This window comes from Cryptosporangium aurantiacum (assembly GCF_900143005.1).
GTDB lineage: Bacteria > Actinomycetota > Actinomycetes > Mycobacteriales > Cryptosporangiaceae > Cryptosporangium > Cryptosporangium aurantiacum.
The window spans coordinates 57,672-113,364 of sequence record NZ_FRCS01000005.1 but is presented as its reverse complement, the minus strand read 5'-3'; the positions used below and the strand labels follow the sequence as shown (position 1 = coordinate 113,364).

The following is a 55,693-nucleotide window of genomic DNA, read 5'->3' as shown; positions in this document are numbered from 1 at the left end:
CTTCCAGGTGGAACAGGGCGTGGTCGGCGAGCAACCCGTCGATCAGGCTGCCCGAGCGCTTGAGTTCGGTCAGTTCCCGCATCCGCGCGAGGTGGGCGGCGCGCTGCCGGTCGAGGTACTCCTCGGCCGGGCGCTCCAGCATCAGCGCGAGCACGACCTTGGAGAACAGGATGCTCTGGAGGTTCGGCATCGGCTCGACCGGTTCGGTGAGCCAGGTGCTCACCTCGGTCGCGCCCTGATCGGTGATGACGTAGCGCTTGCGCTCCGGCCCCTCGCCGGGGGCGACCTCGCCGATCACCACCTTGCCGTCTCGGGCGAGCCGGCCCAGCGTCGCGTACACCTGGCCGAACGGCAGCGGCTTGCCGCCGCCGAAGTACGTGTCGTAGTCGCGCTTCAGGTCGTAGCCGTGGCTGGGTTCGCGTTCCAGCAGGCCGAGGAGTGTGAGTGGGACGCTCATGCGAGCGACTATACGCTGAGAGTATACGCCGCGTACATACCCCAAATCTGGGCGTCTCGGTGGGGCGGGGCCACTCTTGTCGGGCTCGCGTGGTCTCATGCGAAGGTGGGTGAAAGAGAGCCGGTGAGCGGCACGGCGGTGAAGCAGCTCCCCGCCCGCGCCGGTCTCGCGTCACCCCCGCGTCCCCGGGGCGAGAGCCGCTACCGGTTGGTGCGGACGCCGGTCGAGACCACACCGCGCTTCCCGCTCGACACCGACCAGCGCGCGGTGGCCGACCACGCCGCCGGCCCGCTCCTCGTCCTGGCCGGGCCGGGCACCGGAAAAACGACCACGATCGTCGAGTCGGTGGTGGCCCGTGTCGAGGCGGGTGCCGACCCGGAGTCGGTCCTCGTCCTCACTTACGGACGCAAGGCAGCCGGCCGCCTGCGCGAGCGCATTACCGCCCGGCTCGGCCGCACCACCACCGAGCCGCTGGCGCGCACGTTCCACTCGTACGCCTGGGGGCTCCTCCGCCGGGACGCCGCGCTACGCAGCGAGCGCGCGCCCCGCCTGCTCACCGGTCCGGAGCAGGACGCGCTGATCCGGGAACTGCTGGAGGGCGACGTCGAGGGCATCGGCGTCCACTGGCCTGACCCCGAGCAACTACAGGCACCACGCGGCTTCGCCGCGGAACTCCGTGACCTCATGCTCCGGACGCTGGAGCGCGGCATCGACCCGGTCGGCCTGGACGATCTGGGCACACAGCAAGCGCGGGACGACTGGCGCGCGGCCGCCCGCTTCCTCCAGCAGTACTTCGACGTCCTCGAGCTGCGGAACAACGAGACCACGGCGTCGGGAGTGGCCTACGACAGCGCGCTGATCATCCAGGAAGCGGTCAGCCTGCTGCGCAACGACCCGGAGCTGCTCGACCAGGAACGCCGTGCCCGCCGCTACGTCTTCGTCGACGAGTACCAGGAGACCGATCCCGCGCAGCGTGAGCTGCTGCGGCTGCTCTGCGACGGTGGCCGCTTCCTGGTCGCGGCCGGCGACCCCGACCAGTCGATCTTCTCGTTCCGCGGCGCCGACCCCGGCGGCGTCCACTCGTTCGTCGACGACTTCCCGACCACCGACGGGGAACCGGCGCCGACGATCGTGCTCGGCACCGCACACCGGGCGGGTCCGGTGTTGCAGGAGGCGGCCGACCGCATCGGCACCCGGCTGCGGGGCGGCCGAAAGCAGCGCACCCCACACCTCGGCCCGGAGACGCCACCGAGCCTGGCCGACGGCGTCGAGGTGGTCGTCGTCCGCAGCGCGACCCAGGAGGCCGCGTACGTCGCTCACCGGCTGCGCCGGGCGCACTTGATCGACGGCGTGCCGTGGTCCCGGATGGCGGTCCTGGTTCGGTCGGCCCCGCGGTCGGCCGGGACGCTCCGGCGCGGCCTCGTGCAGGCCGGTGTCCCGGTCGAGATCGACACCGACGAGCTGCCGCTGGCCCAGCAGCGCGGGGTGGCCCCGATCGTCAAGGCGCTCGGCGTCGCGCTGCACCCGGAGCGGCTGGACGACGCGGCCGCGGTCGGCCTGCTCACCTCCCCGCTGGGCGACGCCGACGCGCTGAGCCTGCGCCGGCTCCGGCAGCAGCTGCGGCTGGTCGCCTCCGCCGGTGGTGACACCCGGTCATCCGCCGAGCTGCTTCCCGAGGCGCTCGCCGACTCCCGCGACCTGATCCCGGTGGACGCGGAGTGGGGCCGCCCGGCCCGGCGGGTCGCGGCGGTGCTGCAGGCGATCCGAGACGCCGCGGCGGCGCCGGGCGCCTCCCCGGAGAGCGTGCTCTGGGCCGCCTGGGAGACGTCCGGCCTCGGGCCACGCTGGGAGGACGAGAGCCTCCGCGGCGGGGCGGAGGGCGCCGACGCCGACGCCGCGCTGGACGCCGCCGTGGCCCTGTTCGACCAGGCAGCCAAGTTTGTGGACGGGCTGCCCGGCGCCACCCCGACGATGTTCGTCGACTACCTGGAGCACCTGCGGATCCCGGCCGACTCGATCGCGCCCACCGGCCAGCGCAGCGAGGTGGTGCGGATCCTCACCGCCCACGCCGCCAAGGGGCTGGAGTGGGACGTCGTCGCGGTCGCCGGCGTCCAGGAAGGGCTCTGGCCGGACCTGCGGCCGCGCGGCACCGTGCTCGGGTCGGAGGAGCTCGTCGACCTGGTCGCCGGCCGCCCGCCGCAGCTCACCGGTCACCTCTCCGCGCTGCTCGACGAGGAGCGCAGGCTGTTCTACGTGGCGGTCACCAGGGCGCGCCGGGCGCTGCTGGTGACCGCGGTCGACACGGTCGACGGCGAGGACGCCGAGCAGGCGTCCCGCTTCCTGGACGAGATCGACCCGCCGGAGCAGCCGCTGACGCCGCGCGAATCCGACGGCGGCCGCCCGCAGGCCGTCGTCCCGCGTCAGCTCACGCTCCCGGCGCTGGTCGCCGAGCTGCGCCGGGCCGTGCTCGACCGGGAAGGTGACCCGGTGCGGCGGCGCGCGGCGGCCCGCAGGCTGGCCCGGCTCGCCGACGAGGGGGTGCCGGGCGCCGACCCGGCCGAGTGGTGGGGCTTCGCGGCGCTGTCCGACGCCGCGGCGCTGCGCGGCCCGGACGAGATGGTCGCGGTCTCGCCGTCGCGGGTCGAGGCGTTCCAGACCTGTGCGCTGCGCTGGCTGCTGGAGACCAGTGGCGGCGGCACGACCAGCACCGCGCAGGGCATCGGCACGGTCGTGCACGACGTCGCCGCCGAGGTCACGGCCGAGCAGGCCGTCCCCGACCTGCGCGCGCTCTCCGACCGGCTGAACGAGCGGTGGCGCCGCGTCGACCTCACCGGCTGGTACGGGCGCAAGCAGCACGAACGCGCCAACCAGATGGTCGAGCGGCTGGCCGACTGGCTGGCGAAGAACCCGCGTCAGCTGGTCGCGGTCGAACGTGAGTTCTCGGTCGACGTGGGTCGGGCGACCGTGCGGGGCCGGGTCGACCGGCTGGAGCGCGACGAGGAGGGCCGGCTGGTCGTCGTCGACCTGAAGACCGGGCAGAGCAAGCCGTCGGCGGAGAACATCCCCACCCACCCGCAGCTGGGCGTCTACCAGCTCGCGGTCGAGCAGGGCGCATTCGGAGAACACGGCACCGAGTCCGGCGGCGCGTCGCTGGTCCACATCGGGATGCCGACCCGCCGGGCCAGCGAGCAGGTGCAGGAGCCGCCCCGACGCAACTGGGCCGAGCGGTTGGTGCGCGACGTCGCCGACGGCATGGCGGGCAGCGTCTTCGAGGCGACCCAGAACAACTACTGCCGGATGTGCGCGGTCTCCGCGTCCTGCCCGATCGTCTCGGGGCAGGTGACCGACGAGTGACCGATGGTTGGCCCGCCGGGTCGTTCTCGGCACTGGACATCGCCGAGCGGCTCGACCTTCCCCGCCCCACCGACGAGCAGATCGCGGTGATCGAAGCGCCGCTCGCCCCGGTGCTGGTCGTGGCGGGCGCAGGCTCCGGGAAGACCGAGACGATGTCGGCCCGGGTGGTCTGGCTCGTGGCGAACGGCCTGGTCCGGCCCGAGGAGGTCCTCGGCCTCACGTTCACCCGGAAGGCCGCGGCCGAGCTGGCCAACCGGGTGCGGCAACGGCTCGGGCAGCTGCGGAACGTGATGCAGGGCGGCGTTCAAGTGGGGGACCCGACGGTGGCCACGTACAACGCGTACGCCGCCAGGGTGGTCGCCGAGCACGGCCTCCGCGCCGGGTTCGAACCGTCCGCACGGCTGCTCACCGACGCCCGCACCTGGCAGCTCGCCAGCGGCTCGGTGCAGATCTACGACGGCGACATGTCCTACGTCGACTGGACGCCGCCGACCGTCTCGACCGCCGTCCTCGACCTCGCCGGGCAGCTGGCCGAGCACCTCCGCACCACCGACGAGCTGGTCAGCTGGACCGAGGCGTTCGTCAGCCGGATCACCGGCCTGCCGAAGGGCCCCCGCCAGCGCAACGACCTCGCGCCCGAGCTGAAGAAGGTCCTCGACGTCCAGCGCGCCCGGCTCCAGCTGCTGCCGCTGGTCGAGGAGTACGACCACCGCAAGCGCCGGGACGAGGTGATGGACTTCGCCGACCAGGTCTCCCGTGCGGCCCGCGTCGCGAGCAACCATCCCGAGGTCGGCAGGGTCGAGCGAGCCCGGTACCGGGTCGTCTTACTCGACGAGTACCAGGACACCAGCCACGCCCAGCTGGTGCTGCTGCGCTCGCTGTTCGGCGGCGGCCACCCGGTCACCGCGGTCGGTGACCCCTGCCAGTCGATCTACGCCTGGCGCGGCGCCAGCGCGGGCAACCTGACCCGCTTTCCCGAGCACTTCCCGCGGAATCGGGGGGACACCCCGGTGCTGCCGCTCACCACCAGCTGGCGCAACGGGCCGCGGATCCTCGAACTCGCCAACGCGCTGTCCGCCCCGCTGCGGGGCACTCCCGGCGGCACGCGGGCCTGGGTGGCCGACGCGGTCGCCGGGACGCCGGTTCCCGAGCTGCAGGCCGCGCCCCACCGCACGGAGCCGGGCGAAGTGCTCTGCGCGCTGCACGAGACCGTCGGCGACGAAGCGGTCTGGATCGCGTCGCACATCGCCGCGCGCTGGCGGGCCGGCGGGGAGAACCCGCCGACCGTCGCCGTACTCGCACGTACCCGGAACCAGTTCGAGCGGCTGGCCGACGCGCTGCGCACGGCCGGCCTGCCGGTCGAGGTCGTCGGACTCGGTGGTCTGCTGGCCACTCCCGAGGTCCGCGACCTGGTCGCGACGCTGAACGTCCTGATCGACCCGACGGCGGGCGGCGCGCTGATCCGGTTGCTGTCCGGTGCGCGGTGGCGGCTGGGTCCACGCGATCTGGACGCCTTGGGGCGGCGCGCCCGAGAGTTGGTGCAGGCCGCCGGTGGTCCGGGGGAGACTGAGCCGACTTTCGACGCGGGGCCGATCGAGAAGGCCGAGGAGCGCAGCATCATCGAGGCGCTCGACGACCTGGGCCCGGCCGAGGCGTACTCGCCGACCGGGTACGACCGTCTGAGCCGGTTCGCCGCCGAGCTGCGGTCGCTGCGGCTCCGCGTCAACCAGCCGGTGCCCGATCTGGTCGCCGAGGCCGAGCGGCGAATCGGCCTGGACATCGAGGTCGGGAGCCGCACCCTGGACGCCGCAGCGCCGGGGACGGCGTCCCTGGCTCGCGCGCACCTGGACGCGTTCGCCGACGTCGCGGCCGACTTCGCGGAGGCGGCCGAGACACCGACGCTGAGCGCGTTCCTCGCGTACCTGAGCGCGGCGGACGAGCGCGAGCGCGGGCTCGCACCCGGCCAGGTCGACGTGCGGCCCGGTGCGGTGCAGGTGCTGACCGTGCACGCCGCTAAGGGCCTGGAGTGGGACGTGGTGGCGGTGCCAGGGCTCTCCGGCGGGGTGTTCCCCGGCACCGCGAAGATGTCCGACACGTGGAGCCGTGGGCTCGGCGTGCTTCCGTTCGAGCTCCGCGGTGACGCCGGCGACCTGCCGTCGCTCGTCCTGACCGGGGTGGACGACCAGAGCGACGCGAAGGCCGCGCTGGCGCGGTTCGGCGACGCGTGGAGGGCCAGGGCGCTGGCCGACGAGCGGCGGCTGGCCTACGTGGCGGTGACCAGGGCGCGGCACGTGCTGCTCTGCTCCGGTGCGTGGTGGGACGCCGGGGTCGAGCCCCGGGGCCCGTCCCCGTTCCTGCACGAGGTCCACGAACACTGCCGGCGCGGCGGGGGCACGGTCGACGTCTGGACCGACGAGCCGGAGCTGGGAACGGAGAACCCGCTGCTGGCCGCGGGCCGGGTCGCGCTCTGGCCGTTCGACCCGCTCGGCGCGCGCCGGGACGAGGTCGAGGAGGCCGCCGCGCTGGTGGTGGCCGCCGGGAGCAGCGAGGAGACCGAGGCCGAACGCGAGGCCGGTGAGGCGTGGGCCGAGGAAGCCGAGATGCTGCTGGCCGAGCGGGCGGCGTCCGGGGCAGTCGACGACAAGGTCGCGGTCCCGCTGCCGTCCCAGCTGACCGTCTCCCAGCTGGTGCTGCTGCGGCGCGACCGGGACGAGCTGGCCCGGCAGCTGCGGCGTCCGGTGCCGACGCCCCCGGCGCCGCTGGCGCGGCGGGGCACCGCGTTCCATGCCTGGCTGGAGCGACGCTTCGGCGCCGATCGCCTGCTCGACCTGGACGAGATGCCGGGCGCCGCCGACGCCGGTGAGTCGCCGGACGACGACCTGCCCGCGCTGCAGGAGGCGTTCCTGCGCAGCGAATGGGCCGATCGGGTGCCGCAGCACGTCGAGGTGCCGTTCGCGACGCGGCTGGGCGACGTGGTCCTGCGTGGCCGGATCGACGCGGTGTTCCGCACCACGAGTGGCTGGGAGGTCGTCGACTGGAAGACCGGGCGGCCACCGACCGGGCCGGCCGCGGCCGCCGCCGAGGTGCAGCTGGCCGCGTACCGGCTGGCCTTGGCAGCACTGGCCGACTGCCCGGTGGAGGACGTGAGCGCGGCGTTCCACTACGTCCGCGCGGTGCACACCGTCCGGCCGGTCGACCTGCTCGACGCCACCGGGCTGCACGCGCTGATCACGGAACTGCCGAGACAACAGCCGACGGGGGCCCAGCCGACGGAGCCCCAGACGGGGGCCCAGCCGACGACGGGGACGGGGACGGCGTCCGCGTCCGCCGGGAGACCTGCACGGTGACGCGGTCGCCGTGCTCGGCCACCACATCGAGGCGAACCCCGGCCTTCGGCACCTTCACGCCGGACACCGGGGTCTCCGGAAACCAGTACTGCCGAGCGTCGTCGAAGACCGGCTCCGGCTGCTGCCCCCGGACGTAGGACGCCCGACCGCCGACGTGCAGCGTGAACGAGCGCGGGCGGCGTGGCGAGAACGGAGCGTCGTAGAGCTGGACGCGGGTCCGCCACGGCTGCCCGTCGATCCGGTACAGCGGCCGCGGGTGGGCGTCGATGACCAGGTTGCGCCCGGCCCCGGGGTGCGCGCTGGTGTTGTTGTCCCGCTGGGATGTGTCCCAGTACGTGACGAGCAGGCCCTCCTCGTAGGAGAACCGCTCGACCCAGTCCGGTCGGGTGTCGAGCCAGCCGAAGTTGTACGGGCCCTGCTGCAGGTAGCGGTCGTACGAGCGCGCGGTGCGGTACGCGGCGAGGTAGTAGTGGTCGCGGTCTGCCACGTGCCGGTCGGTGACCCGCACGAACCCGCCGGACGCCGTCCACCCGCCCGCACCACCGTCCTCCGCCCCCTCCGCGACGAGTGCCCGCCCGCCCGCGGTGACCCGGACGTCGTCCACCAGAAGGCCTTGACCCCCGCTCGCCGCGTCGGTCTCGTACCGGAACCGCAACCCGATCGAACGGCCGGCGTACCGGGACAGGTCGAACGTCGCGGGTTTCCAGCCCTTGCTCACGCCGTCGATGCCGTGGTCCTCGGCGGCGTTCGTGATCGAACCGGCGATCGCCCGCCAGCCGCTGCCGTCGTCCACCTCGACGTACGCGTAGTCGCACGGATCGGCCTCACAGTCCTCGATCTCCCAGTGCGCGCGGAACGTCAGCGTCGCCGGTCCGGCCGGTAGCCGGAGCCGCCGGGCGAGCGTGGTGTCGAGGTCGTCCGCGGCGCTGCTCCACCAGCTGTGGAGACCCTGCGGTGGTTTCGGCAGCGTCGTCGTCACCCGCTTTCTCGGCAGGACGACGAGGAGCGCCTGCGGATCGGCGGTGGTGTACTGCGCTGGGCCCAGCGTGAACCGGCGGGCAGCACCGGGGACCACGATCTCGTAGTCCAGCCAACCGAGCCGCAGTTTCTCCCAGGCGCCGAGGTCGGCCAGCCGGGTGCCGCTGCCCTCACCGGGGCGCGAGAGCCGGCTCTGCGACATCGGCGACCACCACTCCATCGGGCTGTCGCCGCCGTCGAGGTCGTAGGCGTCGGGCAGTCCGAGGTCGTGCGCGTACTCGTGCGCGACCACGCTGAGGCCGCCGTTCTCCGGCTGGGTCGTGTAGTCGGCGACCCAGAGGCCGGTCTCGCCGATCTGGGTACCGCCGTCCTTGTTGTGCGCCGGGCCGGCCTTGTCCTCCTGGTTCATGTAGGCCTTCCAGCGGTGCGACCAGATCGCGTCCTCGCCGTAGCGGGGATCCTGGTCGGCCTGGTCGGCCCCGGCGTGGATGAGCTGGACGTGGTCGACGTACCCGTCGGGCTCGTCGACGTCACCGTCGTGGTCGTGGTCGTACCGGTCCCAGCGGTCGTACGCGTCGAGGTCGGCGCGGATCTGCGCGTCGGTGCGCCCCCGGCGGTGCTGGTCGGCGACCCACTGGTCGAGCGCGTCGCGGACCAGCTCCCAGGTGTTCGCGCAGACGCTCCGACGGCACGGTGCGCCGTTCGAGCGTCCGTAGCGGGCCTGGTTGTAGCGGACGCGAACCCAGTCGGTGACCTGGCCGGTCAGGCTGTACCGCCCGGAGGACTGGGCCTCGAAGTAGGTCCGGAGCGATTCGCCGGGGCCGAAGTAGAGCTGCCGGTAGTGGTCCGGGCTGTAGTCCGGCTGCCAGATCGTCGTGTTGTCCCTCCTTCGGTCCGGGGACGGGATCCGGTTGTGGCGCGGGCCGTCGAACGTCACCGGTCCGGGGGTGCCGCGGTGGGTGTCGCGGTCGGGGAAATCGGGGTGGCGTTCGTCGCCGAACTCGACGAGGACGACGAACACCCGGTCGGTCTTCTCCCGCGAGAGCTGCCGCTCCGGCTTCGGGGTCGGCGCGCCGTCGGCGGGGGGCGCGGCCCCGGCGCCGAGCGCGGCGACGAGCACGCCGATCGCCCCGGCGGCTCGGACCGACAGCATTCGCACGCCCATAACGCGCATTATGGGCAATATGGTGCGCGATCCCCGCTACCGCCTCGCCGGGGCCCGAGCGGAGTTCAGCCGCGGACGCGCGCCAGGATGATCTCGGCGATGCGCTCGGGGGCCTGGTCGGGGAGCCAGTGGCTCAGGCCGGTCAGCTCGACGTACGTGTAGTCGCTCTCGACGAACGTGCCGCACGCCTCCGCCGCGGCGCGGCCGAGCGCGAGATCGCCGTCGCTCCAGACGTACGTGGTCGGGACGCGGACCGGGGCCGCCTCCGCGGACTCCCGGCCGGACATTGCCCGGTACCAGTTCAAGGCTCCGGTCAGCGCGCCGCGTTCCTTCAGCGGCCGGACGTACCGGTCGACGTCCGCCCGGGACAGCCCCGAGCCGTCGAACGACCGCCGCAGCAACCGGCCGTCGAACGTGAGCAGCGCTCGTTCGGACACCCAGCGGCGTCGGAAGAACAGCATGTACGTCGACTTCTTGCGCTGGTCGGGGTCGTCGCGCAGGGCGTTGATCAGCGCGTGCGGGTGCGGCACCGAGAGCGCGGTCAGCGTGCGCACGCGATCGGGATGCCGCCCGGTGAGGTGCCACGCCACTGCGGCGCCCCAGTCGTGGCCGACGATGTGCGCCGACTCCAGGTCCCGTGAGTCCAGCAGCGAGACGACGTCCGCCACGAGGTGGTCCATCCGGTACGCGTCGACGCCCTGCGGACGAGCGCCGGGGGAGTAGCCCCGCTGGTCGGGCGCGTACGTGCGGTAGCCGGCCTCGTTCAGCCGCCGGCTGACGGCGTCCCATTCGCCGGAGTTCTGCGGGAAACCGTGCAGCAGCACCACCGGCTCACCGTCGTGCGGACCGCTCACCCGGACGTCGAACGTCAAACTCCCGGAACTCCACTGCTCGAGCGTCAGTTCGTCCTGGGGCATGGGGCGGTACCTCCCGGCAGGGGCGCGTGGTACCCGACAGTACCTACTCGGGCGGGAACGCGCAGAATTCGTTGCCCTCCGGATCGGTCAGGATCCACCACCGGATGTCGTCGTCCGGTGAGCGGAGCAGCGTCGCCCCGGCGGCGACCAGCGGTGCGGGGTCGGGCTCGTCGAGCGTGACGTCCCAGTGCAGTCGGTTCTTCACGCTCTTGGGCTCGGGTACCGGGCCGAACACCCAGGCCTCCCAGGGAAAGCCCGCCGCGCCCTCGATCCAGGCGAACTCCTTGTGCGCGGGCTCCTTCACCTCGCCGCCGAGCTGCGCCGCCCACCACGTCGCCAGGACCAGGCCGTCCCGGCAGTCGACGACCAGCTCGAACGGTGCGGCCGGCACGCCGACCGGCGGTGGAGCACCCTCGGGGGGAAACACGCAGAACAGGTTGCCGTCCGGGTCCGCGAGAACCCACCACCGGTCGACACCCGGCTCGGTGACGATCCGGGCGCCGAGTGCCAGCAGCGGGGACGGATCGGGCTCCGGAAGCCGGAGGTCGAGGTGGACGCGGGACTTGCCGACCCGCGGTTCCGGGACGACGTTGACCCAGAGCTGGGTCGCCCTGGACGCCCCGGGCCGCGCCTCGACGCGAAACCCGCTCCCGTTGGCCGGGGAGGTGACCGTTCCGAGCACGTCCGCCCAGAAGCGACTCAGCCCCTCGGCTTCCCCCTCCTGGGCGTCCAGACACAAGTCCCGAAACCGCGCGATCGGCATGCCTCAGCCTAGTTTCGTGATGCGGTTCTGCGGGCCGGGGGCGATCGGGGCGCCGGCGCCGAGGTACGCGGTGAGCGCGTCGATGTCGAAGCCGGGCGCCGTCGCCCTGGCCGTGCCCTCGGTGAGGTTCGTGAAGCCGTCGCCGCCGTTCGCGAGGAAGTCGTTCGTCGTCACCCGGTACGTGGTGGCCAGGTCGATCGGCGTCCCGTTCAGCGTCATCGCGCTGACCCGGGAACCGGCGGCGGCCGCCGCGTTGTACGAGTACGTGAACCCGGCCGAGACCTGCAGGATCCGCTGCGTGGTCTGCCCGTCGAACCCGACGAACTGCTGCTCGAGTACGTCCTTGAGCTGCTGCCCGGTGAGCGTCTGCGTCACGACCAGGTTGTTGAACGGCTGGACGGTGAACGCCTCGCCGTACGTCACCTGGCCCGGCGGCTCACCACCGGGCGAGTTCGCGAAGAGCAGCGACGCCCGGATACCGCCCGGGTTCATCAGCGCGATCTGGGCGCTCGCGCTGGTCGCCGTGTACCGCAGCTGGGCGTCCGCGATCACGTCGCCGAGCGCGCTCTCACCGGCCGCGTTGTTCGCGTTCGTAATGTCCGCGGTGATCGACCCGATCACCTCGTTCGCGATCGGTGCGACCGCGGCGCGGTACTTGTCGGCGACCCGCTTCACCGCGGGGTCCGCCTTCGCCGGATCCCGCACGAACGCGCCGCTGGCGTCGGTCTTCCAGGTGCCGTCCGGGTTCCTGACGCCGTTCTCCGCGATCACGTTGCGCGCGGACACCGTGGCGAACGTTCCGGACCGCTTGTCGAACGTCGCGTCGATGTCGGTGACCAGCACGCCGTTCGTGCCCGCGCTGGTGACCACCGAGGTCTTCCCGGAGGAGTTGGGCAGCGCGCAGCTGTAGAACCGGTGCGTGTGGCCGGAGACGACGACGCCGTACGCGGGGTCGATCTTCGCGACGATCGGCGTGATGTCACCGGCGAAGCTCGCGCAGCCCGACGGGTCGGGAGTGGACCCGGTCTGGCTGCCGCCCTGGTGGATCAGCAGCACCATGGCTTTGACACCGCGCTTCTTCAACTCGGCGGCGTACTTGTTCGCGGTCTCGGCCTCGTCCAGGAAGTCCACACTGGTGATCCCGGTCGGGTTGACGATGCTCGGGGTTCCCTTGAGCGTCATGCCGACGAACCCGACCTTGACGCCGCCGACCGTACGGATCGTGTAGGCGGGGAAGATCGGCTTCTTCGTCGTCTTGTCCACGACGTTCGCGGCGAGGAAGCGGAACTTCGCACCCGCGAAGCCGTCCCCGTCCTGGCAGCCGTCGGTCGGGTGGCACCCGCCGTACTGCAGGCGCTTGAGTTCGGTGACACCTTCGTCGAACTCGTGGTTGCCGACCGCGTTGATCTCCAGGCCGAGCGTCGACAGTGCCTCGATCGCGGGTTCGTCGTGGAACGCGGCCGAGACCAGCGGTGAGGCGCCGACCATGTCACCCGCGCCGACCGTGATCGTCGGGGTGCGTCCGGCTTCCCTCCGGAGCTTCCGCACGGTCGTGGCCAGATACTCCGACCCACCCGCCGGGACGCCGTTGACCAGACCACCGCTGCCGGTCGGCGGGTCGATCGCGCCGTGGAAGTCGTTGAACGACAGCAGCTGGCCGGTGGCGCGCTGGGACTGCGGAACCGCTTCCGAGTACGCGACCGTGACCGGCGTCAGCGGGGTCCAGGCGTCGGCCGCCGGATCGGCGGTGCCACCGGGTGCGGCGCCGGCTAGGGGGAGCGCCGCGACCAGGCCGGCGGCGAGGACCGACAAAGCCAGCGAACGGAACGCTCGACGGCGGACGGGAGGGGTCGACATCGCTCACCTCGGTGGGCACCAGATATCTGGATACGTCGTGGGCAACCTTAGGATCTAAATCACTCCCGGCGCCGGGAGTCTCGATCTTGGGTGCTTAGTGACCGAATCGCGACATTGGTGCGTTGGCCCGCTGACAGATTCCCGACCGCGGGGAGCGCAGACTAGCGCTGTCATGCAACCGACCGCCCTCGCGGAACGTCCTACCGCGTGAGGGAGTTTTACTCCGGCCCGGCGTCGTCCGGGACCGACCGGGAGGTGTCGAGGATGCGCTTGTACCGGCGAGCTCAAGCTGCCGGGTGGTCGACGGTGGTGCTCAGCGCTGCCACGGGCCTGGTGGTGGCGGCGCTGGTAGCGCTGACACCCTGGCGCGTACCAGACATCTCCGGTGCACGTGACCGGGTGGAGTCCGTGAGGGAGGATGGGGGCGTCGAGCGCGGCGTGAGCGTCAGAAGTTTCATCGCCGCGACCCGGGACGTCTCCGGCGCGGACTGGTATCGGACCGCTGACTGAAGACGCGCGACGCCGCGCCCGGGCCGGATCGATGCGTGGGAGCGGTGACGAATGACGACGCCCGGAGCGCCGGCGGGGGGTGCCGCAGACAGCCCGTGGGCACGGCCGTCCGCCGGTTCCGGCGAGCCCGCGGTGACCTGGCTACCGCCCGCGCCCGGCGCCGCAGCTCCCGGTAGCGGTGCGCCCGGCACCGGGGCCCCCGGCAGCGGGGCATCCGGCGGTGGGGCATCCAGCGGTGGCGTCCGCGGTAGCGGGACGCCCGGCGGTGGCGTTCCCGGTAGCGGGACGCCCGGTAGCGGCGTTTCCGGCGCCGGCGTTCCCGGCGCGGCCGGGGGTGGCTCGTGGTCCGGTGGGGCGCCGGCGTATCCCGGCCGCACGCCAGGGACGATCGGACCCGGTGGGCCGGGCAAGCCCGGCGGCCCCGGTGGGCCTGGCCGCCCCGGTGGGCCTGGTGAGCCGGGTCGGCCGGGAAAGCCGGCCGTGGCGCGCTGGCTCGTCGCCGCGGGCGTCGTCCTGGCCGTCGGGCTCGTCGTCGTGCTGGCGATCTCCGCCACCGGCTTCTTCCGCAGCGAGCAGACGCCGCTGTTCGGCCCGATCGCGGGCGACGACCCCGGGCCGTCGAAGCCGCCGCTCGCCCAGCTGTGCCCCCCTGCCTCGGAGAACCCGCCACCGGGCGGCGAGGAGGCCACGCCGGTCGACGGGCCGCGCATCACCGACCGCGACTCCGGCATCTCCTATCTCCGGCTCGACAACCCCTGGAAGCTCTGGGACCAGGGCTCGTGGGGACAGGGAACCCTCGGCGTCGACTTCAGCACCGGCTACTACTTCGTGACCGAGCAGTACTCCGGCGGCGACTACCTGGCCTCGGTGCTCTCCGGCAAGGTCCCCGCGACCGTCGGCGACAGCCTTTCGCTGAACCTGCCCTGCGCGGGCCGTCAGGTCGCCGAGGACGTCCGGCGCGCCTACTACCCGCAGCCGAACATCAAGGAACAGACCCGCGACGAGCAGGTCGTGGTCGGCGGGCGCCCGGCATGGGTGTCGACGTTCCACCTGACGTTCGAGGCGGCCGGACTCCAGGCGCGGGGCGAGCAGGTGGCGGTGGTGCTGGTGGACGTGGGCCGCCCCGATGCCGCGGTGCTCTACATCTCGATCCCGGACACCCACAAGCAGTACAACGTCGAGATCGACAAGATCATCGCGAGCATTCAGCCCGCGTGAGTGGGCGGCCCGCCCAGAACGACGCTCTGGGCGGGCTTCAGGTCAGTCGGCGGACGACCCCGCGTAGAGAGCGTCGAGTTCCTTGGAGTACTTCTCCTCGACGAACTTGCGGCGGACCTTGAGCGACGGCGTGATCTCACCGTTGTCGACCGACAGGTCGTGCGGCAGGATCACGAACCCCTTGATCGTCTCCCAGCGGTTGAGCTGCCCGTTCAGCTGATCGATCCCGGCCTGGACGTGCGCCCGCAGTTGCGGGTGGCCGGCCAGCTCCGGCACCGACAGCGACTCCAGGCCGGCGCCCTGCGCCCAGGTCTTGATCTCGTCCGGGTCCACCGTGATCAGCATCGTGCAGTAGTTCCGCGTATGCACGATCACCTGGCTCACCTGCGGGACGATCGTCTTGAACAGCCCCTCGATGTACGACGGCGCGATGTACTTGCCGCCGGACGTCTTGACCAGGTCCTTCTTGCGGTCGGTGATGCGCAGGAAGCCGTCGTCGAGCTCGCCGATGTCGCCGGTGTGGAACCAGCCGTCGTCGGAGAGCACCTTCTCGGTCTCCTCGGGCAGGTGGTGGTAGCCGCGCATCACGTTGCCGCCGCGCAGCAGGATCTCGCCGTCCTCGGCGATCTTCACCTCGAGGTCACCCAGCGGGAGCCCGACCGTGCCCAGCTTGAACTTCTCCGGCAGGTTGACGAACGCACCGGCGGTCGTCTCGGTGAGGCCGTAGCCCTCGTAGATCGGGACGCCTGCCGCGTGGAAGAACTCGGCGACCTCGCGGGAGAGCGGCGCCGCGCCGGAGATCATTCCGCGCATCCGGCCACCGAAGCGCTCCTGGAGCTTGCTGAAGACGAGCTTCGTCGCGACCGCGTACTTCACCGCGAGCAGGCCGGACGGCTCCTTGCCCTGCTCGCGCAGCGCCACGACCTCGCGGCCGACGCCGAGTGCCCAGTTGAAGATCTTCCAGGTCGCGCCGCCCTTGTCCTGGGCCATCGTGCGAACGCGGTTGTAGACCTTCTCGTAGATCCGGGGCACGCCGGCCATCGTGGTCGGCTTCACGACCGGCAGGGTCTCGATGATCTTGTCGACCCGCCCGTCGACGTAGCTCTCGAAGCCGAGCGTCAGCTGGGCGCAGAGCAGCACCTTGCCGAACGAGTGCGCCATCGGCAGCCAGAGGTACTGCAGGTCGTTGTCCTCGATGATGCCGAGCTTGGCCTGCGCGTTCGACTCCCAGATCCAGTTCGCGTGCACCAGCCGGACGCCCTTCGGCCGGCCGGTGGTGCCGGACGTGTAGATCAGCGTCGCCAGGTCGTCGGGGCCGATGCCCGCGACCCGCTGTTCGATCAGCGAGGGCTCACCTGCCAGCCGCTCGCTCCCGCGCTCGTGCAGCTCGGCGAGCGTGAGGACCTCCGGGCCGCTGGCTTCCCGGTCGATGTCGGTGCCGTCGAAGACGACGATCGCCCGGAGGTCGGGCAGGTCGGCGGCCTTCGCACGGAACTTGGCCAGCTGCGCCGCGTCCTCGGCGAACAGGATCGAGCTGCCGGAGTCGGCGAGGATGAACGCCGCGTCCCCGGCCTCGGTGGTGGGGTAGATCGTGGTGGTCGCACCACCGGCGCACATGATCGCGAGGTCGGCGAGGATCCACTCGACCCTGGTGCCGGAAGCGATCCCGATCCGGTCACCTGGCTGCACGCCGAGTTCGACCAGGCCGGCCGCCAGCGCGCTGACCTGGTCGGCGGTCTCCTGCCAGGTCAGGGTGGTCGTTCCGATGGTCCCCGGCGCGGCGGTGGTGATCGGCGACGGGCCGGCGAACGCGCGCCCGCTGGGGTTCTTCGCCACCTGGGCGAGGAATAACTGGCCGATCGAGCGGTGCCCGGTGTCCACGGTGACGGTCATGCTGCGTCGCTCCTTCGCCCCCCGGCGGCCCGCCGCGGCGTGCGGTGGTTCCCGCGTTGACCGGCGGGCGGACGCCGGAACAGAGTGTGATGTGGCACACGGTACGGCTGGGCGCGCGGCCATGTGCGGGGTTCGCCGAGGTGAGCGCTCTGCATCGATTTAGCCACCGTACGACGGGACAGTTCCGAGGAATATTCGGCGGCAAGGTGGTTGGCCAGGCCAAACGTTCGGTGTCTCGGCGTTCCGAGTCGGTTCGGATGAGCAGTAGCCGACCCGATGCCCGGAACGCCCTTCGGTCACGAGTGTGCCGTTTCCGTCGTGGAGCCCGCCGTCGCAGTCGGTGAGCCTGTGAGGCAGCTAGGGTCGGGGGCGTGTCTGCACCCACCTCTGCCGGCGCGCCGGTCATGATTCCCGCCACCGGCTTCCCGGTCGAGCGGTTCACGCTGCCCAACGGACTCCGCGTCGTCCTCACACCCGATCGATCCGCACCGGTGATCGCGGTCGGCGTCGTCTACGACGTCGGAATCCGCTCCGAGCCACAGGGCCGCACCGGCTTCGCGCACCTGTTCGAGCACCTCATGTTCCAGGGGTCGGAGAACCTGGAGAAACTCGCCCACTTCCGGTACGTGCAGGCGTCCGGTGGCGTTTTCAACGGCAGCACCCACCTCGACTACACCGACTACTACGAGACGCTGCCCAGCAACGCGCTCGAGCGCGCGCTCTTCCTCGAGGCCGACCGGATGCGACGTCCGGAGCTGACCGCGGAGAACCTCGCGAACCAGATCGCGGTGGTGAAGGAAGAGATCCGGGTCAACGTCAAGAACCGGCCCTACGGCGGCTTCCCGTGGCTGCTGCTGCCGCCGGTCATGTTCGACACGTTCGCGAACTCCCACGACGGTTACGGCTCGTTCGAAGACCTCGAGTCCGCGACGGTCGAGGACGCACAGAGCTTCTTCTCGACGTACTACGCGCCCGGAAACGCCGTGCTCGCCGTCGGCGGTGACCTGGACGTCGCCGGAGCCACCGCGCTGATCGAGCGGCACTTCGGTGACGTCGCGGAGCGTCCGGTGCCGGTACGGCCGTCGTTCGCCGAGCCCGACCTGACGTCCGAGCGGCGGGCCGTCCACCACGACGCGATGGCGCCGCTGCCCGCCGTGGCGATGGCTTGGCGGGTGCCCGACCCGGTCAACGACCTCGCGGCGTACCTGCCGTACGTCGTGCTGGCCGAGGTGCTCACCGACGGCGACGCGTCCCGGTTGCAGGAGCGGCTGGTGCTGAACGACGCGATCGCGACCAGCGTCTCGGGCTACCTGGGTTTCATGGGTGACCCGTTCGACGTCCGGGACCCCACCGCGCTGCTACTGCAGGCGCACTACCCGCCGACGGTGGAGACCGACAAGGTGATCACCGCGATCGATCAGGAAATCGAACGGCTGGCCGGTTCGGGCCTGGCGCCGGGTGAACTGTCCCGGGTGCAGGCGCGCCTCGCTGCCCACCTGCTCAGAGAAGTCGACGCCGTGCTCGGCCGCACGCTCAGCATCGCGGTGCTCGAGCAGCAGCGTGGCCGCGCGGAGCTGATCAACGACCTGCCGCACCTGTTGGCCGAGGTGACCGCCGAGCAGGTCGTCGCCGCCGCGCAGACGCTGCGTCCGGCCCGTCGCGCCGTACTCGAACTGGTCCCGGGGAGCGCCCAGTGAGCCCACAGCACGCCGCCCCTCGCCGTACCGTCCCGGCGCTGGAGGAACCTCGGGCGCTGCCCGAGCCCGAGGTCGCCGAGCGCACGCTCTCGACCGGCCTGAAGGTCGTCGCCGTCCGCCGCGGCACGGTGCCGCTCGTCGAGATCCGGCTGCGGATCCCGTTCGCCGGTTCGGCGGCGGAGAACGACGTGTCGGTCGCCGCGGTGCTCGCCAACACCGTGCTCTCCGGCACGGAGGCGCACACCAACGTCGAGCTGGCCGCCGAGCTGCAGAAGATCGGCGGCGGCCTGTCGGTCGGCGTCGATCCCGACCGTTTGGTGATCTCCGGGAACACGCTGTCCGACGGGCTCGGCCGGCTGCTGGAGATCCTCAACGAGGTCCTGACCTCGGCGACCTACCCCGAGCGCGAGGTGGGCACCGAGCGCGAGCGGCTCGCCGACCGGATCCAGATCGCGTTCTCCCAGCCCGCGCAGGCGGTCCGGCGCGCGCTGCTGCGGCGCATCTACGACAGCCACCCGTACTCGATCGAGACGCCGGAGCCCGAGCAGGTCCGGGCGATCGAGTCCCCGGCCGTGCGGGCGTTGCACGCCGAGCGGGTCCTGCCAGTCGGCAGCGTGCTGGTGCTCGTCGGCAACATCGATCCGGACGCGACGCTCGACCTGGTCGAGCGGACGCTGGGCGGCTGGTCGCCGACCGGCGTCGCACACCGCACCCCGCCGGTGCCGCCGCTGACGGCCGGCCCGCTCCTGCTCGTCCACCGGCCGGGCTCGGTGCAGTCGTCGCTGCGGCTCGCGCTGCCCGCACTGCCCCGCGCGCACGCCGACTACGCGGCGTTCCAGCTCGCGAACCTCGTCTTCGGTGGCTACTTCTCGTCCCGGCTGGTCGAGAACATCCGCGAGGACAAGGGCTACACGTACTCACCGCACTCCAGCGTCGACCACTCGGCCGCCGGGTCGGTGACGCTGGTCAGCGCCGACGTCGCGACCGAGGTCACCGCGCCGGCCCTGCTGGAGATCGAGTACGAGCTGGGCCGGATCGCCACGCTGCCGCCGACCGCGGAGGAACTGGAGCAGGCTCGCCAGTACGCGATCGGGACGCTCGCCCTCTCGGTCTCGTCGCAGGCCGGTCTGGCCGGGATGCTGATCGCGCTGGCCGGGACGGGGCTGGACCTGAACTGGCTGGCCGAGCACCCGATCCGGCTCGCGAAGGTGACGCTGGAGGAGGTCGCAGCCGCGGCCGCCGGCTACCTCGCACCGTCCGGCGGCGTGACCGTGGTGCTCGGTGACGCCGAGGCGGTCTCCGGTCCGCTGGGGGCGCTCGGGCCGGTCGACCGATCGTGACGGCGCCCGTGGCACCCGGGTCGGCCGGCTCGGAAGGTTCGGAAGGCGTTCCGCTCGACCGCGAGCGGACCGCGACGTGGTCGACGAGCGCGGAGCCGGACGGATCGGCCGATCCCGCGGCTCCGGTGCCGGTCTGGCGTCGGCTCGCGCTCGGCCGGGCGATGCCCGACCGGGCCGCCCACCACCGGCTGGACGCCGCCTGGCTGGACGAGGCGTGGAAGCGGGCCCGGGTCCTGCTGTTGGACGACCGGGGACGGGCCGTGGTCGAGGGGGCGCCCGAGTCGCCGAGGCTGGTCTGGTTCGCGGCCGAGGATCCGGCGGCCGCGGTCTCCGACGACGAGCGGCTGTTCCTCGCCGAGGACGGCGACGTGCCGTACTTCGCGCTGCTCACCGCCCTCCCCGACGTCCTCGCCGAAGGACAGCGGCCGGCGAGCCTGCGTGAGGTCGGCGCCCAGCTGTCCCCGCTGGAGTCGGCGCTGCTCACCGAGGCCGTCGGGCTGGCCAACTGGCACCGCGACTACCGGTACGGACCGCGGACCGGAACGCGCCTCGGGTGGCGGGCAGGCGGCTGGGAGGCCGAGGCCGTCGACGGCTCGGAGGTCGTCTACCCGCGTACCAACCCGGCGATCATCGTGCTGACCCACGACGGCGTCCCCGGCGACGAGGGCCGATGCCTGCTCACCAGGGGGCTGACCTGGCCGGAGGGGCGCTACTCGTGCGTCGCCGGGTTCGTGGAGCCGGGCGAATCGGCAGAAGCCGCGGTGTTCCGGGAGGTCGCGGAGGAGACCGGGGTCCGGATTCGGGAAGTCCGGTACCTCGCGAGCCAGGCCTGGCCGCTCCCGGCCTCGCTGATGCTCGGCTTCTACGCGATCGCCGACTCCGACCAGCCGGTCGTCATCGAGGAGATCGAGCTCGCCGACGCGCGCTGGTTCACGCGGGGTGAGCTGCGGGGACGCGGGCCGGGACCGGCGCCGATCGTCCCGCCGCCGCTCTCGATCGCGCACGAACTGCTGACCGCCTGGCGCGACGAGCGCGTCTGAAGTTTCGCGTCGGAATTTCCGGACCCGCTGTATCACCGGGGTCGGCCGCTGCTCTGTGCAAGTGAGGCCGCCCCGGTGAGCCCCCTCTCTCGTCGGGGCGGCCATTTCACGGCCAGCGGAGGACTGAGTTATGCAGAGCAGTGTGGTGGGGCGGCGGATCGCCGCCGGTGCGCTGATGACCGCGGTGGTGGTCGGAGGCACCGCGGGGACCGCGATGGCCGAGACGCGCGATGTCGTCGGTGCCGCGGTCGTCGTCCGCCCGACCCAGGAGTCACCGGCCCCCGAGCCCGGCCGGAAGTCGCCCGGCGTTCAGACCGCCGTGTTCAGCTGGCCGACCGCCTCGGCGACGTCGTCCACGAAGTCGACCGCGGCCCGGTTGAGCGACCCCGACCAGGGCGTCGTGCACCGGGCCGGTACCGCGACGCGGGTCGCGGTCATCTGGGCCGTCGCGGCCACGCTGGTGATGGGCGGCGTGCTCGCGGGTTCGCTGATCCGGCGCTGAGGTTCGCGGCGTCAGCCGCGGACGATAACCGCTGGGTGGCGGGGGTCGTCCGCTCGGACGACCACGTCGGCGATGGCGCCGGGGGCGACCTCCTCCTCGTAGCGGACGAACGCCGGTAGCGTCCACGCCTCGTCGGCCGGGGTACGGCGGCGGAGCGCGCCGGGGGACAGGCGCACGTGCACGGACAGGTCGAACGGCAGACCGTGGCCGAGCAGGAGCGGCCCGTCGACCAACAGGACAGCGCGCGGCGGCACCGGCCGGTAGTCCGCACGCGCTGAGCGGTCGGTGCCCGCGTCCCAGAACGCGGGCAGGTACCGCCCGCCCTCCGCCCACGGGGTGAGTACCTCGCGGGTGAGCGCTCCGGTATCGAGCCAGCTGGAGTAGAACGAGTCCGGATCGGTCTTCCCGAACTCCCACCGCAGCGACGCGGGCCGCAGGAAATCCCCGGCGCTCACCCGGACCGCAGCCACTCCACCGGCCCGTAACGGTTCGACCAGCCGGTCGGCCAGCCGCCCGGGTTCGGCCGCGTCGGCGCCGTCGAGCGCCACGCGCAGGCGCCCCGAGCCGGTCCCGCCGACCGCGGCCAGACACGTTTCGGCGAGGAGGTCCGAGAGGGCCTCCGGCGACACCGGCACCGGATGATCGGTCAGCTCACTCACCTGGTCGAACGTACCCCGCGGCGAGGCCACCGCCACGGCCACCGGTGCCGTATCCGACGCTGATCGTCCCGAAAGCGTTGAACGAGTCCGTTCTGACGGCTATGTTCCATCCGTGGGCGGTCGTGGCTGACCGGTTCGCCACCACGACCGGGGGTGACGATGGGGCTCGCCGCGCTGTTACGGAGAACCGACTTCCGATTACTCTTCGCCGGTCAGGCGCTGTCGATGTTCGGTGACTCGGCGCTGCTGCTGGTCCTGGCGATCTGGGTGAAGGAGCTGACCGGCAGCAACGGTGCGGCCGGGCTCACGCTGGTCTTCGTCGCGTTGCCGTCGCTGATCGGTCCGCTCGGCGGGTGGGTCGTCGACCACGTCCGGCGCCGGCCGTTCCTGGTCGTCACGAACCTTTGCTCGGCGCTGTCGGTACTGCCGCTGCTGGCGGTGCGCTCGCGCGAGCACGTCTGGGTGATCTACGCGGTCGCGACGCTGTTCGGCACGCTTCTCGTCCTGCACCTCGCGGCATTGAACGCGCTGCTCAAGACCATGCTGCCGGAGAGCGCGCTGGGCGAGGCGAACGCGGTGCTGCAGACCGTGAAGGAGGCGCTGCGCCTGGTCGCCCCGCTGACCGGGGCCGCCCTCTACGCACTGGTCGGCGGCGCGGGCGTCGCTCTGCTGGACGGCCTGACGTTCGTCGGCGCCGCGATCGCGCTGGGGGCGCTGTCGGTCGACGAACCCGTGCGCACCGTCCGGCGGCAGTCGATCCGCGGCGAGCTGGCCGCCGGGCTGCGGTTCCTCTGGCGCGCCCGGCCGCTGTTGCACGTCACGGTCGCGCTGGCACTGGCGTTGCTCGTCGTCGGCATCGCCGAGTCCGTGGTGTTCGCGATCGTCGAGTGGCTGCGGCGCCCGCCGGAGTTCGTCGGCGTCGTCGTGGCAGTGCAGGGGGTCGGCGCGGTGCTCGGCGGGTTCGCTGCGACCCGGTTGATCCGAACGGCCGGCGAGGTGCGGACCGTGATCGTCGGGCTGGCGACGTTCTCGGTCGGCGCCGTGGTGATGATCGCGATCTGGCTGCCGGTGGTCGTGATCGGCATCATGCTCGCCGGATTCGGGCTGCCGCTGGTGCTCGTCGGGTTCATCACGAGCTTGCAGCGCAGCACGAGCGGGGCACTGATCGGCCGGGTGACGACCGCGGCCTACCTGGTGATCGGCATTCCGCAGACGATCTCGGTGGCGCTGGGCGCGCTGCTGGTGTCGATGCTCGACTACCGGTTGCTGCTCGGCGTCATGGCGGGGGGCACGCTGCTGGCGGTCGTCTACCTCGTTCTGACCAGCCGCGGCGAGCCTTCTCGCCCCGACGCCGTGTCGCTCGCCGCCGCGGGCACCGTGCCCGGCGCGATGTCGGCGAGCCGGGCGATGGGGTGGGCGCTGCCGCCCACCCCGTCACCGGACGACGAACCGCCGGCTACCGGCTCACCGGCCGAGCTTGGCCCGGACGTCGGCGATGCTCGGGTTCGTCAGCGCTGACCCGTCGGGGAACCGCACGGTCGGCACCGTCTGGTTGCCGCCGTTGACGCTCATCACGAACTCGGCGGCCTGCGGGTCCTGCTCGATGTCGACCTCGGTGTACTCGATGCCCTCCCGGGCGAACTGGCTCTTGAGCCGACGGCAGTAGCCGCACCACGTGGTCGAGTACATCGTCAGGGTCGAGACCGCCGACGGAGTCGAAGCATTCATTCGAGCGTCCTTCCTCTGCTGAGCCGCCGGTGGCGTAACACCGCCTGGGGACGGAGCCTTCCCGCATCCGAACGTAGGGCAGTATCGATGGGTGACCGTCACCCCCGCCGCGTCCGTCGACAGCCCCCCCAGCCGCCTCGTCGGCCCCGATGCGGTGCTGGCCGGTCTGGACGACGAGCAACGGGCAGCGGTCCTCGCCCCACGCGGCCCGGTCTGCATCCTGGCCGGGGCCGGAACCGGCAAGACGAGGGCGATCACCCATCGCATCGCCCACGGAGTGCTGACCCAGGCCACGGCGCCCAACCACGTCCTGGCCGTGACGTTCACCGCGCGGGCGGCCGGCGAGATGCGCGGACGGCTGCGGGCGCTCGGCGTGGCAGGCGTCCAGGCGCGGACGTTCCACGCGGCGGCGCTGCGGCAGCTCCGGTACTTCGCCCCGCGCGTGTTCGACGGCCGGGCGATGCCGGAGCTGCTGGAGACCAAGGCCCGGGTGGTGGGCCAGGCGGCGGCGCGAGAGCACGTGAAGCTCGACCGCACCGGCGTCCGCGACCTCACCTCCGAGATCGAGTGGGCCAAGTCGGCGATGGTCGAGCCCGACGGGTACCCCGTGGCCGCCGGCGAGGCGTCCCGTGAGACGCCGCTGCCCGTCGACCAGGTCGCCGCGGTCTACGCCGGGTACGAGCAGCTCAAGCGCCGGATGGGTGTCATCGACTTCGAGGACCTGCTCCGCGCGACGATCTGGGCGATCGAGGACCACCGCGACGTCGGTGACCAGATCCGCGCCCAGTACCGGCACTTCGTCGTCGACGAGTACCAGGACGTCAACCCGCTGCAGCAGCGGCTGCTGGAGGCATGGTGCGGCGGTCGCGACGACCTGACCGTCGTCGGCGACGCCAGCCAGACCATCTACTCGTTCACCGGCGCCAACGCCCGCTACCTGATCGACTTCCCGCGCCGCCACCATGGTGCGGTCGTGATCCGGCTGGAGCGCGACTACCGCTCGACGCCGCAGGTCGTCTCCCTCGCCAACGAGGTGATCGCGGCCGGCCAGGGCGTCGAGGCTTCGGTCCGCCTGCAACTCGTCGGCCAGCGTCCGCCGGGGCCCAAGCCGCGGGTCTCGCACTACCCCGACGAGCCGGCCGAGGCGTCCGCGGTCGCCACGCGCTGCAAGGAGCTGCTGCGGTCCGGGGTGTCCGCGGCCGAGATCGCGGTGCTGTTCCGCACCAACGCCCAGTCCGAGACGTACGAGCAGGCGCTGGCTGACGCCGGGGTCCCGTACGTCGTCCGTGGCGGCGAGCGCTTCTTCGAGCGCCCGGAGGTCCGCGAGGCGATGATGCTGCTGCGGGGTGCGGCCCGAGCGGCCGAGTCGGACGCCGCCGACGGTCTGCCCGGGTCGATGGTCGACGCGGTGACCGGCGCCTTGTCGGGGCTGGACTGGCGTCCGGACAAGCCGCCGGCCGGTGGCGCGGCTCGGGAACGGTGGGAGGCGCTCGCGGCGCTGCTCCGGCTCGCGGAGGAGCAGGTCGCGGCCGACCCGTTCTCGGCGGAGGCCGCGGTCGGCCTGCCCCGGTTCGTCGACGAGTTGGCTGCCCGCGCGGCCGCGCAGCACGTGCCGACGGTCGAGGGCGTCACGCTCGGCTCGCTGCACGCGGCCAAGGGCCTGGAGTGGGACGCGGTGTTCCTGGTCGGCCTGGCCGAGGGCACGCTGCCGATCTCGTTCGCGAAGACGCCCGCGCAGTTGGAGGAGGAGCGCCGGCTGCTCTACGTCGGCGTCACGCGCGCGCGGGAGCACGTCTGGCTGTCGTGGGCGGCGGCTCGCTCACCGGGCGGGCGGGGAAGTAGGCGTCCGTGCCGGTTCCTGCCCGCGGGTTCGCTGCCCGCGGGCGTCCCGGGCACCGCGGTAGCGCCGGCGCCCAAGCCCGCCGGCCGGTCGGCGAGCCGGTCGTTGCCGACCTGCCGCATCTGCGGTGTCGCGCTGTTCGATCCGACGCATCGCAAGCTGCGCCGCTGCGGTTCCTGCCCGGCCAATTACGACGAGGAACTCTTCGAGCGTCTGCGGACGTGGCGGGGCGCGCTGGCCAAGGAGCAGAAGCTGCCCCCGTACGTCGTCTTCACCGACGCGACGCTGACCGCGGTCGCGGAGTTGCAGCCGAGCAGCGAGGCGCAACTGGCCGAGATCGCCGGCGTCGGGCCGCGGAAGCTGACGCTCTACGGCGAGGCGCTGTTGGCGCTGGTCGCCGGCGCCGATCCGGCATCGCTCGTGGAGCCGACCGAACTGGCCTGATTTTTCGGCCCAGCGTCCGTTTTGTCGGCGTGTCGGCCGTGGCGCGCCGCCGCAACTGTCCGGTGGCAGACAACTGTCGACGTCTGGCCGTTAAATGTGTTGGCCCGGGACCCGGCCCGGGCTTAACCTGCCTTTGCGCCGGGGAACCGGCGCTCGCACCAGGACGAGTGTGTCTTGGTTCGGTAGGGCATTTCGCACGCACCGAGGGAGGTGGCCGTAGTGATCACGTACTTGGTTTCCGAGCTGTCGGCTGCCTCCATGCCGTCGTTGCGGCTCGTGCCGTCCGTGGCGCCCTCGTGGCGTATGGCAGACGGCCCGTGGGCCGGCAAAGCCATGACGGTCGCTCCGTCGGCAGCTCGGAAGCGGACCGCGCCGAGCGGCGCGCCTGCGTATGCGCATGAGGTGTGCGCCGCGCAGCACACGATCCAGGTCTCGGGGGAGAAGTCCGTCCTCCAGGCAGCCACGGTCGAGTCCCTCGGCAATGGCATCACCTTCGCTACCCAGCTGAGCGCCGACGTCACGCGCGTCGACGGTCGAGCGGGATCTCCGCCTCGAGGTACACCGGTCTAGACGACCGGCGGCACTCCTCGAGGCCGTGGATCCCACTCACCGGGATCCACGGCCTTTTTGTTTGTCCCCGTCAAGGCGGGTGGGGCTGACCGGCCCGGCTCGCATCAACCACCGAGTGACAAAGCACGACGGAAGAGGAGATCCGGTCATGACGGCAATCGATCTGGCCCCGATGGACTTCGGGGTGATCGACCCGGACGAGGCGCTGCCCTGCCGGCGGGAGGACCCGGAGCTCTGGTTCGCGGAGAACCCCGCAGACCTGGAGCTGGCGAAGGCCCACTGCCAGGAGTGCCCGCTCCGCGAGGCGTGCCTGCAGGGCGCGCTGGAGCGGCGTGAGCCGTGGGGTGTCTGGGGCGGCGAGATCTTTGAGCGTGGAGTTGTGATCGCCCGGAAGCGGCCGCGTGGCCGTCCGCGGAAGAACACGGTCGCGGCCTGATGAGCCGCGTCCTCGCCACGCACCGGTCACGTTGGTCGACCGGTCGTCGCCTCGCCCAGTACCCCGCAACGCACGAGATGCGCCCGAGCCCCGAGAGCACAGCGATGAACCACGCACCGACCTGGAGCTTTGAAATGTTACTTCTGAACGAGACCCTCGCCCGATCCCGAATGCAACAGGCCGCGTCGCGTCGCGCCCGCCTGGGCGCCCGCCGGCCGGCCCGTGTCGTCGCCGCAGCCGCTGCTCGCCTCCGGGACCGGCTCTGAGCGAATCCGCCCGCTGAACCAGCCCGCCCCGGCTCCCGCCGGGGCGGGCTGCTCCACGTTTCGGCCGGGAACGACAGCCGTTGACCGAAACCGGGCCGTAAGCGCTGTTTACGGCCCGGTTTCGCGTGTATTGGCGCGCCCTCTCCGCCCGCGGTGGTCAGCGCGGTGGTCGGGTCAGTCCGCGGTGTCGGCGAGCGGCTCGACGAAACCCGGTTGCCACTGCTCGACGACCGCGCGGTAGCGCGCCTTCGCCTCCAGCTGGCAGAGCACCCCGATCGAACCCAGCGTCACCCGGTGGATGAGCAGGTAGGACGGCGGAAGGTTCAGCTGGCGTCCGAGCTGGTACGCCTCGCTCCGCGGATCGCCGAGCCGGGTGGCCTCCTTGCGGAGCCAGGCACGGGAGAACTGGAACTCCTCGACCGCCAGCGGATCCAGCATCGGGCGCAGGTACCCGAGCAGTTCCTCCGCGTCCACCGGCGCGTCCCGCTTCACGAACCCCTCGTCGCGCAGCCCGGCGAGCACCGCCTCGGCGTCACCGGCCAGCGCGAACCGCGCCAGCCGGCCGACCGGCTCCGGCAGGCCGTGCGGCAGCCGGGCGACCGCCCCGAAGTCGAGGACGCCGAGCCGGCCGTCCGGCAGCAGCCGGAAGTTGCCGGGGTGAGGATCGGCGTGCAGCATCTTCGTCCGCGCCGGGGCGGAGAAGTGCAGCACGGCCATCAGCTCGCCGGCCCGGTTGCGATCCTCGGTCGAGCCGTCCGCGATCACGTCGGAGAGCGGTGTTCCGTCGATCCAATCCGTGACGAGCACCCGCGGGGTACCGGCGAGCACTCGGGGCACCGCGATCTCCGGATCGTCCCGGTAGGCCTTCGCGAACGCCCGGGTTGCCTTCGCCTCCAGGTGGTAGTCCAGCTCCTCGGCGACGCGGGCCTTGAGTTCGGTGACCAGCGGCTTGATGTCGAGACCCGGCTGGAGCACGGTGAACAGCCTGGCCAGGCGTCCGAGCTGGTTGAGGTCGGCGAGCAGGGCCGGACCGGCGCCCGGGTACTGGATCTTCACCGCGACCTCGCGCCCCGACGACCAGACCGCCCGGTGCACCTGCCCGATGCTCGCCGCCGCGGCGGGGGCGTCGTCGAACTCGCGGAACTTCGTCCGCCAGTCCGGGCCCAGCTCCTCGGCGAGCACCCCGTGCACGGCCGCCGCGGGCAGCGGCGGCGCCGCCTCCTGCAGCTTGGTGAGCGCGGCCCGGTACGGCTTGGCGATCTCCTCGGGGAATGCGGCCTCGAAGATGCTCAGCGCCTGGCCGAACTTCATCGCGCCGCCCTTGAGCTGCCCGAGGACGCTGAACAGTTGCTCGGCGGTCCGCTGCTGGACCTCACGGGCGACGGCTTCAGCTGGGGCGCCGCCGAGCCGTTTACCGATGCCGAGGGTGGCGCGTCCCGCCATCCCCAGCGGCAACGCGGCGAGCTTCGCAGTGCGGGTGAGCGCCCGCCGGGGGATGTCGGTCACCCCCCTATTGTCGCGCGCTCCGTTCGGAGTCGTCCGTGGTGGCGGCACCGGCGTCCCGCAGGCAGTCACACCGGGGGTGCGGCGTCCACGATCGGCGGCGCAGCGGGACGCCCGGCGGCCCGATTTCCAGCGACGTTCCGACCGTCGCGGTGAGGACGCCCTCCAGGTGACCGGACACCTCGGCGGCGGCGAGCGCGGCTGCGGTGGTGACCACGACGGCCTCGGCGGGTTCCCCACGCCGGTCGGTCGCGAGCTGAGCGGCCAGCACGGGCCAGGCCGGGTCGCGGTCGCGGCGGTGCTCGTCGAGACAGGTCAGGCACGCGGTGCGGCCCGGTGCGACCAGCGGCCCGACGATCGCGACGCCGTCCCGCAGCAGAACCGGTAGGTGCGGTACGCCCGCCGACGTCCACCGCACCTGGTCGGCGGGGAGCGGGAGCGGTCCGGCAGCCAACACGACGAAGTCCGGCAGCTCACCGGTGGGCCGGGTGTCCACCGCCGGGGACCCGCGGCGCACCGCGTCGAGCGTTGCCAGCACGTAGGGGCGCCCGACGTCGTCCGGGCAGAGGCCACCGACCGTCACGTCGTCGGGCGTGGCCACCCCCGTGCCGGTGACGACGACCCGGCCGACGCCGTCGGCGGCGAGCAGCGCGGCGATCACCGGCCCCACGCGGCCGCGGCAGCGGACCAGGACGTGGGCCCGGCGGCGCGCGGACATCCGGTCGACGGCGTGCGAGCCGTGGGTGAGAAGTGCGGACACCAGCGCGGGCGGGAGCGGCGGGAGGGTGGCGTCGGCATCGCGTGCGACGCGTGGCGTCAGCGTGTCGGCGTCCACGACCGCACCGCGTGCGATCAGGGCCGTGATCAGCGATTCGGCGGCGGCGCCTGCCAGGCCCGGCGGCGGCGCGGCGACGACGTCGCGGAGCGAGCGACGGCCGTCGAGCGAGATCAGGAACGCGGCGACGCCGGGGTCGACGGCGGTGAGCACGACGGCCCGCTCGGGATCGGCGCCGAGTTGCAGCGTCGTGGCATCGCGCCAGAGTCGGGAGAGCGTGGGCAGCAGGAGCGGACGCATGCGTCGAGATTGCCGTTCCGTGCCGCTGCCGCGTTCCGCTCGTCCACAGGCCCGATCCGTGCCGGCCCACCTCGGGCCGGCACGATGACGGACCGGCGAATCAGGCCTTGCCGAGGATGCGGTTCATCTTGGTCCCGCATACCGGGCAGGAGCCCTTCGCCATCCGGCGCCCGGATTCGCTCGTCGTGACCTCGCCTTCGAAGTCACGCTTCTCCTTGCACTTCACGCAGTAGCCGTTGTACGTGTCGGCCACAGTGCCTCCTCGGCTGGACAGGGTCGGCCGACGGGGGACAGGTCCGCCGGATCGCCCGACCTTATCCGGCAAAACAGGCATAACTCGCCAGAGGCTCGCCGGGATACTTCACCGTGTCGCGAGGGAGAAACGCCGCAAGGCGCGCGCATGAGGGCAGCAAAAGGGCCCCTGGACGGCGCCCGTCCCGTCACCTTCCCCACGTGCCGGGGCGGACGGTCGCCACAGGGGCTCTTGTGACGCTAGGCCGCGACCCGCCTCTGCGTCAACGTCAGGAGCGATCGACCTGGTCCGACTACGGCCGGCCGGAGGGGCTCCGGGAAGGACATCCACCCTGCGGGGGAGGCTTGTCCACAGGATTCACGACACGGCAGACGGACCGGCCGGTCGGGGGCTAGCGTGCCTCTATGGACCCCGGACACCCGATCTCCGTGCAGGTCCGGCGCAGCGCGCGCCGGCGCCGCACGGTCGCGGCCTACCGCGATGGTGACACGGTTGTCGTGCTGATCCCCGCGCGCTTCAGCGCGGTGGAAGAGCGCGAGTGGGTGAAGAAGATGCTCGCGCGCCTCGATGCGCGCGACCGTCGCTCCCGGCGCCCTCGCGGTGACGCCGAGCTGGAGGCGCGAGCGCTCCGCCTGGCCGACGCCTACTTCGACGACGAGATACGGCCGGTGAGCGTGCGCTGGGTCAGCAACCAGCGCGGCCGCTGGGGTTCGTGCACGCCGGCGGAGGGAACGATCCGGCTGTCGTCGCGGCTGCGTGGCATGCCCGACTGGGTGATCGACTACGTGCTGGTGCACGAGCTCGTGCACTTGCGGATCCCCGGCCACGGTCCGGACTTCTGGGAGCTGGTGGACCGGTATCCGCGGGCCCAGCGCGCCCGCGGCTACCTGGAGGGTGTTGCCGCGTCGGCGTCCCTCGACGTCTCCGACGCCGACGAGGACGCCGACGACTCCGCCGTGGGCGCGTAGCCCCGCCGAGGGCACCGCACCCGCCCGCGTCTGCCCTGCAGGCGTCGATCTCGAGCTTGTGGATCTAGAGCTTGTCGAGGTCGCTCATGTCGAAGTCGGGACCGTCGGAGTCGTTCCGGGCGAACGCCTCGGGGTCGTCCAGGTCCTCGGACCTCGGCACCAGGTCGGGGTGCGCCCACACCGCGTCACGGCCCTCGGCGCCGCGGTGCTCCAGCAGGGCCTCCCACAGCCGCGCCGCATCGCGCAGCCGCCGCGGCCGCAGCTCCAGGCCCACCAGGGTCGCGAACGTCTGCTCGGCCGGCCCGCCCTCGGCGCGGCGACGGCGGAACGTCTCGGTGAGCGCCGCCGCACCTGGCAGCCGCTCGGCCGCGACCTGGTCCACGATGTGCGAGACCCAGCCCTCGATCAGCGCGAGCGCGGTCTCCAGCCGCACCAGCGCGGCCTGCTGCGCGGGGGTGTCCTCCGGGGTGAACATCCCGCCGGCCAGCGCCTGCTGCATCGACTCGGGGTCGGACGGGTCGATCTCCCGCACCGCCCGCTCGATCGTCTCCGGGTCGACCGTGATGCCCCTGGCGTACGCGTCGACGGCGTCCAGGACGTGCGCGCGGACCCAGTTCACGTGCCCGAACAGCCGAGCGTGCGCGACCTCGCGCAGCGCGACGTAGAGCCGGACCTGGTCGGCGGGCTGCTCCAGACCCTCGCTGAACTGGGCGAGGTTTGCGGGCAGCAGCGCGGCGGTACCCGACGGCCCCAGCGGAAGTCCGATGTCGGAGGAGGTGAGCACCTCGCCCGACAGCTGCCCGACGCCCTGCCCGACCTGGCCGCCGAACATCATGCCGCCGATGCCGGCGAGCATCCCGGTCATCGGGCCGAGCTGGGCTGCCGCCTGCTCCGGCAGCATCTTGCTCATCGCGCCGACTACCCGCTCGGCGAGCGGGTCGCAGAGCCGCTTCCACGCCGGAATCGTGGCGTCGATCCACTCGAGCTGGCTCCAGCCCACCGCATGTGAGACACCAGAAGGCAAACTGGTGACCAGGTCGAGCCAGACGTCGGCGAGCCGGAGCGCATCCACTGCCTCCTGCCGCTCGGCGCCGGTGAGCGAGCGGTCGTTCTGCCGCGCCAAGCCGGTGGCGACCTGTTTGGCGAGGTCCCAGTTGACCGTCCCGCCAGACTGTGACGACGAGAGGATCTGCTGCAGTTGCGCCATCATTGCTTGCCACTGCGGGTCGTTGGGGTTGGGCTGTCCCCCCGGAAGCGCGAAGCCGAACGGGATGTCGGTCATGACTTGCTCACCATGCCGTCAACGGTAGCCCTGGTAGGCCCGCGATGACTCGTCCGCTCCGTGCCGCGCGTGCCGCCGCCGCGCCCTCCGCGGGTCTCACCGTGGCGGTAACCGGGGCAGCGTCCCCGATTGGCCAGGCGATATGTCGTCGTTTGGCCAACGCTGAGGGAATCCGCCAGGTGATTGCGCTCGACGCGAAAAAGCCGGGCGTACCCACGGTCCGCTGGCGAAAGGCGGATCCGACCGACCCCGGGCTGGCCTCGGCTCTGCACAAGGTCGACACGCTCGTCCACCTCGCGGTGTCCGACGACCCCGCGCTCGACCGTGCCGAGCAGCGGCGCCGAACGGTGACCGGAGCCTCGGTGGCGCTGACCGCGGCCGCCGCGACCGGCGTCCGGCACGTCGTGCTGCTCTCGTCGGCGCGGGTGTACGGGGCGTTCGCGGACAATCCGGTGCCGCTGCGGGACGGAGCGCCGGTCCGGGCGCGTCCGGACGGCAGCGCGCTGGACGACCTGCTGGCCGTCGAGGAGTTCGCGGCCCGCGCCGGGCGGATGTACCCGCAGGTGCAGACCGCGCTGCTCCGTCCGGCGGTCGTCGTGGGTCGCGGTATCGACCACCCGGCGGGCGGTGCGCTCGACGGACCGCGGCTGCTGGTGGTCCGGGGTACGAAGCCGATCTGGCAGTTCTGCCACTCCGAGGACCTCGCGGGCGCCGTGCTCACGACCGTGCTCGCCCGGCTCACCGGCCCGCTGAACGTCGGCTCGGAAGGATGGCTGGAGCAGTCCGAGGTCGAACGGATCCTCGGTCGACGCCGGGTCGAGCTGCCCGCCGACGCGGCCGTGGGTACCGCGACCCGCCTGCACGCCCAGGGCATCAGCGGGGATCCCGCCAGCCAGCTCGACTACCTCATGCACCCCTGGGCGGTGGACGCCGATCGGCTGCGCGCGGCCGGATGGGAACCCGCGTACACCAACGAGGACGCGTTGAGCAGCTGGGCGCAGGGCCGGCCGCTACTGCCGCTGCGGATCACCGTGAAGGGCGCCGCGGTGGCCGGCGGTGCCGCGGCCGGTGTCTCGGTCGCGCTCGTCGGCACGGCCGCGCTGGTGCGCAGGGCACGGCGCAATCGGCGCAATCGCCGGTGAGAGACGCTGAAACCCCCGCAGCCGGGGCACTCGCGCGTGACGCCGTTACGCTGGCGCCCATGATGTTGCGGCGCGGCCTGACGGTGTTCGTCGGCGCCATCCTCGCGTTGTTGCTCTCGCTCGGTATGGCGTTGCTCCCGGTGCCGTACGTCGCGCTCGGCCCCGGCCCCACCGTCAACACGCTCGGCAGCCGCGACGGCCACGAGATCATCACGATCAGCGGCACGCCGACCAGCAAGTCCAAGGGCAACCTCAACCTCACGACGGTCTCGGTGAGCCCCGATCTCAACCTCGGCAACGCGCTGGTGGGCTGGTTGGACGGCACGGTTGCGGTGGTGCCGCGCGAGGTCGTCTACCCGCCGGGGGAGACCCGCCAGCAGGTCAACGAGGAGAACGCGCAGGCGTTCAAGAACTCGCAGACCTCCGCCGAGACCGCGGCGCTGCGCGAGCTCGGCTACCCGGTGAAGGTGACGGTGACCAAGGTCGCTCCTGGTTCGCCGTCGACCGGCAAGCTCGCGGTCGGCGACGTCGTCACGTCGGTGGACGGCACCGAGGTGACCAGCGGCACCAAGCTCCGCGCGCTGCTCGCGGCGAAGCAACCCGGCAAGGCCACCACGATCGGGTACCAGCGCGGGACGACCACCGGCACGGCGTCGATCATGCTCGCCCGCAGCGACGACGACGGGCGTCCGCTGCTGAAGATCGAGACGAAGGACGAGCAGCCGCACCCGTTCACGGTGTCGTTCGATCTGGACAAGATCGGTGGCCCGTCCGCCGGGTTGATGTTCGCGCTGGCCGTGATCGACAAGGTCAAGCCCGAGGACCTCACCGGCGGCAAGTTCATCGCCGGGACCGGTGAGATCGACGACGACGGCAACGTCGGCGCGATCGGCGGCATCTCGCAGAAGATGGTCGCCGCCGACCGCGCGGGCGCCACTGTGTTCCTGGTGCCCGCCGACAACTGCCTGGAGGCCGCGGGCGCGGCGCCGGACGGGCTGGAGCTGGTTCGAGTGGCGACACTGGACGACGCGCTCAGCGCCCTGACCACGTTGAAGCGGGGCGGCCACCCGCGGGGTTGCTAGTCCAGCGTCGCGCGCAGTGCCACGACCAGGTTCGGCGCGAGGTCGGCTCCGTAGATGACCTCGGTCGACTCGACCTCCCCGTGCGGCCGCATCCGGAGCGCGCACGCGCTCGTGCCGTCCCGCAGCACGCCGGCCACCATCCGCACCTCGCGCCGATCGGTGTGGGCCGCGGCCCACTCCACCGGATCGGTGTCGTCCGGCCGGGCGTCTTCGGCGTCCGGCGGCAGCACCAGCACCTCCTGCACGAGCGCGCAGCCGAGCACGGACTCGGGCCACGCGATGCGCGCCAGCGTCTCGTCGAGCGGTGCGTCCCCGATCGACTCCTGCTCGACCGGGGTGATCGACCCGGGTTCGATCTCGGTCGCGGACAGGCCGACCTGATCGGCCAGGCCCGGCTCCGCGGCCAGCAGTTCTGCGGTGTCGACGAGGGCGTAGAGCGCAGGTGGTTGGTCCCAGCCGCCCGCGTTCGCGTGCCGCTCGAGTTCGAGGACGACGGCGTGGAGGGGATCGGGCAGCGGAACGCCGTTCACGCCGGACTGGACGTCGGTCATGACCCCAATGCTGGCATGGAGCTGTGACGGGCGTGGTCCGCAGCCTCCCGGCTGGTAGATGCAAGGTAGGTTTGGTCCACGCTTCACCGCAATCCATACCGGGAGATGCCCGTGGTCATGCGTTCGCCGTTGCCGTCGGTGAGCCGACGCGCCCGGCGTGTCGTCATCGTTCTCGTGTCGGCCGTCGTTCTGCTGTTCGTTCTGACGGCAGGGAGCAGCCTGTACGCCGACTGGCTCTGGTACGACGAGGTCGGCCTCACCAGGGTCCTTTCGACGAGTCTGCAGACCCGGTTGCTGCTGTTCGTCCTCTTCGGTGTCGTCACCGGAGCGATCGTCGCGGTGAACCTCTACGTGGCCTACCGGCTGCGGCCGATCTTCGCGCCGATGTCGCTGGAGCAGCAGAACCTCGAGCGCTACCGGATGGCGATCGCGCCGCGGTTCGGCCTGCTCACGCTGGCCGCCGGTGCGGTCGTCGGGGTGATCACCGGTCTGTCGGCGCAGGGCCAGTGGAAGACGTGGCTGCTGTTCATCAACTCGACGCCGTTCGGCGAGACCGACGAGCAGTACAACCGTGACATCTCGTTCTACGTCTTCGAGTATCCGTTCTGGCGATACGTGCTGAGCGTCGCGTTCACCGCGATCGTGCTGTCGGTGATCGGTGCGCTCGTCGTCCACTATCTGTTCGGTGGCATCCGGCTGCAGGCCGGCTCGGGTGGCCGTCTCGGCACCGCCGTCATCGGCCACCTCTCGGTGCTGCTGGGGCTGTTCGTCGCGCTGAAGGCCGTCGCGTACTACTTCGACCGCTTCGGCATGCTGTTCGGCTACAACGACTCCACGAAGACACATGGGGCGTCCGCCGCCGATATCGAGTTCTTGCTACCAGCGAAGAACATCCTGTTGTGGATCGCAGCGCTCTGTGCGCTGGTGTTCTTCGCGAACCTCGGCTTCCGGCGGGTGTTGCCCCCGGCGATGGCGCTGATCCTGCTCGGCATCTCGGCCATCGTGATCGGTGGCGCGGTGCCGGCGCTGGCTGAGCAGTTCACGATCAAGCCGAACGCGATCGACCGCGAGGCCGACTACATCGAGCGCAGCATCACCGCGACCCGAGATGCCTACGGCATCGACGACATCGAGCGGCAGGACTACACGCCCAACACCAGCGCGACGCCTGCCCAGGTGGCGCAGGAGGCGGGCACGGTCCGCAACGCGCGGCTGCTCGACCCGAACGTGCTCTCGGACACGTTCACCCAGCTCCAGCAGGTCCGGACGTTCTACCGGTTCAACTCCAGCCTCGACATCGACCAGTACACGGTCGACGAGCAGCTGCAGGACTACATCGTCGCGCTGCGCGAGATGGACACCAGCCGCCTGGACGACAGCCAGAAGAACTGGATCAACCTGCACACGATCTACACCCACGGCTACGGCCTGGTGGCCGCGCCGGCCAACCAGGTGACCGAGGGCGGCCAGCCGTACTTCGTCTCCGGCTCGCTGGGCGACACCCCCGCGGCCGCCGACGACGAGGCGTCCGAGCAGCAGGCCGCGAAGCTCGCCGCAGCGTTCGCCGCGGACAACCCCGTGCGGCAGCCCCGGGTGTACTACGGCGAGCTGACCAGCGACTACGCGGTCGTCGGTAAGTCGTCGGACGGCCGTGACCGCGAGTTCGACCGTCCCACCACCCAGGGCGGCGACCAGAGCGAGCAGGTCAGCTTCACCTACGACGGCAAGGGCGGCGTCGAGGTCGACTCGCTCTCCCGCCGGCTGCTGTACTCGCTGTACTTCCGGGAGCGGAACTTCCTGCTCTCCAGCGCGCTCAACGACAACTCCAAGGTCATGTACGTCCGGAACCCGCGCGAGCGCGTGGAGAAGGTCGCCCCGTTCCTGACGCTGGACGGCGACCCCTATCCGGCGCTGGTCGACGGCCGGATCCAGTGGATCATCGACGGCTATACGACCAGCAACTTCTACCCGTACTCGCAGCGCGAGACGCTGGGGGCGACCGCGGTCGACTCTCGCACGGGTGCCGGCACGGCGGCGCAACCGAACGACCAGATCAACTACATCCGGAACTCGGTGAAGGCCACCGTCGACGCCTACGACGGCACCGTCACCCTGTACCAGTTCGACGACGCCGACCCGGTGCTCAAGGCCTGGAACAAGGCGTTCGACGGCATCATCAAGCCGAAGAAGGACATCCCGGCCGAGCTGGCCGCGCACTTCCGGTACCCGGAGGACCTGTTCAAGGTCCAGCGCTCGCTGCTCGCGAAGTACCACGTCAGCGCCGCGGACGACTTCTTCAGCGGGCAGGACTTCTGGCAGGTCCCCGATGACCCGACACCGGCAAGGGGCGGTAAGCAGCCGCCGTTCTACGTCGTCGCGCAGTGGCCGCAGCAGGAGAAGGCCACGTTCCAGATCACCACGCCGATGGTCGCCAACCGGCGGAACAACCTGACCGCGTTGATATCCGCGCACTACGACGACAACTACAAACCCGTGATCCAAATGCTGGAGCTGCCTGGCGACTCGCAAATCGCGGGCCCGACCCAGGCGCAGAACAAGATGCGCAGTGAGGACACGGTCCGCGACAACCTCAACGTGCTCGACCTGGGCGACTCCCAAGTTGTCTACGGCAACCTGCTGACGTTGCCGGTGGCAGGCGGGTTGCTCTACGTCGAACCGATCTACCAGAGAGCCAGCGGCCAAGACTCCATACCGCTGTTCCAGAACGTGCTGATGCTCTACGGGGAAAAGGTCGCGTACGAGTCCACGTTGGGCGGAGCACTCGACAACCTCTTCGGTGCGGGTGCGTCCCAGGACGCACCTGAGGGTCAGCAACCTGGGGACAGACCGAGTACACCGAGTACGACGCCGACCCCGACACCATCGGGGACAGCGACGCCGACTCCGGCACCGAGCGGGACGCCGTCGGTCGGCCCGACTCCATCGGTGCCCGCGCAGGCCGGGAGCGTGCAAGCGGCCGAGAGCGCGATGTTGAAGGCGTCGGACAACCTGGCAGCTGCGAAGAAGAGCGGAGACCTCGCGGCGATCGGTAAGGCGTCGGAGGAACTGGCGGACGCCGTCGACGCCTGGCGTGCGGCGAAAGCGAGAGCGAGTACCAGCCCGACGCCGAGACCAAGCGGTTGACAGAGCGAGGCCCCCGCCGGAGAAATCCGGCGGGGGCCTCGCTGCGTCAGGGCCGGGCTTCGTGGTGGCGGCGTCCGTGCGTCCGACGCCGCTCCTTCATCTCCGACTCGTAGACGTGACGACGCCCGCCGAGCAACTCGTTGCGGGCGTCCTCCTCCATGCCGCGGAAGGCCGCGTAGTAGCCGTCGTCGTACTCCTCGACGATCTGGAACGTCCACCGGCCCTCCAGGACGTTCCGGCCGACCAACTCGGTCTCCACGCGGTCGGCCAGCGCGGTGTGGCCGGCCTTGCGCAGCAGTTCGATCGCCTCGTCGAGCATCAGGTCGGCGTGGCCGGTCAGCTGGTGCAGCGCGTAGAGGTGGCTGCGGGCCTGCTCGATCGTCTCGAGCGCCTCGCTGAGCTTGCCCACCGCCGCGACCGTCTCGTCGTCGACGCCCTCGGGGCGCAGGTGGGCGGGGTCGGGCTGGTCGGACATCGGCGTCAGTGGCCCTCTCGGTGCAGCGCGGACGATTTGTGGACGGCGGTGCCGCCGCTCTTCTCGCTCTTGACCAGGTACTGCGGATCGTCGGCGCTGGCCCGGACCGTGCGGCCGGCTATCTCGGTGTCGCTGGTGATCTTCTTCTGCACGGTACCGACGGCCTCGCCGCCGTGGCTCCGCCAGCTGACCTTGTCGCCCCTGCGGAAGTCTTTTGCCATGGGGTTCGGGATGCCCGACACGACGTCGGACAAACCCGTCGTAACCGCCGGTGGCGGGCGTCACGCGGCGTCGTTTTGCAGTTCACGTGATCGTCGAGCTATGGTTAGGACGCAAGACAGCAACACGGCAAGACAGAAGGAACGCGGCGCGGGGTGGAGCAGCTCGGTAGCTCGCTGGGCTCATAACCCAGAGGTCACAGGTTCAAATCCTGTCCCCGCTACCACATCGAACGGCCTCGGTGCATTCGCACCGGGGCCGTTCTTCGCTATCAGGCCGGAGCGAGATTGTCAGGCCGGAGCGAGATTGTCAGGCCGGAGCCGGATGGTCGGGCCGGAGCGGGGCTGTCAGGCCGGAGCGGGCTGGAGATGCTCGGCCAGCACGGCGACGTGCGTCTTGCGGGCTTCCGCGTACAGCTGCCTGCCGTCGTCGGTGATCTTCACGAAGACACCGCGGCGATCGACCTCGCAGTGGGTGCGTTCGACCAGGCCGGCTTTCACCAGGCGGCTCACCGTGCGGGACAGCGCGCTCTGACTCAGGTACATGGTCTCGGCGAGTTCCTGCATGCGGCGCTTGTCACACTCCTGTGTGGTGAGACGGTCCAGAGTCTCGTACTCGCTGAGTGTTAACCCGTGTGACTCCTGCAGCACCCGCTCGAGATGGCACGCGATCTCGTTGTAGCAGGTCAGGAGCGATCGCCAGCGTTCGACGAGATCGGTCTCCAGCTCCATGTCGGGCATCCTACCCCGGGTCGGCCAGTCAATGCACGCGAAATAAATGCGCCAAAATCTTTTGCGTGGACATTAGATGCACGAGCATCTAACGTCGCCAACCGTGACTCTCACCGAATCCCTGACGCAGTCCGCGGCGCAGCCGTCCGGCGCGCCCGCCGCGGAACAGCGCTGGACGCCCCGGCTCTGGGGCGTGCTCGCGGTGCTGTGCACGGTTCTCTTCCTCGACGGGTTGGACGTCTCGATGGTCGGCGTGGCGCTGCCGTCGATCGGCTCCGAACTCGGCTTGTCCACCACCTCACTGCAATGGGTCGTCAACGGCTACGTGCTCGGCTACGGCGGCCTGCTCCTGCTCGGCGGTCGCACTGCCGACCTGCTCGGACGCCGTCGGGTCTTCCTGATCGCGCTCGGTGTGTTCACCGTGGCCTCGCTGGTCGGCGGCCTGGTCGACAACGGCACGCTGCTGATCGCCACCCGCTTCATCAAGGGCCTGGCCGCCGCCTTCACCGCACCGACCGCGATGAGCATCCTGACCACGACGTTCGCCGAGGGGCCTGCGCGCAACCGGGCGCTGTCGATCTTCACGGTCTTCGGCGCCAGCGGGTACTCGTCCGGCCTCATCCTCGGCGGTCTGCTGACCAGCCTGGGCTGGCGCTGGACCTTCCTGGTGCCGGTGCCGCTCGCGCTGGGCGCGCTCGCCGCCGGCCTCGCGCTCATCCCGCGGGACAAGCGGGCCACCGAGGGCGGGCACGACCTGGCCGGTGCGGCCACCCTCGTGGGCGGCATGCTGCTCGCGGTCTACTCCGTGGTCACCGCGCCGCAGCGCGGCTGGCTCGAACCGGCGACGATCGGTCTCGCCGTGCTCGCGGTCGCGCTGCTCGTCGCGTTCGTGGCGATCGAGAGCCGGGTCCGACACCCGCTGGTCCGCCTGAGCATCTTCCGGATCGGCTCGATCGTGCGGGCGAACGCGAGCGTCGTCGCGCTGATGGGTTCGTACATCAGCTTCCAGTTCATGATGACGCTGTACCTGCAGGACGTGCTGCACTGGTCTCCGCTGCGGATGGCGCTGGCGCTGCTCCCGGCCGGCCTGCTGGTCGCGTTCAGCTCACCGTTCATGGGCCGTCTGATCGACCGCTACGGGACCGCTCCGCTGATCGTCGCCGCGATGCTGTCGCTCAGCGCCGGCTACGTGTGGTTCCTCGCGACGGCCGGCGATCGACCCGACTACCTGTTCACCGTGTTCCCGACGATGCTGTTGCTGGGCGGCGGGTTCGCGTTCGGCTTCAGCTCGATCATGGCGCAGGCGACCGACGGCATCGACGACTCGGAACAGGGACTGGCGTCCGGCCTGGTGCAGTCCTCCGGTCAGGTCGGGACCGCGCTGGTGCTGGCCGTGGTCACCGCGCTCATCGCGTCCGCCACGACCGCGAGCTCCGGCGACTTCACGCCGTTCCGGCCGGGGGTCAACCTGGTGACCGGGGTGGCCGTGGTCGGGCTGCTGCTCAACGTCGTCGCGCTGACGACAGCGCGCAGCCGGGCCCGGCGAGTGGTCGCCGCCGGGTGAACTCTCCGGTCCTGCCGGTGCCTGCCGGCAGGACCGGATCCCGGTTGCACGACTGCGGGGGGAACGAGCTAAGCTTGAGTTACCGACGCGGGGTGGAGCAGCTCGGTAGCTCGCTGGGCTCATAACCCAGAGGTCGCAGGTTCAAATCCTGCCCCCGCTACCACCGAAGCGGCCCGGACGATTTCGTCCGGGCCGCTTTTCTCTGTCAGAGGGTTATGGGTGCGGCAACGCGGGCAACGGCTCGTCGCCCCGGAAAATCAAAAGGCGAAGGCCGGCACCGTGGTGCTGGCCTCCGCCCCAGTCAGCGGATGCTGACGATCACATCGGGCGAATGTTCGCCGCCTGCGGGCCCTTCTGGCCCTGCGTCACGTCGAACTCGACCTGCTGACCGTCGGCCAGCTCCTTGTAACCCTGAGTCTGGATCGCTGAGTAGTGGGCGAAGACGTCGGGGCCTCCACCGTCCGGCGCGATGAAGCCGTAACCCTTTTCCGCGTTGAACCACTTGACGGTGCCGGTTGCCATGCACGTTCTCCCTCTGGCGGGCAGTGATGAGCCCACACTTCGTGGGCCCCGTGTCGCGGTCGTGCTCGCCCAGCTCCAAAGGGGGCCAGAACAAACAAGAGCGCCTGGATCACAACCCCAGGCGCTCTTTTCATGCGAACCAAAGACTGCAACGGCGGTAACCGTAGCACGCGCCCCGCCGCCTAGTGCGTTTACCGGCCCGGATGTTTGTCGGCGCGTTTGCGGACCGCCAGTGGAGCCCCGGCTAGGTCTTCCTCGTTGCAGAGCAACTTGACCTCGTAATAGGGGGCCCCTTCGTCGTCGTCGTAGTCCAGGTGGATGGCGATGACGTCCACCGGCTCCGACAGCCACGTCTCAGTCTGCCGTAGCCAGGCCGCTGCGCGTTCCAGCGCGCTCGGGAGGTCGTCGTCGCGGAACTGGACCGGACGGTAGGGCACCCCCTCCACGCGGTCGTTCGGATGCGCCGGAGCAGGAAGGTCGACTGCCAGGCCGGACTCGTCGAGCCGGAGCTCGATCGTCTCCTCGATCACCTCATCGAGTCTTCGCCATTCTCGGCCGGTCCACAAGCCGAGAACGGTAAGTGTTACCCGGTCGAGCGCGGTGCCGCGCACGCCGACCGGGCCGACCGGGCGGGACGATCGGCCGGCCGGGATCGGTTCAGAGCGTTCGGTGCCGTTGTCGTTCGCCCCGGGGAATGCGTTCTTGACTAATAGCGCTCCCCGAGAATTGCCGACGTCTCAGCAATAACCGTTCTGACCACTTGCGCCTTTTATGCCCTTTATTCGAAACGATCTTGCCGTCAGTCGTGCCCCGGCGCCGGTACGCCGACCGGGTTCGGGAACGGGAGCACACCAGCGGCCACGATCGTCGACGCGAGCGGCGTGAGTAGCTCGGTGAGCTCGGCGGTCTGCTCGGCGCCGAGGACCCGGTACGGCCCGGCGGCCAGCCGGTCGGTGTCGTCCTCGAGCGTCTCCCTGGCGGCGACGCCCAGCGGGGTGAGCGTCCAGTCGTCCCGCAGCCACCCCCGGCCGACCAGGTTCTCGACCCCGGCGTCCCAGTCGTCGTCCGACCACTTCCGGGCGGTGCGCAGCAGCTCCGCCGACGACCGGCCGGACGCGATCGAGAGGATGTGGGCCTCGACCGGGCCGATCTCACCGGCCACCAGCAGTGCCACGTGGCCGTCGCCGCGGTGCTCGCGCAGCACGGTGAGCGCGTGCCAGAGCGCCAGGTGCGGCTCGTCCGGCACGGTGAGCGCGGCGTTGGCGGCGGCCAGCGGCCGACCGGTGATCTCCGGGCCGCGTACCGCGGCGACGGCTTCCAGCGCGAGGTCGGTGGCCTGGCGCACGGCCGGGTCCTCGACGATCTGCTCGCCGGCGATCCGCCGGAGCGCAGCGTCGACACCGGCCAGGCGGGCCTCGATCAGCTGCTCGGGCGTCGCGTACGACCAGACGTCGGGTACCGCCCGCGCCACCATGCCGGGGTGGAAGTTGTGGAACGTCGCGGTCACCGTCGCGGCCGAGACCGCACCCAGCGGCGCCGCCCGGCAGCCGAAGTACCCCATCCAGTAGCCCTTGAGGCCGATCGCGTCGGTCGCCTGCCGGGACTCCGGCGCGAAGTAGCTCAGGATGTGGACGACCTCGAGGGCCTGCCAGGCGCGGCGGGCCAATGCGGGGAACGGGTCGCGGAGATCGGGCACAGATCCTCCCGGGCGGCGGAGGGGCGAACGCGTCAGCGATCGCGTGGACGGGCGACAGTCAGCCTGCCACAGGACCTAGCGCAATCGCCTCGTCCACCGACAGTTCCCGCCGTTCGGACCGGTGAGCTAGGTATTGCGGTCGGTGGTCGATGTCGGTTTGACATGGCAACCTTGCCCACGTGAGTGACGACGTGCTGGAGTTCGACGCGACGACGATCCCGGGTCGCCCCTGCTCGATGGCCGCGACGCTGTCCCTGGTCGGGGAGAAGTGGGCCCTGCTCGCCGTCCGGGAGATCTTCTGGGGCAACCACCGGTTCGACGAGATCGCCCGCAACACCGGCGCACCACGCGACCGGTTGGCCGCGCGGCTGCGGAGCCTGGAGGCGGCCGGCGTCGTCGAGCGGCAGCTCTACTCGGAGCGTCCACCGCGGTACGAGTACCACCTGACGCCGGCCGGACGGGACCTCTCGACGGTGATGCAGGCGCTACGCAGCTGGGGCGACCGCTGGCTGGTCGGGGAGCCCCCAGCAGCGGTCGCCCACAGTTGCGGGGAAGACCTGGACGCGTTGTACGTCTGCCGCCACTGCGGCGACGAGGTCCGCAACCGCGATCTCGAGCTGCAGATGCGGACCCCCGCGTGGGACCTGAGCGGCCCCGTCGTCCCCGACGATTCAGAGCAGTGAACGCCGGCGCCGGTAGCCGTCGATGGCGCCGGGGCCGAGCACCATCCGCGACCCCGCGCGCGCCCAGAGCGGCGGGTGCGACCGCGACCACGTCCGGCGGAGGTAGTAGCCGCCGAGCAGCGCGATCAGCGTGGCGTGACGACCGCGGCGGGCGACCACGACCAGCGCCAGCACACCGATCGTGACGAACACCCGTTTCACGCGGCCCACCGCGCGGGCGCCCGCACCGTGCGTGCGGTCCCGACGCGTGCGGTAGTGATGCGTCCGGTGACGACGTGTTCGGCGGGCGCGCACTGCTCGGCGGCGTGCTGCGCGCGGGCCGCGGCGAGGTACCGCGGGTGCCGGTACTGCCGTCGCCAGCGTCCCAGGCGGACCACCTCCCACCCGGCCGCGCGCATCCGGGAGTCCGGGCGGGCCCAGATCCGGGTTTCGATCCGGTCGAGGAACGTCGGTGCGGTCCGGACCGCGGGCCGCGTTCGTACCCCCGTTACTACCGCCGGTCCGGCGGCCGTTGCCGGAACGACCCGCAGCCGCGCGGCGGCCGTGATGTCGTCGGGGTGAAATCTGCCGTGCATCATGACGCCTCCGTCGGTACTGCGATGCGACCCCCGAGGAGGGCGAGTTCCTTCGGGTGGGGGTCGTGTGACGAGCGGGAGGTGGTCGCCGGCTCCCGTCCAGCGGGGAAGCCGGGCGTCCGGCGGACCCGAGTGGCAAACGATGCGGCCGGATACCGGCAGGGCCACTCGCAGCGCTGCGGCGCGCGGTAAGGTTATGTAAGGTCCCTATCGGCCAGACGATAGAGCGTTAAGGTACCTACAAAAGATGGTGCCTCGCCGCAGAGCCGTGGTCAAGCCTCTGCGCCGAGAACTCGTGTGGAGGCCGCCATGGCAGCCGTGAACGGCGAGCAGCCCCAGCGTCCGGATCAACCTGCGCGTTCCGAACAGAGCCCCTACCACGACCAGCCGCAGTACCAGGTGATCGCGAACGACCTGCGTGCCCGCATCCAGCGGCGGGAACTACCGCCCGGCGCCCAGGTCCCGACCGAGAAGGATCTGGCCGCCACCTACGGGTGCTCACGCAACACGGTCCGGATGGCGCTCTCCGCGCTGGCCAACGAGGGGCTGATCTCGGCGGGCCGGGCGCGGGCAGGCCGTACGGTCCGCCGTCGGGAGCAGTTCGTGCTGACCCACCGCGTCGAGGACGAACTGGGCGCCGCGCGGCTCCGCGGCCCGGACAGCTTCGCCGACCAGGCCCACCGGCTCGGGCGAACGCCGACGCAGAAGATCGAGGTGGCGATCGTGGCAGCCGGTCCGGAGTACGGGACCCGGCTGGAGGTGCCCGCCGACGAGCGGCTCGTGGTCCGCAGACGGGTGCGGTTCCTGGACGACACCCCGTCCCACCTGTCCGAGTCGTTCTACCCGCTCGCGCTGGTCAAGGACACTCCGGTGCTCGATCCGGAGGAGATCGTGCCGAGCGTCGTGCCGCTGCTGGCCGCGCTGGGGCACCGGCAGGTCCGCTTCGTCGACGAGATCATCGCCCGGATGCCGGATCCGTACGAGGTGCGGCTGCTGGAGATCGGTATCGGGGTTCCGGTGATCGAACACCTGCGGACCGGCTGGAGCCCGGAACGGCCGGTCCGGCTGACCCGGACCGTGCTGCCGAGCGACCGCCACCAACTCCGGTACGAACTACCGGGCTGAGGCCCGCCGGGGGCTCTCGGTACGGGCCCGTCCGTTGGCGTCCAGAGCGCCGTTCGTATTCGTGCGGACGCTCAGCGGCGCCGCACCGTTGACCGCGGCCCCCGGCGCGGAAGCGCCGTTCGCATGGGCGGGCGCCACAGCCGGACTCCGGGGCCGGCAGCGGCCCTGCGCCTCGTACCGGTCGCGGACGTGGTGCTGGGGCTCGGCGTAGCGGGTCAGCAGGAGCACCGATCCGAGCGCGGTCACGAACCCGATCGCCGCGAGCCACTCCCGCCCTGGCGCGATTCGGTCGCCGAGCAACAGCAGGCCGACCAGAGCGGGCGGAATCGCCGCCGCGGCGTCCATCGACGCGACGGCCGCGGTCGTGGAGCCGCGCTGCATCGCCAGGCCGAGCAGCAACTGCCCGATGACGGTGTGCGCCAGCAGGATGTAGAGCAGCGGGTCGGTGACGAACGCACCGAACGACTGGGCGCCCGCCAGCGGACGCGAGGCGATCGCCACGGCTCCGAACGAGAGCCCGGAGAGCGCGCCGAGCGCCACCGACCCCGGCGAGCCGTGCAGCCGGGCGCCGGCGCGTCCGAGTAGGCCGACGATCGGCACGCTCAGCGCGAGCGCCAGGACCTCGGGGCCGTTCAACGGTCTGGCCTTGGTCGTCTCGGCCGAGATGATCAGCGCGGCCAGGCCCAGCACCAGCGCGCCGAGCAGGATCACCTCGCTGAGCGGATGTCGCCACCGGAGGAACGCGACGCCGAGCAGCACGGTGACGCCCAGGCCCCCGGCGACGGCGGTCTGCACCAGGAAGAGCGGTAGGTCACGCCGAGCGAGGAAGGCGAAGAGGAACGCGCCCAGCTGACAGACCAGCCCGGCGACGTAGATCCGGTGTCCGGCGAGTTTGAGAAGCAGACCCGGATCGAGTTTCGCGTGCACGCTGACGCGGGCGGCGGCGACCGACTGCAAGAAGTTCGCCACGCCATAAGCGGCGACCGATGCGCCCAGGAAAACCCATCCGAAGGACACTCCTGCGAGGATAAGCCCCCACCTCACCAGGCGCGCGCGGAGGCACACGCACCACCCGTTCGGGCCAACACTGTCGCCTCATGACTCGTCACGTGTCGCTGCCGATGATCTTCAGTACCCCGTCGTGCAGCAGACCATTCGTCGCCACCGCACTCCCACCGGCGGGCCCCGGCCGCCCGGACAGGTCGGTGAACCGTCCGCCGGCCTCGGTGACGATCGCCGAGAGCGCCGCCAGGTCCCAGAGCGACACCTCAGGCTCGCAGGCGATGTCCACCGCGCCCTCGGCGAGCAGCACGTAGCTGTAGAAGTCGCCGTACGCCCGGGTACGCCAGACCGACCGGGTCAGGTCGACGAAGTCGCCCAGCGACCCCCGCTCCTCCCAGCCGGACAGCGACGAGTACGAGAGCGACGAGTCGGCGAGGTTGCCGACCGCCGACACCCGGATCGGGGTGCCCCCGGTCGGACGTCGTCCCGCGTAGGCGCCGCAGTTCTTCGCCGCCCACCACCGGCGGCCCAGCGCGGGTGCGCTCACCATCCCGGCGACCGGCTCGTCGTTCTCCAGCAGGGCGATCAGCGTCGCCCACACCGGTACGCCGCGGACGAAGTTCTTGGTGCCGTCGATCGGGTCGATCACCCAGCGCCGCACCCCGTGGCCGGCGACCTCCCCGAACTCCTCGCCGATGATGCCGTCGCGCGGGCGGGCCCGGTTGAGCGTCGCGCGCAGCGCCTGCTCGACGGCGGTGTCGGCGTCGGTCACCGGCGTCATGTCCGGCTTCGCCGATACCTGGAGGTCCTGTGCCTTGAAGCGCGCCGTGGTGATCCGATCGGCGGTATCGGCCAGGACGTGGGCGAACGCCAGATCGTCGGAGTAGCGGGGCATGGAATGGAGGCTACCGCTCAGAGCCGAACCAACTGTTCTGCCGCGTTCGGGTCGTCGAAGGCGCCGAAGCGCAGCAGGACCGACGCGGGACGGGCCGGGAACGAGCGCAGCGCCGGCTCCATCGCCGCGAACAACCGGTTGGCGTCCGGGCCGTACGCGGAGAGCACCAACTCGTTGTGGCCGGTCTCGTCCCGCCCGAACTGCGGTGGCTCGAACTCACCCGCTCCGGCCGACTCGATCGCCGAGGCGAGCTGCTCCTCCAACGCGTAGACGTTGTGCAGGTTCGTGGCGGTGCCCCGGGGACCCGGCGCGAGCCGGAAGCGAGCGACGACGACGTGCTCGGAGACGTCCGTCATCGCGAACGGCTGCTTGCGGGAGAAGAGTCCCAATGTTCGTGTCCCTAGTTGTGGGTGGCTCCGCGAGAGCGGGCCGACCGCTGCGACCCCCCGCGGGCGCACTGTACCGCTGCTGTGAATTCGGTTGCACGGGACACGAACACATCCGGACCGGGCGGTCGGTGCCCGATCGTCCGGTCGTCGGATAGCCGTGGAGAACTGAGACAACAGTGGTCTTTGATTCCGGTCAAGGAGGCGGGTGGGGGTGTAGGGGACGTGCCGGACAGGGTCCTTACCAGTGTCTTTCCGCCACGTTAGTAAGAACTGAAATCGCCGCGACTCGCGAGTAGATGGCGGTACGACGCGAGTCGTTCGTCGCTCGCGTGCCCGCCCGCGACCCAGGCGTCCAACTGGCATCCTTCGTCCGCGGATCGGTGCTCGCAGCCCGAGGGACACTCCTCAGCGCCCTCCGAGAGGTCCTCGAAGCCGGCGAGCAGGCTCGCGGGTGAGACGTGCGCGAGCCCGAACGAGCGGACGCCGGGGGTGTCGATCACCCAGCCGCCGTCCGGCAGCGCCAGCGCGACCGCCGACGTCGAGGTGTGTCTGCCCTTGCCGACCGCGCTCACCCCGCCGGTCGCGCGGGCGGCGTCCGGCACCAGGCGGTTGACCAACGTGGACTTGCCCACGCCGGAGTGCCCGATCAAGACGGACATCCGTCCGGTGAGCCGCTCGGCGAGCGTGACCGGCTCGCCGTCCCGGCGGGTGGTGACGACCGGGAGGTCGAGCGCGGCCCAGTGCTTGCTGAAGTCCTCGGCCGCGCCGGACGGGGCGAGGTCGGCCTTGGTCAGGCAGAGCAGCGGCGCCACCCCGGCGTCGAACGCCGCGACCAGGCAGCGGTCGACGAACCCGGTCCGCGGCGGCGGGTCGACGAGCGCGGTGACGATCACCAACTGGTCGGCGTTGGCGACGATCACTCGTTCGTACGGGTCGTCGTCGTCGGCCGTGCGCCGGAGGACGCTGCGCCGCTCGCTGATCCGGACGATCCGCGCCAGCGCGTCCGGGCCGCCGGACAGATCACCGACCAGCGCGACCTCGTCGCCCACGACGACCGACTTCCGGCCCAGCTCGCGGGCGCGCATCGCGATCACCGTCGACCCGTCGAGCCAGCACGTGTACCGGCCCCGGTCGACGCCGATGATCAGTCCCTGCTGCGCGTCCGAGTGGCTGGGCCTCGTCCGGGTGCGCGGCCGGGAACCACGTCCCGGACGGACCCGGACGTCGTCCTCGTCGAGCTCCCGCCGCGGGCTCAGTGTCCTCTCACCAACTCGGTCCAGACGTCGGTGAACGTCGGCATGGTCTTGCCGGTGGTAGCCACGTTCTCCACCGCGACGCCGTCCACCGCGAGCCCGAGCAGCGCGCCGGCCTGGGCCATCCGGTGGTCGTGGTAGGTGCCGAACACCCCGCCGTGCAGCGGGCGGGGTTCGATCGCGAGCCCGTCCTCGGTCTCGGCGACGGCACCGCCCAGCTGGTTCAGCTCGGTCGCCAGCGCGGCGAGGCGGTCGGTCTCGTGCCCGCGCAGGTGCGCGATCCCGCGCAACCGGGACGGCGTCTCGGCCAGCGCCGCGAGCGTGGCCAGCACCGGCGTCAGCTCGCCGACGTCGTGCAGGTCCGCGTCCAGGCCGGTCAGCCGGGCCCCGGCGGCGACGGTCAGCCCGCGGTCGTCCAGTGTGACCACCGCTCCCATCCGGGCCAGCAGGTCGCGCAGCGCGTCACCGGCCTGGGTGGTGCGCGTCGGCCAGCCGGTGATCGTGACGCTTCCGCCGGTCGCCAGGGCGGCGGCCAGGAACGGGGCGGCGTTCGACAGGTCGGGTTCGACGTCGAGGTCGAGCGGTGCGATCGGACCCGACTCCACCCGCCACGTGTTCGGTTCGCCGTCGTCGACGGTGACGCCCGCGTCGCGCAGCATCGCGACGGTCATGTCGATGTGCGGCAGGCTCGGGACGGGCTTCCCGTCATGGAAAACGACGACGCCCTTCTCGTAGCGTGCGCCGGAGAGCAGCAGCCCGGAGACGAACTGCGACGAGGCGGACGCGTCGATCGTCACGCTCCCGCCGGGCAGCCCGCCGCGACCGGCCACGGTGAACGGCAGCGCGGCCCGGCCGTCGTCCGCGATCTCGGCACCGAGGCCGCGCAGCGCCTCGATCAGGCGCCCCATCGGACGTTCGCGCGCCCGGACGTCGCCGTCGAGCGTCACCGGGCCGTCGGCGAGCACCGCGGCGGGCGGCAGGAACCGCATGACCGTGCCGGCGAGCCCACAGTCCACGGTCGCCGGACCGTGCAGCGCGTTCGGGGTGACGCGCCAGGCGCCGTCGGCCGCGTCCGCCACCCCGACGCCGAGCGCGCGGAGCGCGTCGGCCATCAGCAGCGTGTCGCGGCTGCGGAGCGGTGCGCGCAGGGTCGAGGGCCCGGATGCGAGCGCGGCCAGGATCAGCGCGCGGTTCGTCACGGACTTCGACCCCGGCATCGTGACCGTGCCGACGACCGGCGCATCCGCGCGAGGGGCGGGCCACGGGTCGGGAAGCGGGGCGTTCTGCATGGGTGCCAGTCTGCCGGAAGTGTCGGTGGGGCTCGATAACGTGGCGGACATGTGCGGTCGGTATGCCTCCACCCGAAGCTCGGACGACCTGGTCGCCGAGTTCGACGCGATCGGCACCGCGTTCGACGAGCCGTTGCGTCCCGACTACAACGTGGCGCCCACCACCGACGTGCCGGTGGTCCGGGTATCGGCGTCCCGGGGTGGCCGGGTCGTCGACTCGCTGCGCTGGGGCCTGGTGCCGTCGTGGTCCGCGGACGTGTCGGCCGGGGCGCGGATGATCAACGCCCGCGCCGAGTCGGTGGCGTCCAAGCCCGCGTTCCGGTCGGCGTTCGCGCGCCGCCGGTGCCTGGTGCCCGCGGACGGTTGGTACGAGTGGTCACGGCGTCCCGACGGGCCGGGCAAGCAGGCGTGGTACCTGACCAGGGCGGACGGCGGTCCGTGCGTCTTCGCCGGGCTGTGGGAGGTCTGGGGCTCCGGCGACGAGAAGGTGGCGACGTGCTCGATCGTCACCACCGAGGCGCTCGCGCCGCTGAGCGAGGTTCACCACCGGATGCCGCTGTTACTGCCGCGCGAGCGGTGGGCCGAGTGGCTGGGGGAGTCGCCGGTGGATTCGGCCGCGCTGCTCGTCCCGCCCACGCCTGACTGGCTCGCCGGGATGGAGCTGCGGCCGGTCGGCCCGGCGGTCGGCAACGTCCGGAACAACGGTCCGGAGCTCAGGGCGGCGGTCGGCCAGCCGGCTCCGGTGCCGCTCGACACGTTGTTCTGAGTGGGTTTGTCCACGGCGGCCGAGACCGCTGGCGAAACCCCGTAACGACCCCTTCCCCGCCTCGTTGTCTGTGACGTAGCCCGTGGCACACGGTTTACTGCTGGCGCTTCCGCCGGGGGTGGCGCCCGTGTCACGGGGACACCGGTACAGGCACGCACCCGTGCAGGAAGGAGAGCAGACACGTGACTCGGGCCAGGCTGCCGAGGCCACATGAGGTGCTCGCGGCGAGCCGCGATCCCCGGTTGCTGGCGGCGAGGGCGGCACGACCGGCCGACCCGACATGGCGCACACGCGGTCGCTGCCGGACCGTCGACCCGGAGACGTTCTTCCCGCTCCCCACCGAACCGGCCGATCCGGCGCTCAGTTTCTGCCACTCCTGTGACGTCCAGGCAGACTGCCTCGCCGCCGCGTTGAACGCCGGCGACTGTGAGGGGGTCTGGGGCGGTACGACGCCGCGGGAACGACGCGCGATGCTGGTGGCATGGCGGAATCGGACCGGAGTGGCCGGCGCACCGACCTCGTTCACGAACGCGACACGCGCGCGGTCGGAACGCGCGGACACGATCCGGCGCGATACGTAGGTCAGGTCTCACCAGCCTCGCTGACGCGAGGCGAACCACTGGGGGAGCCCGCCGGGGGGCTCCTCCTGGACGTTCCCACCCGACGCGGGCCGGCTCGGGTCCTGCTCGAGCGTCCGTCCGGCCCGGCCGGATCTCTGCTGGTCCTCGGCCACGGCGCCGGGGGTGACGTCGATGCCCCGGACCTGGCGGCGGTCACGGCCGCGGCGGTGGCGGCAGGTGTCGCCGTCGCCAGGGTGACCCAGCCCTACCGGGTGGCCGGCCGACGGGCACCCGCCCCGGCGAACCATCTCGACGAAGCCTGGCTGGACGTGGTTCCGGTCGTGCGGGACGCCGTGCCCGGCTGCCCGCTCGTCGTCGGCGGGCGCTCCAGCGGCGCCAGGGTGGCCTGCCGTACCGCGGCCGAACTCGACGCCGCCGCGGTGGTGGCGCTGGCGTTCCCCACGCATCCGCCGGGCAAGCCGGAGCGCACTCGCGTGGATGAGCTGCCCCGGGACCGGCCGACGCTGGTTCTCAACGGAGACCGTGACCCGTTCGGCGTCCCGCCGGTCGTCGGGGACATGACGCTGCACGTGCTTCCCGGCGCCGACCACGGCCTGAAGAAGGCCGTGGAGGCCGTCGCGGAGCTCGTGGTCGCCTGGCTCCGCGCTCGTACCTGGGCGGACTAACCGGCCGCGGCGATCGGGGCGACGGTGGCCGCGGTCAGGCGGGTCAGGTCCGCGGGTGAGACCTCCACCTCGAGCCCGCGCCGCCCGGCCGAGACGAACACGGTCTCGAACGTCTCGGCGCTGGCATCCACCACGGTCGGCAGCCGCTTCCGCTGTCCGAGCGGGCTGATCCCGCCCCGGACGTAACCGGTCGTCCGTTCGGCGAGCGTCGGGTCGGCCATCGACGCCCGCTTCTTGCCGACCGCGGCCGCGAGCGCCTTGAGGTCGAGGTCGCCGGTCACCGGCACGACCGCGACATGCAGCGCGCCGTCCACCTGTGCGACCAGCGTCTTGAACACCCGCTCGGGCGGGACGCCCAGCGCCTGTGCCGCTTCCAGCCCGTACGAGCCGGACGCCGGGTCGTGCTCGTACTCGTGAACAGTGAATCCGGCACGTGCCTTCGTGAGTGCCTGTGTCGCTGGGGTCCCTCGGCCTGCCATGCGGCGATGCTAAAACCACGACCTGGCGGAACATTCGCCCGGATGGCTGTGTTGTCCGGGCGTGTGGGATGAGCGAACCGTATGGGATCAGAAGACGGCTCAGGGTTTGCCCCGGATGGTGACGGGTAGCCCGGGTGCGCTGGCGGAGCTGGAGCGGTCGGAGCCGACCGTGGTGCTCGGAGATATGTCCGACCCGAAGGCGGTGAATTTCGGGTCGCCGATCAGCCGCAATGCTGTCAAGCTCGACACGGTCGTTACGACCAGTGGTGATGCGGGTTACGGCAGTGGAGGCGCGCTCCGCCTATCCTCTATGACGAGCCCGGTATCGGTGCTCCGGTCGGGTTCGGTCCCGACGCCCATCCAGCCTGGAGAAGACTTGCCCACAGCCCCTCAGCCCGACGACGTGGCCGGCGCGCAGCCGGACGTCGACGCAGAGCCTGGTCAGGACGCTGCCGACGAGGCGGCGTCGGCCAAGGTGACGGCGGAGTCGACGGAGACGGTGGCTGAGCGCAACGCGCGGTTCGAGCGGGACGCACTGCCGTACCTCGACCAGCTCTACGCCGCGGCGCTCCGGATGACGCGCAACCCGGCCGACGCCGAGGACCTCGTGCAGGAGGCGTACGTCAAGGCGTATGCGGCGTTCCACCAGTTCCAGGCGGGCACGAACCTCAAGGCCTGGCTGTACCGCATCCTCACGAACACCTTCATCAACAACTACCGCAAGCGCCAGCGGCAGCCGCAGCAGAGCCCGACCGAGCAGATCGAGGACTGGCAGCTGGCCGCGGCCGAGTCGCACTCGTCGTCCGGGCTGCGTTCGGCGGAGGTCGAGGCGCTCGACCGGCTGCCGGACTCGGACGTGAAGGACGCGCTGCAGGCGCTGCCGGAGGAGTTCCGTCTCGCGGTCTACCTGGCCGACGTGGAAGGCTTCTCCTACAAGGAGATCGCCGACATCATGGGGACGCCGATCGGCACCGTGATGTCGCGGCTGCACCGTGGGCGACGTAACCTGCGGCGTCAGCTGGAGCAGTACGCGCTGGACCGGGGAATCGTCCGCGCCGCACCCGAGGGGGTGTCGTCGTGAGCTGCGGTGGACCACACGAGGTCGACTGCGCCGAGGTGCTGGCCGAGGTATGGCTGTACCTGGATGCGGAGACCGACGGGCCGAGCCGGGAGAAGATCGCCGAGCACCTGGACGAGTGCGGGCCGTGCCTGCGCGAGTTCGGTATCGAGCAGGAGGTCAAGGCGCTGGTGGCTCGCTGCTGCGGCGGCGAGGTCGCGCCGGACAGCCTGCGGCGTCGCCTGATCACCACGATCCGCCAGGCCGTGGTATCCGACGACGGGTCGCGTGCCGTCTACGAGGAGACGACGATCGAGGTCCGGCGCGAGGCCTGACCTCCGACGCTTCGAGAACGACTACGCCCCCGCCGGTTCACCGGCGGGGGCGTTCATTTGTCTCCGCAGCCGTGATCAGCTGTTGGGACGGCGACCGTGGTTCGCCTTCTTGTTCTTCCGGGCCTTCTTCTTACGAGCGCGCCGAGCCATCTCGGTCTCCTTCCGTTGACGTCGCTCTCCAGCATGTCACGGTGAACGGGGACCGAGTCGCCCGGGCTCAGCTGACGGTCACCCCGTGCTGGGAGCATCGCGCCGACCAGCCGACCGGCGTGACCTGCACGACCATGCGCCGGCGACAGGACGGGCAGAAGCGCGGTGGTTCGAGCGCGAGCGCCCGGACGCAGGCGTCGTGTTCCCGGCCGTCGAGGGGCTCACCGCAGCGGCCGCAGTACTCGCTCACAGCGTCTTGGTGTAGGCGAGCAGCTCGACGCCGTCGGTCGGGGCCCAGTCGAGCTGCGGTGTGCGCTCGAACCCGAACCGGCCGTAGAGCCGCTGCGCCGTGTTCATCTGCACCTTGGTGGAGAGGACGACGCTGCGCGCACCGTTCCGGGCGGCCATCTCAAGGCACTCTCTGACCAACCGGGTGCCTACTCCCCGTCCGCGCTGGTCGGGGGCCACCGCCAGCATCCGGAACTCGGCCTGGCCCTCGTGAGAGAGCTCGGCGTAGGGCGAACCGGGGAGGCAGAACGTCACCGTTCCGAGCAACCGGCCCTGCTCGTCGATCGCGACGAGTAGTTCACAGTGGTTGGCCCGGTGCTCGGCGTCGCGAAGTTCCTCGGCGTAGTCCGAATCGTTGGCCAGCAGGCCATCAGCCGCGTAGGCGTCGTACGTGAGCTCACCGATCGTCGCGTACTCGGCCGGCACGGCCGCGCGGATCGTGATCACGCCGACGGGCGGCGGGTGGGACGACGTTGTCACATCGTTTTGTGTACCAGAGAAATGTGACCGCACCGCAGGACTGACCGTCACAAAGTCGCCGAGAGCGCCTTGATCGGCATTTTCAAGTCAGCCAACATGGCGAGATCCTCGGTGGCCGGGCGGCCGAGCGTCGTCAGGTAGTTGCCGACGATGACCGCGTTGATTCCGCCCAATACGCCCCGTTCAGCCAGGTCGCCGAGGGTGATTTCGCGCCCGCCCGCGAACCGCAGGATCGTCCGGGGCAGGGCGAGGCGGAACGTCGCTACCGTGCGCAGCGCCTCGGTGGCCGACATCACGGGCTGGTCGCCGAACGGCGTCCCCGGGCGGGGGTTGAGGAAGTTCATCGGAACTTCGTCCGGTTCGAGCGTCGCGAGCTGCGCCGCGAACTCCGCGCGCTGGGCGCGTGTCTCGCCCATGCCGACGATGCCGCCGCAGCACACCTCCATGCCGGCGTCCCGGACCATCGTGAGCGTGCTCCACCGCTCCTCCCAGG

Annotated in this window: 53 protein-coding genes and 2 tRNA genes (2 of these 55 only partly in view); 24 read left to right on the top strand and 31 right to left on the bottom strand. The window is 71.5% G+C overall.

What is annotated here, in order from left to right; translation table 11 throughout:
* Positions 1-457, bottom strand: partial view of a PadR family transcriptional regulator gene (locus tag BUB75_RS18075; RefSeq protein ID WP_073258717.1) — the 5' portion only. Its footprint begins 65 nt before the window's first position; 457 of the gene's 522 nt are visible here — the first part of the coding sequence; it begins with the start codon at positions 455-457; the stop codon falls past the left edge of the window.
* 123 nt (positions 458-580) lie between these two features.
* Between BUB75_RS18075 and BUB75_RS18070 the strand changes: the two genes are divergently transcribed.
* Positions 581-3,811, top strand: a complete 3,231-nt coding sequence (locus tag BUB75_RS18070) for an ATP-dependent helicase (RefSeq protein WP_218617604.1) — start codon at positions 581-583, stop codon at positions 3,809-3,811.
* Positions 3,808-7,158, top strand: a complete 3,351-nt coding sequence (locus BUB75_RS18065; protein ID WP_073258715.1) for an ATP-dependent helicase — start codon at positions 3,808-3,810, stop codon at positions 7,156-7,158. The genes BUB75_RS18070 and BUB75_RS18065 overlap by 4 nt, the downstream gene beginning before the upstream one ends.
* Here the strand turns inward: BUB75_RS18065 and BUB75_RS18060 are convergent.
* The 4 genes from BUB75_RS18060 to BUB75_RS18045 form a co-directional block, all read right to left on the bottom strand.
* Positions 7,040-9,301 (bottom strand): immune inhibitor A domain-containing protein, encoded by a 2,262-nt coding sequence (locus BUB75_RS18060; RefSeq protein WP_073258713.1) that lies wholly within the window; start codon positions 9,299-9,301, stop codon positions 7,040-7,042. The two genes, BUB75_RS18065 and BUB75_RS18060, sit on opposite strands and share 119 nt — an antisense overlap.
* Before the next feature lie 65 nt (positions 9,302-9,366).
* On the bottom strand, positions 9,367-10,218 hold the full coding sequence (locus BUB75_RS18055; RefSeq protein ID WP_073258712.1) for an alpha/beta fold hydrolase: 852 nt from the start codon (positions 10,216-10,218) through the stop codon (positions 9,367-9,369).
* Positions 10,219-10,261: 43 nt separating this feature from the next.
* Positions 10,262-10,981: a VOC family protein gene (locus tag BUB75_RS45245; protein WP_073258710.1), complete on the bottom strand. Its 720-nt coding sequence runs from the start codon at positions 10,979-10,981 to the stop codon at positions 10,262-10,264.
* A 3-nt stretch (positions 10,982-10,984) separates the two neighbouring features.
* The gene (locus BUB75_RS18045; RefSeq protein ID WP_073258708.1) at positions 10,985-12,838 is read right to left on the bottom strand and encodes a bifunctional metallophosphatase/5'-nucleotidase; all 1,854 of its coding nucleotides are present in this window, start codon (positions 12,836-12,838) and stop codon (positions 10,985-10,987) included.
* Between the two features lie 990 nt (positions 12,839-13,828).
* Between BUB75_RS18045 and BUB75_RS18035 the strand changes: the two genes are divergently transcribed.
* On the top strand, positions 13,829-14,566 hold the full coding sequence (locus BUB75_RS18035) for a hypothetical protein (RefSeq protein ID WP_073258703.1): 738 nt from the start codon (positions 13,829-13,831) through the stop codon (positions 14,564-14,566).
* A gap of 42 nt (positions 14,567-14,608) precedes the next feature.
* Here the strand turns inward: BUB75_RS18035 and BUB75_RS18030 are convergent, their stop codons facing one another.
* Positions 14,609-16,459 (bottom strand): AMP-dependent synthetase/ligase, encoded by a 1,851-nt coding sequence (locus tag BUB75_RS18030; RefSeq protein WP_073258701.1) that lies wholly within the window; start codon positions 16,457-16,459, stop codon positions 14,609-14,611.
* 404 nt (positions 16,460-16,863) lie between these two features.
* On the opposite strand from BUB75_RS18030, the gene BUB75_RS18025 reads away from it, so the two are divergent.
* From BUB75_RS18025 to BUB75_RS18010, 4 genes are all read left to right on the top strand, one after another.
* Positions 16,864-18,156 (top strand): M16 family metallopeptidase, encoded by a 1,293-nt coding sequence (locus BUB75_RS18025; RefSeq protein WP_073258699.1) that lies wholly within the window; start codon positions 16,864-16,866, stop codon positions 18,154-18,156.
* Complete coding sequence (locus tag BUB75_RS18020; protein WP_073258697.1) at positions 18,153-19,496, top strand: M16 family metallopeptidase; 1,344 nt, start codon at positions 18,153-18,155, stop codon at positions 19,494-19,496. Before BUB75_RS18025 ends, BUB75_RS18020 begins: the two co-directional genes overlap by 4 nt.
* The gene (nudC, locus tag BUB75_RS18015) at positions 19,493-20,536 is read left to right on the top strand and encodes an NAD(+) diphosphatase (RefSeq protein ID WP_178379905.1); all 1,044 of its coding nucleotides are present in this window, start codon (positions 19,493-19,495) and stop codon (positions 20,534-20,536) included. Before BUB75_RS18020 ends, nudC begins: the two co-directional genes overlap by 4 nt.
* A 130-nt stretch (positions 20,537-20,666) precedes the next feature.
* Positions 20,667-21,038: a hypothetical protein gene (locus tag BUB75_RS18010; RefSeq protein WP_073258695.1), complete on the top strand. Its 372-nt coding sequence runs from the start codon at positions 20,667-20,669 to the stop codon at positions 21,036-21,038.
* Between the two features lie 11 nt (positions 21,039-21,049).
* Here BUB75_RS18010 and BUB75_RS18005 read toward each other — a convergent pair whose 3' ends face one another.
* Positions 21,050-21,697, bottom strand: coding sequence for a nucleoside/nucleotide kinase family protein (locus tag BUB75_RS18005; RefSeq protein WP_143175278.1), 648 nt, complete (start codon positions 21,695-21,697; stop codon positions 21,050-21,052).
* 159 nt (positions 21,698-21,856) lie between these two features.
* On the opposite strand from BUB75_RS18005, the gene BUB75_RS18000 reads away from it, so the two are divergent.
* The gene (locus BUB75_RS18000) at positions 21,857-23,215 is read left to right on the top strand and encodes an MFS transporter (RefSeq protein ID WP_073258693.1); all 1,359 of its coding nucleotides are present in this window, start codon (positions 21,857-21,859) and stop codon (positions 23,213-23,215) included.
* Here the strand turns inward: BUB75_RS18000 and BUB75_RS17995 are convergent.
* Positions 23,162-23,425: a mycoredoxin gene (locus BUB75_RS17995; protein WP_073258691.1), complete on the bottom strand. Its 264-nt coding sequence runs from the start codon at positions 23,423-23,425 to the stop codon at positions 23,162-23,164. The genes BUB75_RS18000 and BUB75_RS17995 overlap by 54 nt on opposite strands.
* Positions 23,426-23,516: 91 nt before the next feature.
* Here BUB75_RS17995 and BUB75_RS17990 point away from each other — a divergent pair, with 91 nt between their 5' ends.
* Both BUB75_RS17990 and BUB75_RS17980 read left to right on the top strand, forming a co-directional pair.
* Positions 23,517-25,709: an ATP-dependent DNA helicase UvrD2 gene (locus BUB75_RS17990; RefSeq protein ID WP_073258689.1), complete on the top strand. Its 2,193-nt coding sequence runs from the start codon at positions 23,517-23,519 to the stop codon at positions 25,707-25,709.
* A 718-nt stretch (positions 25,710-26,427) separates the two neighbouring features.
* Positions 26,428-26,715 (top strand): WhiB family transcriptional regulator, encoded by a 288-nt coding sequence (locus BUB75_RS17980; RefSeq protein ID WP_073258685.1) that lies wholly within the window; start codon positions 26,428-26,430, stop codon positions 26,713-26,715.
* A gap of 440 nt (positions 26,716-27,155) precedes the next feature.
* Here the strand turns inward: BUB75_RS17980 and BUB75_RS17975 are convergent, their stop codons facing one another.
* The 3 genes from BUB75_RS17975 to BUB75_RS46285 form a co-directional block, all read right to left on the bottom strand.
* A complete protein-coding gene (locus tag BUB75_RS17975; protein ID WP_073258683.1) occupies positions 27,156-28,487 on the bottom strand; it encodes an ABC1 kinase family protein in 1,332 nt (443 codons plus the stop codon).
* A gap of 4 nt (positions 28,488-28,491) precedes the next feature.
* Positions 28,492-29,559 carry a TOMM precursor leader peptide-binding protein gene (locus BUB75_RS17970; protein ID WP_073258681.1) on the bottom strand — a complete coding sequence of 356 codons (1,068 nt, stop codon included), beginning with the start codon at positions 29,557-29,559 and terminating at the stop codon, positions 28,492-28,494.
* A 100-nt stretch (positions 29,560-29,659) separates the two neighbouring features.
* On the bottom strand, positions 29,660-29,812 hold the full coding sequence (locus BUB75_RS46285; RefSeq protein WP_169745129.1) for a DUF5679 domain-containing protein: 153 nt from the start codon (positions 29,810-29,812) through the stop codon (positions 29,660-29,662).
* 404 nt (positions 29,813-30,216) lie between these two features.
* Here BUB75_RS46285 and BUB75_RS17965 point away from each other — a divergent pair, with 404 nt between their 5' ends.
* The gene (locus BUB75_RS17965; RefSeq protein ID WP_073258679.1) at positions 30,217-30,780 is read left to right on the top strand and encodes a M48 metallopeptidase family protein; all 564 of its coding nucleotides are present in this window, start codon (positions 30,217-30,219) and stop codon (positions 30,778-30,780) included.
* Positions 30,781-30,844: 64 nt separating this feature from the next.
* Here BUB75_RS17965 and BUB75_RS17960 read toward each other — a convergent pair whose 3' ends face one another.
* Positions 30,845-32,062 (bottom strand): zinc-dependent metalloprotease, encoded by a 1,218-nt coding sequence (locus BUB75_RS17960; RefSeq protein WP_073258677.1) that lies wholly within the window; start codon positions 32,060-32,062, stop codon positions 30,845-30,847.
* A 44-nt stretch (positions 32,063-32,106) separates the two neighbouring features.
* Here BUB75_RS17960 and BUB75_RS17955 point away from each other — a divergent pair, with 44 nt between their 5' ends.
* Together BUB75_RS17955 and BUB75_RS17950 are read left to right on the top strand one after the other, a co-directional pair.
* Entirely contained in the window at positions 32,107-33,204 is a 1,098-nt protein-coding gene (locus BUB75_RS17955; RefSeq protein ID WP_073258675.1) for an NAD-dependent epimerase/dehydratase family protein, read from the top strand.
* A gap of 62 nt (positions 33,205-33,266) precedes the next feature.
* Positions 33,267-34,286, top strand: coding sequence for a PDZ domain-containing protein (locus tag BUB75_RS17950; protein WP_178379931.1), 1,020 nt, complete (start codon positions 33,267-33,269; stop codon positions 34,284-34,286).
* On the opposite strand, the gene BUB75_RS17945 is transcribed toward BUB75_RS17950, so the two are convergent.
* Positions 34,283-34,837 carry a PPA1309 family protein gene (locus tag BUB75_RS17945; RefSeq protein WP_073258673.1) on the bottom strand — a complete coding sequence of 185 codons (555 nt, stop codon included), beginning with the start codon at positions 34,835-34,837 and terminating at the stop codon, positions 34,283-34,285. The two genes, BUB75_RS17950 and BUB75_RS17945, sit on opposite strands and share 4 nt — an antisense overlap.
* Positions 34,838-34,954: 117 nt before the next feature.
* Between BUB75_RS17945 and BUB75_RS17940 the strand changes: the two genes are divergently transcribed.
* Positions 34,955-37,981, top strand: coding sequence for a UPF0182 family membrane protein (locus tag BUB75_RS17940; RefSeq protein WP_073259146.1), 3,027 nt, complete (start codon positions 34,955-34,957; stop codon positions 37,979-37,981).
* Between the two features lie 46 nt (positions 37,982-38,027).
* On the opposite strand, the gene BUB75_RS17935 is transcribed toward BUB75_RS17940, so the two are convergent.
* Together BUB75_RS17935 and BUB75_RS17930 are read right to left on the bottom strand one after the other, a co-directional pair.
* Positions 38,028-38,456, bottom strand: a complete 429-nt coding sequence (locus tag BUB75_RS17935) for a hypothetical protein (RefSeq protein ID WP_073258671.1) — start codon at positions 38,454-38,456, stop codon at positions 38,028-38,030.
* A gap of 5 nt (positions 38,457-38,461) precedes the next feature.
* Positions 38,462-38,677 carry a hypervirulence associated TUDOR domain-containing protein gene (locus BUB75_RS17930; protein ID WP_073259145.1) on the bottom strand — a complete coding sequence of 72 codons (216 nt, stop codon included), beginning with the start codon at positions 38,675-38,677 and terminating at the stop codon, positions 38,462-38,464.
* Positions 38,678-38,824: 147 nt separating this feature from the next.
* Between BUB75_RS17930 and BUB75_RS17925 the strand changes: the two genes are divergently transcribed.
* Positions 38,825-38,901: transfer RNA gene (locus tag BUB75_RS17925), tRNA-Met, on the top strand.
* Between the two features lie 121 nt (positions 38,902-39,022).
* On the opposite strand, the gene BUB75_RS17920 is transcribed toward BUB75_RS17925, so the two are convergent.
* The gene (locus tag BUB75_RS17920; protein WP_073258669.1) at positions 39,023-39,406 is read right to left on the bottom strand and encodes a MarR family winged helix-turn-helix transcriptional regulator; all 384 of its coding nucleotides are present in this window, start codon (positions 39,404-39,406) and stop codon (positions 39,023-39,025) included.
* A 76-nt stretch (positions 39,407-39,482) separates the two neighbouring features.
* Here BUB75_RS17920 and BUB75_RS17915 point away from each other — a divergent pair, with 76 nt between their 5' ends.
* Together BUB75_RS17915 and BUB75_RS17910 are read left to right on the top strand one after the other, a co-directional pair.
* Entirely contained in the window at positions 39,483-40,970 is a 1,488-nt protein-coding gene (locus BUB75_RS17915; protein WP_073258667.1) for an MFS transporter, read from the top strand.
* An 86-nt stretch (positions 40,971-41,056) separates the two neighbouring features.
* Positions 41,057-41,133, top strand: a tRNA-Met gene (locus BUB75_RS17910).
* 155 nt (positions 41,134-41,288) lie between these two features.
* On the opposite strand, the gene BUB75_RS17905 is transcribed toward BUB75_RS17910, so the two are convergent.
* From BUB75_RS17905 to BUB75_RS17895, 3 genes are all read right to left on the bottom strand, one after another.
* Positions 41,289-41,492: a cold-shock protein gene (locus BUB75_RS17905; protein WP_073258665.1), complete on the bottom strand. Its 204-nt coding sequence runs from the start codon at positions 41,490-41,492 to the stop codon at positions 41,289-41,291.
* A gap of 191 nt (positions 41,493-41,683) precedes the next feature.
* Positions 41,684-42,022 (bottom strand): hypothetical protein, encoded by a 339-nt coding sequence (locus tag BUB75_RS17900; protein ID WP_073258663.1) that lies wholly within the window; start codon positions 42,020-42,022, stop codon positions 41,684-41,686.
* 269 nt (positions 42,023-42,291) lie between these two features.
* Positions 42,292-43,188: an SCO6745 family protein gene (locus BUB75_RS17895; RefSeq protein ID WP_178379904.1), complete on the bottom strand. Its 897-nt coding sequence runs from the start codon at positions 43,186-43,188 to the stop codon at positions 42,292-42,294.
* Positions 43,189-43,367: 179 nt separating this feature from the next.
* Between BUB75_RS17895 and BUB75_RS17890 the strand changes: the two genes are divergently transcribed.
* Positions 43,368-43,871 (top strand): winged helix-turn-helix transcriptional regulator, encoded by a 504-nt coding sequence (locus BUB75_RS17890; protein WP_245806280.1) that lies wholly within the window; start codon positions 43,368-43,370, stop codon positions 43,869-43,871.
* Here BUB75_RS17890 and BUB75_RS17885 read toward each other — a convergent pair.
* The gene (locus BUB75_RS17885; protein WP_143175276.1) at positions 43,860-44,072 is read right to left on the bottom strand and encodes a hypothetical protein; all 213 of its coding nucleotides are present in this window, start codon (positions 44,070-44,072) and stop codon (positions 43,860-43,862) included. The two genes, BUB75_RS17890 and BUB75_RS17885, sit on opposite strands and share 12 nt — an antisense overlap.
* Positions 44,069-44,449, bottom strand: coding sequence for a hypothetical protein (locus tag BUB75_RS17880; RefSeq protein WP_073258659.1), 381 nt, complete (start codon positions 44,447-44,449; stop codon positions 44,069-44,071). The genes BUB75_RS17885 and BUB75_RS17880 overlap by 4 nt, the downstream gene beginning before the upstream one ends.
* A 306-nt stretch (positions 44,450-44,755) precedes the next feature.
* On the opposite strand from BUB75_RS17880, the gene BUB75_RS17875 reads away from it, so the two are divergent.
* Positions 44,756-45,571: a GntR family transcriptional regulator gene (locus BUB75_RS17875; RefSeq protein ID WP_143175275.1), complete on the top strand. Its 816-nt coding sequence runs from the start codon at positions 44,756-44,758 to the stop codon at positions 45,569-45,571.
* Here BUB75_RS17875 and BUB75_RS17870 read toward each other — a convergent pair.
* The 5 genes from BUB75_RS17870 to aroA form a co-directional block, all read right to left on the bottom strand.
* Positions 45,560-46,588, bottom strand: a complete 1,029-nt coding sequence (locus BUB75_RS17870) for a hypothetical protein (protein WP_178379902.1) — start codon at positions 46,586-46,588, stop codon at positions 45,560-45,562. The genes BUB75_RS17875 and BUB75_RS17870 overlap by 12 nt on opposite strands.
* Before the next feature lie 88 nt (positions 46,589-46,676).
* Positions 46,677-47,468, bottom strand: coding sequence for a histidinol-phosphatase (gene hisN, locus BUB75_RS17865; protein ID WP_073258655.1), 792 nt, complete (start codon positions 47,466-47,468; stop codon positions 46,677-46,679).
* 17 nt (positions 47,469-47,485) lie between these two features.
* Entirely contained in the window at positions 47,486-47,857 is a 372-nt protein-coding gene (locus BUB75_RS17860) for a hypothetical protein (protein ID WP_084741433.1), read from the bottom strand.
* Between the two features lie 260 nt (positions 47,858-48,117).
* On the bottom strand, positions 48,118-48,942 hold the full coding sequence (gene rsgA / locus BUB75_RS17855) for a ribosome small subunit-dependent GTPase A (protein WP_218617600.1): 825 nt from the start codon (positions 48,940-48,942) through the stop codon (positions 48,118-48,120).
* 167 nt (positions 48,943-49,109) lie between these two features.
* A complete protein-coding gene (gene aroA, locus BUB75_RS17850; RefSeq protein ID WP_073258651.1) occupies positions 49,110-50,399 on the bottom strand; it encodes a 3-phosphoshikimate 1-carboxyvinyltransferase in 1,290 nt (429 codons plus the stop codon).
* Positions 50,400-50,448: 49 nt separating this feature from the next.
* On the opposite strand from aroA, the gene BUB75_RS17845 reads away from it, so the two are divergent.
* The 3 genes from BUB75_RS17845 (at position 50,449) to BUB75_RS17835 (ending at position 52,411) form a co-directional block, all read left to right on the top strand.
* Positions 50,449-51,165, top strand: a complete 717-nt coding sequence (locus BUB75_RS17845; protein WP_073258649.1) for an SOS response-associated peptidase family protein — start codon at positions 50,449-50,451, stop codon at positions 51,163-51,165.
* Positions 51,166-51,347: 182 nt separating this feature from the next.
* A complete protein-coding gene (locus BUB75_RS17840; RefSeq protein ID WP_084741431.1) occupies positions 51,348-51,746 on the top strand; it encodes a WhiB family transcriptional regulator in 399 nt (132 codons plus the stop codon).
* On the top strand, positions 51,647-52,411 hold the full coding sequence (locus BUB75_RS17835) for an alpha/beta hydrolase family protein (protein WP_218617598.1): 765 nt from the start codon (positions 51,647-51,649) through the stop codon (positions 52,409-52,411). The genes BUB75_RS17840 and BUB75_RS17835 overlap by 100 nt, the downstream gene beginning before the upstream one ends.
* Here BUB75_RS17835 and ybaK read toward each other — a convergent pair.
* Positions 52,408-52,890 carry a Cys-tRNA(Pro) deacylase gene (gene ybaK / locus BUB75_RS17830; RefSeq protein WP_073258647.1) on the bottom strand — a complete coding sequence of 161 codons (483 nt, stop codon included), beginning with the start codon at positions 52,888-52,890 and terminating at the stop codon, positions 52,408-52,410. The two genes, BUB75_RS17835 and ybaK, sit on opposite strands and share 4 nt — an antisense overlap.
* A gap of 475 nt (positions 52,891-53,365) precedes the next feature.
* Here ybaK and BUB75_RS17825 point away from each other — a divergent pair, with 475 nt between their 5' ends.
* Both BUB75_RS17825 and rsrA read left to right on the top strand, forming a co-directional pair.
* Entirely contained in the window at positions 53,366-53,971 is a 606-nt protein-coding gene (locus tag BUB75_RS17825; RefSeq protein ID WP_073259139.1) for a sigma-70 family RNA polymerase sigma factor, read from the top strand.
* Complete coding sequence (rsrA, locus tag BUB75_RS17820) at positions 53,968-54,282, top strand: mycothiol system anti-sigma-R factor (protein WP_073258645.1); 315 nt, start codon at positions 53,968-53,970, stop codon at positions 54,280-54,282. The genes BUB75_RS17825 and rsrA overlap by 4 nt, the downstream gene beginning before the upstream one ends.
* A gap of 75 nt (positions 54,283-54,357) precedes the next feature.
* On the opposite strand, the gene BUB75_RS48855 is transcribed toward rsrA, so the two are convergent.
* The 4 genes from BUB75_RS48855 to bioB all read right to left on the bottom strand — a co-directional run.
* On the bottom strand, positions 54,358-54,432 hold the full coding sequence (locus BUB75_RS48855; protein WP_376981713.1) for a 50S ribosomal protein bL37: 75 nt from the start codon (positions 54,430-54,432) through the stop codon (positions 54,358-54,360).
* A gap of 67 nt (positions 54,433-54,499) precedes the next feature.
* The gene (bsaP, locus tag BUB75_RS17815) at positions 54,500-54,682 is read right to left on the bottom strand and encodes a biotin synthase auxiliary protein BsaP (protein ID WP_073258643.1); all 183 of its coding nucleotides are present in this window, start codon (positions 54,680-54,682) and stop codon (positions 54,500-54,502) included.
* A complete protein-coding gene (locus BUB75_RS17810) occupies positions 54,679-55,200 on the bottom strand; it encodes a GNAT family N-acetyltransferase (RefSeq protein ID WP_143175274.1) in 522 nt (173 codons plus the stop codon). The genes bsaP and BUB75_RS17810 overlap by 4 nt, the downstream gene beginning before the upstream one ends.
* Before the next feature lie 47 nt (positions 55,201-55,247).
* Positions 55,248-55,693 carry the final stretch of a biotin synthase BioB gene (bioB, locus tag BUB75_RS17805; protein WP_073258639.1) on the bottom strand. 580 nt of this gene lie beyond the right edge of the window, so 446 of the gene's 1,026 nt are visible here — the last part of the coding sequence; the start codon falls outside the window, past its right edge; it ends in the stop codon at positions 55,248-55,250.

What these genes read in the sequence shown, in the direction of transcription:
- BUB75_RS18060 (WP_073258713.1), bottom strand. Translation starts at nt 9,301, where the DNA reads ATGGGCGTGCGAATGCTGTCGGTCCGAGCCGCCGGGGCGATCGGCGTG.
- BUB75_RS18055 (WP_073258712.1), bottom strand. Translation starts at nt 10,218, where the DNA reads ATGCCCCAGGACGAACTGACGCTCGAGCAGTGGAGTTCCGGGAGTTTG.
- BUB75_RS45245 (WP_073258710.1), bottom strand. Translation starts at nt 10,981, where the DNA reads ATGCCGATCGCGCGGTTTCGGGACTTGTGTCTGGACGCCCAGGAGGGG.
- BUB75_RS18045 (WP_073258708.1), bottom strand. Translation starts at nt 12,838, where the DNA reads ATGTCGACCCCTCCCGTCCGCCGTCGAGCGTTCCGTTCGCTGGCTTTG.
- BUB75_RS18030 (WP_073258701.1), bottom strand. Translation starts at nt 16,459, where the DNA reads ATGACCGTCACCGTGGACACCGGGCACCGCTCGATCGGCCAGTTATTC.
- BUB75_RS18025 (WP_073258699.1), top strand. Translation starts at nt 16,864, where the DNA reads ATGATTCCCGCCACCGGCTTCCCGGTCGAGCGGTTCACGCTGCCCAAC.
- BUB75_RS18010 (WP_073258695.1), top strand. Translation starts at nt 20,667, where the DNA reads ATGCAGAGCAGTGTGGTGGGGCGGCGGATCGCCGCCGGTGCGCTGATG.
- BUB75_RS18000 (WP_073258693.1), top strand. Translation starts at nt 21,857, where the DNA reads ATGGGGCTCGCCGCGCTGTTACGGAGAACCGACTTCCGATTACTCTTC.
- BUB75_RS17995 (WP_073258691.1), bottom strand. Translation starts at nt 23,425, where the DNA reads ATGAATGCTTCGACTCCGTCGGCGGTCTCGACCCTGACGATGTACTCG.
- BUB75_RS17980 (WP_073258685.1), top strand. Translation starts at nt 26,428, where the DNA reads ATGACGGCAATCGATCTGGCCCCGATGGACTTCGGGGTGATCGACCCG.
- BUB75_RS17970 (WP_073258681.1), bottom strand. Translation starts at nt 29,559, where the DNA reads ATGCGTCCGCTCCTGCTGCCCACGCTCTCCCGACTCTGGCGCGATGCC.
- BUB75_RS17965 (WP_073258679.1), top strand. Translation starts at nt 30,217, where the DNA reads ATGGACCCCGGACACCCGATCTCCGTGCAGGTCCGGCGCAGCGCGCGC.
- BUB75_RS17960 (WP_073258677.1), bottom strand. Translation starts at nt 32,062, where the DNA reads ATGACCGACATCCCGTTCGGCTTCGCGCTTCCGGGGGGACAGCCCAAC.
- BUB75_RS17955 (WP_073258675.1), top strand. Translation starts at nt 32,107, where the DNA reads ATGACTCGTCCGCTCCGTGCCGCGCGTGCCGCCGCCGCGCCCTCCGCG.
- BUB75_RS17950 (WP_178379931.1), top strand. Translation starts at nt 33,267, where the DNA reads ATGTTGCGGCGCGGCCTGACGGTGTTCGTCGGCGCCATCCTCGCGTTG.
- BUB75_RS17945 (WP_073258673.1), bottom strand. Translation starts at nt 34,837, where the DNA reads ATGACCGACGTCCAGTCCGGCGTGAACGGCGTTCCGCTGCCCGATCCC.
- BUB75_RS17940 (WP_073259146.1), top strand. Translation starts at nt 34,955, where the DNA reads ATGCGTTCGCCGTTGCCGTCGGTGAGCCGACGCGCCCGGCGTGTCGTC.
- BUB75_RS17935 (WP_073258671.1), bottom strand. Translation starts at nt 38,456, where the DNA reads ATGTCCGACCAGCCCGACCCCGCCCACCTGCGCCCCGAGGGCGTCGAC.
- BUB75_RS17930 (WP_073259145.1), bottom strand. Translation starts at nt 38,677, where the DNA reads ATGGCAAAAGACTTCCGCAGGGGCGACAAGGTCAGCTGGCGGAGCCAC.
- BUB75_RS17920 (WP_073258669.1), bottom strand. Translation starts at nt 39,406, where the DNA reads ATGGAGCTGGAGACCGATCTCGTCGAACGCTGGCGATCGCTCCTGACC.
- BUB75_RS17915 (WP_073258667.1), top strand. Translation starts at nt 39,483, where the DNA reads ATGCACGAGCATCTAACGTCGCCAACCGTGACTCTCACCGAATCCCTG.
- BUB75_RS17905 (WP_073258665.1), bottom strand. Translation starts at nt 41,492, where the DNA reads ATGGCAACCGGCACCGTCAAGTGGTTCAACGCGGAAAAGGGTTACGGC.
- BUB75_RS17880 (WP_073258659.1), bottom strand. Translation starts at nt 44,449, where the DNA reads ATGATGCACGGCAGATTTCACCCCGACGACATCACGGCCGCCGCGCGG.
- BUB75_RS17875 (WP_143175275.1), top strand. Translation starts at nt 44,756, where the DNA reads ATGGCAGCCGTGAACGGCGAGCAGCCCCAGCGTCCGGATCAACCTGCG.
- hisN (WP_073258655.1), bottom strand. Translation starts at nt 47,468, where the DNA reads ATGCCCCGCTACTCCGACGATCTGGCGTTCGCCCACGTCCTGGCCGAT.
- rsgA (WP_218617600.1), bottom strand. Translation starts at nt 48,942, where the DNA reads ATGCGCGCCCGCGAGCTGGGCCGGAAGTCGGTCGTCGTGGGCGACGAG.
- aroA (WP_073258651.1), bottom strand. Translation starts at nt 50,399, where the DNA reads ATGCAGAACGCCCCGCTTCCCGACCCGTGGCCCGCCCCTCGCGCGGAT.
- BUB75_RS17845 (WP_073258649.1), top strand. Translation starts at nt 50,449, where the DNA reads ATGTGCGGTCGGTATGCCTCCACCCGAAGCTCGGACGACCTGGTCGCC.
- BUB75_RS17835 (WP_218617598.1), top strand. Translation starts at nt 51,647, where the DNA reads ATGGCGGAATCGGACCGGAGTGGCCGGCGCACCGACCTCGTTCACGAA.
- ybaK (WP_073258647.1), bottom strand. Translation starts at nt 52,890, where the DNA reads ATGGCAGGCCGAGGGACCCCAGCGACACAGGCACTCACGAAGGCACGT.